The organism is Albidovulum inexpectatum (assembly GCF_002927635.1).
GTDB lineage: Bacteria > Pseudomonadota > Alphaproteobacteria > Rhodobacterales > Rhodobacteraceae > Albidovulum > Albidovulum inexpectatum.
Genome location: NZ_PRDS01000004.1, coordinates 114849 through 170297, shown reverse-complemented (window position 1 = coordinate 170297; position 55449 = coordinate 114849). Strand labels below are relative to the sequence as shown.

Genomic DNA, 55449 nt, shown 5'->3' with positions numbered 1-55449 from the left:
TCGGCGCTGGAGGCGCGCGGGATCGTCAAGGACGGGCGCTGTGGCTATCCGGTTGGGCTGAGCTATCCGCCGGACTGGGGCGAGCGCACGATCTCGCTGCGCCGGACGGACCAGACGGTGCTGCAGCCCGGCATGACCTTCCATTTCATGCCGGGGCTGTGGATGGACGACTGGGGCGTTGCGATCACCGAAACCATCGTGATCCGGCCCGACGGCCCGGCCGAATGCCTGGCCGATCTGCCGCGCGCCATCACCGTGATCGACTGATCACAGAAGCGGCGCGATCCGATGCAGAACATGGGCCAGGGAATTGCGGATCAGGAAACCCAGCCCCTCGATGTCGCCGCGCTCGACCGCCTGCAGCCAGTCCTCGGTCTCGCGGCGGAAGGTCGCGACCTCGCGCGGCCAGTCCAGCCGGGGCAGGAAATGCACCCACATCCGCGCGGTCAGGAAGAACATCCGGTCGTAGGTCCGCAGCAGATGCGGATTGCCGATCAGCCGGCAGACGCATTCGTGCAGGTCGAGATCGATCATGCCGAAGGCGCGCAGGTCCGGGGCAGGCCCCAGCGCGTCGAATCGCGCGGGCAGCGCGCGAAACGCGGCCAGAAGCGATGCGTCGGGCTGGCGCGGCGACAGGGCCCCGATCATCTCGGCCAGGCGCATCCGGAAGGCCATTGCCCCCGGCAGGCCCTCGAGGTCGATCGGGGCAACGCAGGTCGGCACGCCATGGCGCCGGATCACCAGCCCGTCATCGACAAGCCGCTGGATCACCGCGCGCAGGGGCGTTCGGCTGACCGCGAATTCCGCGGCCAGGGCGTCCAGGTCGATCGCCGCGCCGGGCGGAAGATCATGCAGAACGATGCGCCGGCGGATCGTGTGCAGCAGCTCGGCAAAGCGGCGTTCGGCCGGGGTCTGCTCGGCCGATTCCCGGCCGGCGGGGAGCTGATCGATTGGGGCGGTCGGATGCGTCGAGCCTGTCATGCGCGGCAGGATGTGCGGCGGCGGCCCCGGATGCAAGACATCGCGGCAGCGAAACGGAGGCGAAGATGACCCTGCCCGTCGAGGACACGATCGCGATCCTGGCCGACCTGGTGGCCTTTCCCACGTTTCCCGGCCAGCCGAACCTCGATTTCGTCGGCCATGTCTGCGCGCTGCTCGAGCGCGCGGGCGTCACGTACACGCTGGACCATGACGAAAGCGGCCAGCGCGCCAACCTGTTCGCCACGATCGGTCCCGCGGTCGATGGCGGCGTTGCGCTGTCGGGCCATACCGATGTCGTGCCGGTGGAGGGCCAGGCCTGGACCCTGCCGCCCTTTCGGCTGACCCGGCGCCGCGACCGTCTGCACGGGCGCGGCGCGGTGGACATGAAGGGCTTCCTGGCCTGCGTCCTGGCCATGGTGCCGCGCATGGCCGCGCTGCCCCTGCAACGGCCGATCCACCTGGCACTGAGCTACGACGAAGAGCCCGGCTCGCTGGGCGCACCCGGTCTTGCGCGCCATATCCTGGCCACCGGCCCCGTCCCTGCCGCCGTGATCGTCGGAGAACCCACCCGCATGGTGCCGGTGGCCGGGCACAAGGGCGGCATCGAGTTCCAGACCACCTTTCGCGGCGTGGCGGGCCATTCCTCGGACCCCGCGCGCGGGGTCAGCGCGATCCACCATGCCGCGGGTTTCATCACCTTCCTGCAGGAGCTGGCCGCGCGCATGGCGGCGGAAGCGCCCGCCGACAGCCCGTTCCGGCCGCCCTGCAACACGATCAACGTGGGCACGATCCATGGCGGCGCGGGCCGGTCGATCATCGCCGAGGATTGCACGCTGGACTGGGAACTGCGCCTGACGCCGCCCGATGACGGGGCGTGGGCCCTGTCGCGCATCACCGCGTGGCTGGACGCCACCCGGGCCCGGATGCGCGCCCGCGACCCGCGCGCGGGGATCGAAACCCTGACCGTCTCGCACTATCCCGGCCTTGCAGTTGCGCCCGACTCCCCGGCCGCGCGTCTCGTGGCGGAGCTGACGGGCATGACGCCGCGCGCAACCGTGCCCTTCGGGACCGATGCGGGCTGCTTCCAGCGCGCGGGCCTGTCGGCCATCGTGATGGGCCCCGGCGACATCGCCGAGGCCCATCGTCCCGACGAGTTCATAGAGATCGACCAAATCGCGGCCTGCCTGGCCTTTCTCGACCGCCTTTGCGTCTGGGCCTGCACGGGGGCATGACCGCATCGCCGCAAGGTGCCGGCCCGGTCACTTCACCGCGTCCGAGGTGATCATGTCCCAGGGGATCCGGGCCGGAGGGTCATCGTAGTGATCCTTGAACAGGCGCCGCGAGCCCCGGTTGTCCGAGTCCGGTGGCTGATAATGCGGATTGCGCTTGAGAATGCGCATGCCCAGCCTCTGGTTCTCGCGCGTGATGGCGTCGCCACGGGGGGCATAGGACGCGAGGTCATCGATCACCCCGGCCAGCACTTCCTGAGGCAGGTTCGTCAGGTATCCCCCATCGATCAGCCAGTCGATCGTCGCGATGGCCTCGTCCGAGTGATTGATCGCGATGCTTGAAAACGGTGTCCAAGTCTTTTCGCCGGACCGCGTATGCCGGGCAAGGACATCGCCGCCCGCCGCCACCACCAGCCGCACCGCCGCCATGCGCCGGTTGGTTGCCAGCCGCGCCAGCAGCGTCTTGCCCTGCCCCGAACGCCCCAGCGCATTCGGGTTCCCGCCGGTCTCAAGGTAGAGCCGCACCGCCTCGTCCAGCTCCTCGGCCGACAGAAGGCTGCCGCCCGGCATCGCGATCAGGTCGATGTAGTTCCCCGCACCGGGCCTTGTGCGGGCGGGCATGTCGTAATCCGCCCCGGCCGCGATCAGCGGTCCCGTCGCCGCGACATTTGCCGTCAGAAGCGCGAAATACAGCAGCGCTATGTCGTCAGCGTAGCGCGTGTTCACGTGGCCGGTTGCCCGGATTTCCTCGACCGAGGGAACCTCTCCCTTCTCGATCCGCGCCGCGATCGCCCGCACGTCGCGCGGCGCATCGGCAAAGAGTTTGGCCGTGCGTGGCGGAAGTGGTTCGGTCAGCGCCCGCGCGGCGATCACAAGCGCCACGACACCGGCCACCGAAACGGCAATCAGCCGGCGGCGCGTCATCGGCATGGCGCGTCGCCCTGCCGCGCGGCTCCGGTATCGGGATTGCCGCGGTCCCCTGTCACGTCTTCCACGCCCCCGCTGGCGCCTGTCCTGTCGCGGGCTGTCCCCTGGCTCATGAGGACAGCCTAAGCCCGCCTGCACTTCCGGTCCAGCCATGTTGGGTGAAGGCCCAAGAGGGCGCGGACGCCTCAGGTCCCGGCCGGTTCGACTGGGGCCCAGCGGGACCGGGCATCTCCAGCGCCCGCGCTTGGCTTGCCCGCCTGCGTCCGGTCAGCCGGCGCGCCCGGCGGTACTTTCCCTTGCGCGCAGCTCGAAGCCGATGTCGATCGAGGTGCCGCGCGGATGCCCCCCACCCTTCAACCGGTCCAGCACCTGCCGCACGGCAAGCTGCCCCATGCGATAGCGGTCGGTATGGACCGAGGTCAGCGAGGGTGCCGCGGCCTGCATCACCTCGAGATCATTGAAGCCGCAGATGCCCAGCCGGCCCGGCACGTCGATGTTCCGCCGGCGCGCTTCGAACAGCACACCCAGCGCCAGGTCGTCATTGTTGCACAGCACGGCATCGACCGAAGGGTGCCGCGCGATCAGGTCGGCGAACATGCGGCAACCGAGGCTGACCGACGACGGTTCGGGTGTCGTGACCACCGGCGGCGCGTCCCTGCCGGACCCGGCCATCGCGTCGCGGAAGCCGGCCAGGCGGCGCTGGCTGCGCGGGTCCATCTGGGCCCCAAGGAAGGCCGGCACGCGATAGCCGCGGTCCAGAAGATGCCGCGCGGCATCCCGGGCGCCGTCGAAATGCGACAGGCCGATCGCCACGTCCAGCGGCTCGGGGCCGACCTCCATCAGCTGGACGACCGGAAACCCTGCCCCGCGCAACAGCGCCTGGGCTGCGGGAGATTGTTCATGCCCGGTCAGGATCAGCCCGGCCGGCTGCTGGGTCAGGAAGACACGCACCAGCCGCTCTTCCTCCAGCGGCGAATACCCCGTCATCGCCAGCTGCACGCTCAGGCCGCTGCCTTGCAGACCGTCCTGGATGCCACGGATCACATCGGTAAAGACGTTGTTGGACACCGACGGGATGATCACGCCAACGACATCGGTCCGCCCCGAGGCCAGCGCCCGCGCAGCCGGGTTGGGCACATAGCCCAGACGCGCGATGGCCCGGTCGATCCGCGCCCGGGCGTCGGCCGAAACCATCGCGGGATTGCGCAGCGCGCGCGACACCGTGATCGGGCTGACACCGGCAGCCTTGGCAACGTCCGACAGGGTGATCCGGCTCGATTTCTGCATGCCGGGCTTTCTTAGCATCGGGCCGGGCCGGGTGAAAAGGCTCTTGACGTATGACAGCGCTATCATCAAAGTGCGAATTGAACGAAATGGAATTTCGATGAACAGCGGTATCATGGACAATCGGCCAATCCTGGTGATGGGGATCTGCGGCGTGGGCAAGTCGACCATCGCCAAGGCTCTTGCCGACCGGCTGGGCGCCACCTTCATCGAGGCCGATGCCTTTCACGCGCCCGAGGCCATTGCACGCATGGCCGCGGGCCAGCCGCTGAGCGACGACATGCGCTGGGACTGGCTCGACCGGTTGGGCGCCGCGGTCAGATCGTGCGAGGGGCGCGCGGTGCTGGCATGCTCGGCCCTTGCGCGGGTGCATCGCGACCGCCTGCGCCGCCATGCGGGGCCGTTCGATATCGTCTTTCTGCATGGCGACCGCGAGCTGATCGCGGCGCGGATGCGCGCGCGGCGGAACCACTATATGCCGGTCAGCCTGATCGACAGCCAGCTGGCCACGCTGCAACCGCCCGATCCGGAAACCGAAAACGCGCTGTGGATCGACGTCGCCCTGCCTGTCGATGCGATCCTGACCACCGCCCTTTCGGCACTTGAACAACCACACAGCTTGTCAGGAGGAGGAGAGACAAGATGACACGCACCACACATGAATCGCGCATGGCGCTGACCCGCCGGGCCGTGCTGACCCTGGGCGCCGCTCTTGGACTGGGCGCGGCCCTGACCCTCGGCGGCACATCCGCCCATGCGGCCGACTACGCGTTCACCTTCCAGTCGTCCGACCCCGCCGGCAACCCAAACTTCGAATTGCAGCAGACCTGGGCGGCCGATGTGGCCGAACGTTCGGGCGGGCGCATCCAGATCACCCTTCTGCCTGTGGAATCGATCGTGGCCCACAATGAAACCCAGGACGCCATCGCCGCCGGCATCCTGGACGGCCACATCACCGATCTGTCCTACTTTGCCGGCAAGGATCCCGCCTTTGGCCTGCTGGGCAACCCGGTCGGTGCATGGTCCGACCCGCAGCAGATGCTGGATTTCATCGAGAACGGCGGCGGCAAGGAGCTGCTCAACGAGATCGAGAACCCCTATGGCCTGCAATTCATCGGCGCGACGACGCCGGGGCTCGAAGCCTTTGTCTCGGCGGTGCCTCTGGACGGGGTGGACGATCTGCGCGGCCTGAAGCTGCGCGCGCCCGAAGGTCTGGTGCAGGCCGTCTTTGCCGCTGCGGGCGCGGCCCCGGTGAACCTGCCCGGCTCGGAGGTCTTCACCGCGCTCGACAAGAAGGTGATCGAGGCGGCGGATTACTCGGTCTTCTCGACCAACCAGGCCCAGGGCCTGAACGACATCGCGCCGCATCCGGTCTATCCGGGTTTCCACTCGCTGCCGCTGGTCGAGATCTCGATGAACAAGGCCAAATGGGACGCCCTGCCCGACGACCTGAAGCAGGTGATGACCGACTCGGTGCGTGATTTCGCCCAGCGTCAGATCGCGGCGCTGGCCGAGGCCGATGCCAAGGCCGTCGAGGCCGCGCGGGCGGGTGGCAAGATCACCATTCACGACTGGCCGGCCGAAGAGCGCGCGAAGTTCCGCGCCATCGCCCGCGGCGAATGGGAAAAGGTCGCCCAGCGGTCGCCGAATGCGCGCAAGGCCTATGATGTCCTTGTTGCCTACCTGACCGAAAAGGGCCTGATGCAGCAGTGAGGCGACAGCCCGGCGCGCGGCGCCGGGCGCTGACCAGGCATGGGCCGGGCAGAGGGGCCGGGCACACTTGCCCCTGCCCGGCCGCAGTCTTGAAAGGACCTGACCATGACCGAGCCGGACGAAACCCTGCGCGTCGAGCCGCAGGCGATTGCACAGGCAGGCAGGCTGGGGCGCTGGATCGACCGCTTCGCGATCGTGCCCGCGCTGGGACTGATCCTGTCGATGGCCATCCTGATCCAGGAGGTCGTGCTGCGCTATGTCTTTGGCCGACCGACGATCTGGGCGCATGAAACCACGGTGTTCCTGTGCGCCGTCGCCTTTCTCTATGGCGGGTTGCTTTGTGCCGCGCGTGACCGTCACATCCGCGTGGTGCTGGTTTACGACCTGCTGCCGGGCCATGTCCGGCGCATCCTTGATGTCGCGATCTCGGTCGTCTGCGCGTTGTCATCGGCCGCCTTTGCGATGGCGGCCTGGCAGATGGTCCTGCGCGCGGCCTGGCGTCCCGACGGCAGCTTTCACCTCGAACGCTCGGGCAGCGCTTGGGACCCGGTCTATCCGGGCGTGCTGAAGATCCTGCTGATGCTGATCCTGGGGCTGCTTGCGCTGCAGTTCCTGGTGCTGGCGGTGAATTACGCGCGGGGGCGGCGATGATGGACATCTTCGGCGCGCTGCAACCGCTGGGTATCGAGACCGGCACCGCGCTGCTGCTGGGGCTTCTGCTGATCCTGCTGGTCATGGGCATCCCGCTGGCCTTCGTGACGCTGCTGGTCACGCTGATCTTTGCGCTTGGATGGTTCGGGCCGAATGTCGTGCCGCTGATCACCAGCCGGGTCTATTCCTTCGTCACCAGTTTTGTCTTCGTCTCGGTGCCGATGTTCGTGCTGATGGCGGCGATCCTGGACCGTTCGGGGATCGCGCGGGACCTGTTCGCCGCGATGCGCCTGATCGGCGGGCGGTTGCGGGGCGGCGTGGCTGTCCAGACGATCTTCGTGGCCGTCGTCCTGGCCGCGATGTCGGGCATCATCGGCGGCGAGGTCGTTCTGCTGGGCCTGATTGCCCTGCCCCAGATGCTGACCCAGGGCTATGACCGCCGTCTCGCGATCGGCGTGGTCTGCGCCGGCGGCAGCCTGGGCACGATGGTGCCGCCCTCGATCGTGCTTATCATCTATGGGCTGACGGCCAATGTTTCGATCGGCGACCTGTTCACCGCGGCCTTCGTTCCGGGGCTGACGCTTGCGCTGCTTTACGTGCTGTATGTTCTGGCACGGGCTTATCTGACGCCATCGGCGGTACCCGACCCGGTGACCGAACCGGTCGCGACGGCCGAGAAGCTGCGCCTTGCGCGCGGGCTGGTCCTGCCGGTTCTTGTCGTCGTGATGGTGCTGGGCTCGATCTATGGTGGCATCGCCTCGGTGACCGAGGCCAGCGCCGTCGGCGTGGCGGGCGTGATCCTGTCCACGATCCTGCGCGGCGAATTCAGCTGGGCCATGCTGCGCGGCGCGGCGATGCAGACCCTGCAGACCGTGGGCATGATCGTCTGGATCGGTATCGGTGCCTCGGCGCTGGTGGGGGTGTTCAACCTGATGGGCGGCATCCGTTTCGTGTCCGAGCTGATCACCGGCATAAGCGACAATCCCACCGTCATCATCCTGTTCATGATGGCCATCCTGTTCGTTCTGGGCATGTTCCTCGACTGGGTGGGGATCGCGCTGTTGACCATGCCGATCTTCGTGCCGATCGTCACGCAGCTGGGGCTGGACCCGGTCTGGTTCGGCGTGCTGTTCGCGATGAACATGCAGGTCAGCTTCCTGTCGCCGCCCTTCGGTCCCGCGGCCTTCTACCTGAAGTCGGTGACGCCGCCCGAAATCTCGCTGGGAGAGATCTTCCGCAGCCTTCTGCCCTTCATCAGCCTGCAGATTCTGGCGGTGGGACTGCTGATCCTGTTCCCCGGCCTTGCGATGTACTGAGCATGATGACAGGCGGGGCCGGCAATGCCGACCCCGCGATGATCCAGCCGGACGAAAAATGCGATTACAGTCCGGGGATCAGGCTGGTCAGGCTGCGCCGGTCGAAGGTCGCACCCCGCGCCGCGCCGAAAGTCGTCTTGAATCGGATGCCGACAAAGGTTTCGGACCCGATTCCGTTGATCTGCCTCGAGCCGATCTCGGCCGTCACCGAGGCATTGCCCATGGCGTACGCGCCGCGCAGGGCCGTACGATGGGCCGCTTCGCCCGCGATATCCAGTCGATCGTGTGAAAGACCGAAGCTGAAGCTGTCATTGACCGCGTAATCCGCGCCCATGCCGAACAGCGTACTGTCTTCTCCGCTCTCTTCGAACGTGGCCAGATAGGCTTCACCTTTCAGCTGACCGAATTCCTGGCCGATCTCGATCCCGTAATAGGTCGACCCCTCTCCTTCCAGCTCTTCCCGGCCGACAAATGCGCCAAGAGAGGTGGATTCGTTGACATGGTGAATGCCATGAAGCGTAAACCAGCTGGAATCTGCGCCCGAATATCCGAAATTGACCAGCCCCGCATCGCCCTGGACCGCGAACTGGCGCGCGATGCCGACTTCGATTGCCCCCGAAATCGACGTCGCGTCCAGCTGGTCCATCGGGCTGCCGGTAAAGGTCGAATAATTCAACCGGAATTCCCCGCCCGTGACCTCGGCCGACCAGGCCGCGCCTGCGCCAAGCGCCAGTATCGAAACCACACCCGCAAGAACTTTCAGATCCATCAATACTGCCCCTCATGGTTGTGCGGGTCGCCCCCGCGCAGCGCAGGATGCGTATCCGGCCGGGAAAGGAAATGCCTTTCTTGTCAGATACATGAAGTATTTCAGCGTCGCATCATCTGCCGGCACGCCCCATTGCCCTGTCTTGCATCACGCCCGCGTTTCAATTGTTGACACTTTTAGTTGGGTTTTGTAGGCAGGGCGTCAGGTTCCATGCCTTGCCCGTGACGGGCAGAATCCGATCAGGTCCCAGCCACCCCCTCGCGGCAGCCCGGGCCTTCAGCAACAGGAGATGACAATGAGGACACCCGTTCGAGGGGCGCGGCCGGCTTCACCGCCAGCCAGGGAGACGGGATGGTTCCCGGCCACGGCGACTTGTAATTCACCACGGCAAGCGGAGGCGAAGGAATGGGCATGATGTCAGGCCTGCCAAAACCCGTCGCGATCGAACCGTCCGACGGCACGGCGATCTATGACGCCCGCGCGCTGGTAACCAACGGGGTCAAGGCCCTGATCGTGCTGGATGGCCAGATCTATACGCTGCGCATCACCCGCGCCGGCAAGCTGATCCTGACCAAGTAGCGCCACGGCGACCCTGACCGGTCGCCAGAAGATACAGGGAAAACGATATGTCCGCATTGCGCGACACGGCCGGCGCGGGTCTGTGCCTTGTGCTGGCGATCTGCGCCGCCGTTCCGTCCGGTGCCCAGACGGCTCCGGCCGAAGCGGAACCGGAAACCGGAGACCGGCGGATCACGCTGGAACTCAGCGCCATTGACCAGATCGATCAGGCCTGTCAGGTCACCTTCGTGGTTCGCAATGGCCTGCACCCGGATATCGACGACGCGGTGTTTCAGGCCGTCCTCTTCGATACCGACAGGCTGGTCGAGCGGCTGAGCCTGCTTGATTTCGGCAGCCTGCCCGCGGGGCGTCTGCAGGTGCGCCAGTTCGCGCTGCCCGCGCTGGATTGCGCGCGGCTGGGCGCGGTGCTGATCAATGACGCCGACAACTGTGCGGGGACCGGGCTGGACGCGAAGGACTGCATGGCGGCCCTGGATCCGTCCAGCCGCGTCCAGGGCGTGGAGATGCTGAAATGATCGGGACGGTGATCGAAGGGGTGCGGCGCATTGCCGATCTGGGCGGCCCGGTCGTGCTGCTGCTGGTGGCGCTGTCGGTGCTGTCCGCATCGGTGGCGATCTACAAGTTCTGGCAACATGCCGCGGCGGGGGTCGGCCGCCACCGCGAACTGATGCGCGCGGTGGGGGCGTGGGATTCCGGCGACCGGGCGGGCGCGCGCGCGCATCTGGAACGCTCGCGCAGCTATCTTGCGCCGGTGGTCGCGATGGCGATGGATGCGGCCGCACGCGGCAATGCCGATGCCGCGCGGCTCGAGGCCGAGGCCGAAGCGCATTTCGCCCGGCTCGAACGGGGCCTGCGCCTGCTTGATTTCGTCGCGCAGCTCGCCCCGCTGCTGGGCCTGTTCGGCACGGTCCTTGGCATGATCTCGGCCTTTCAGGCGCTTCAGCAATCCGGAACGCAGGTCGATCCATCGGTTCTGGCCGGCGGTATCTGGGTCGCGCTGCTGACCACCGCGGTCGGGCTGGGCGTGGCCATGCCGATCAGCCTGGCGCTGAACTGGTTCGACGCGCGGATGGATGCCGAGCGCGTGACCGCCATGCGCGCGCTGCACACCGTCCTGGCCCCGCTGGGCCGGATCGCTGCGGACGATGCCGCCGAACCATCAGGGGCGGTCTCGAGGCGGGCCCATGCCTAGACGCCGGACAAGGCGGCGCCTGTCGATGACCTCGCTCATCGATGTCGTCTTCCTGCTGCTGATGTTCTTCATGCTGACATCGACCTTCTCGCGCTTTGCCGAGCTCGAGCTGGGCACGGCAGGCGCGGCATCCGCAAACGCATCGCAATCCGCGCGCGCCTTCCTGTCGCTGGGTCCCGATACGCTGCGTCTTGGCCCCGACGAGATCTCGCCTGACGATCTGGCCCCGCGGCTGGTGGCCATGCGACCCGACGAAGGCCGGCTGGACGTGATCGTCGCGCCGGCCGGCGGGGTCACCGCACAGAGGCTGGCCGATCTTCTCGTGCTGCTGCGCAGGGTCGAAGGCATCACCGTCACCGTGCTGGAGGGATCATGAGACGCCAGCCCCGCCGAGCCGAGCGCGAGCCGACCGTCGCGCTCATCAACATCGTCTTCCTGATGCTGGTCTTCTTTCTCGTGGCCGGCCAGATCGCAGCTCCGGTCGAGACCGATCTGCGCCTGGTCCGCGCGGACGATCCCGATACCACGCCGCTTGGCGACGTGCTGGTGGTCCATGCGGACGGCCGGCTCAGCCATCGCGGCCGGGGCGTTGACTCGGCCGCCGCCTATCTGTCCGCCCTGCCCGAGGTCGAGCGCGCGCGCGCACGGCTGATGCCCGACCGGGATCTTCCCGCCGCGCGGCTGGTCGCGATTGCGCGCGAATTGACCCGGGCCGGTGCCGAAAGCGTTGTCATCGCCACCGAAAGGGAGACGCGATGATCCCGTCCTCGCCGCTGGTGCGCGGCCTGTCGCTCGGGGCCGCACTGGCCGTTCACATGCTTGCCCTTGTCACGCTGGCGCCGGGTGCTGCGCCGATGATCGAAGCCGGCGGCGCCGAGGCCGAATTGCGCCTTGGGAACGGCTTCGCGGATCTGGCGGCGGGAACACTCACGCCCCTGCGGGCCGAGACGGTAACGCCGGTCCCCGCGACGACGCCCCCCAGCCGATCCGATGTCCTGCCGCCTGTCAGCGCCGCGCCGGTCGAGCGCGTGACAGCCGCGACGGCTCCGGTCTTGCCCATTCCCGTCGCGCCTCGGGGCGCGGACCGGCCGCCGCTTGCCGGCCGCGCGCCCGCCCAGCGGATCGAGGGACAGCCACCGGCCGAGCCACAGCCGGCCAGCGCGCCCGACAGCTCGCCCCGGCCGCGACAGCGCCCCGCCGAAACGGCCGCGCCCGTCCGGAAAGCACGGCAAGAAACGACGCGCGCAGCGCCGACCCCATCGCCGCAAGAGCTGGCCCGCCCCGCAAGTCGGGGCAATGGCGCGCGGGACATGCGCGCCGGCGCGGCAACCGGACGAAGCGAAACCGGGGAACAGCGTTCGGGCGCGGGGGGTGCGCGGGCCGAGTCCGGCAATGCCGCCGTTTCGAACTATCCCGGCCAGGTGCTCCGCAAGCTCGCCCGGATGGGCAAGCCGCGTGTGCGGGCACAGGGCGCCGCGACCATTGCCTTTTCCATCGGGGTGGACGGGCGGCTGACATCGGTTTCGCTGACGAAAAGTTCGGGTTCGAACGATCTTGATCGTGCCGCCATCCGGCTGGTCCGGGCCGCGGAACCATTCCCCCGCCCCCCTGCGGGCGCGCAGCGCAGCTTCACGATCGAGATCCGCGCGCGCTGAGCCTGACCGGATTGGCCCGAAATGGCCATTGACGAATCGCACCCGACGCGAAAACCTCACCGGTGTGTCAGGGGAGTCCCGCCAAGGGGACTGAGAGGCTGACGGGGTTCCCACGCGGAGCCCGGCGAAGCGACCCTTTGAACCTGACCCAGTTGATACTGGCGTAGGAAGACCGGGAGGATTTCCGCCACACGTGATCACGCGGCGGTCCTTTCGGGCCAGGACGGCCGATTCGTGCAGGCGCACGTCGTTTCGGGCCGTGTCCGGCCCTTTCTGCAAAAGTCGTCTTCTGGGTCTCGTCGCAAGAGGAGACCGAGATGAAGGACATTCCCACCCCCACCGTCACCACCGGCCCGCTGCCGGCCTCGCGCAAGATCCTTGTCGCGGGGCAGATGCACGACATCCGCGTGCCGATGCGCGAGATCGCCGTGACCGGCGAGCCGCCGCTGACCGTCTATGACAGCTCCGGCCCCTATACCGACCCCGAGGCGGCCATCGACATCGCTCGTGGCCTGCCGCGCTGGCGGGGGGCCTGGCTGCGCGCGCGCGGCGAGGTCGAGGAATGCGACCCGCGCCCCGTCACCCCCGCCGATAACGGCTTTGCCACGGGCGCGCGGCTTGCGCCGGAATTCCCCGTGCGCCACCGCCCGCTGCGCGCGAAGGCCGGGTGCGCGGTGACGCAGCTGGCCTATGCCCGCGCCGGCATCATCACGCCCGAGATGGAATATGTCGCCATCCGCGAGAACGAGCGCCGCAGCGCCGCCCATGCGCGCGATGGCGAGCCCTTCGGCGCCGAGATCCCCGATCTCGTGACGCCCGAATTCGTGCGCCGGGAAATTGCCGCCGGCCGCGCGATCATTCCCGCCAACATCAACCACCCCGAGCTGGAGCCGATGATCATCGGCCGAAACTTCAAGGTGAAGGTCAATGCCAATATCGGCAATTCCGCCGTCACCTCGGGCATGGAGGAAGAGGTGGAAAAGATGGTCTGGGCCATCCGCTGGGGCGCGGATACGGTGATGGACCTCTCCACCGGGCGCAACATCCACAACATCCGCGAATGGATCATCCGCAACAGCCCCGTCCCCATCGGTACGGTGCCGATGTACCAGGCATTGGAAAAGGTGGGCGGCGTGGCCGAGGATCTGACCTGGGAGATCTTCCGCGACACGCTGATCGAACAGGCCGAACAGGGTGTGGACTATTTCACCATCCATGCCGGGCTGCGCCTGCACATGATCCCGATGACGGCGAAACGGGTGACCGGCATCGTCAGCCGAGGCGGGTCGATCATCGCCAAGTGGTGCCTGCACCATCACCGCGAATCCTTCCTTTACGAGCATTTCGACGAGATCTGCGACATCGCGCGCGCCTATGACGTCAGCTTCAGCCTTGGCGACGGGCTGCGGCCCGGCTCGATCGCCGATGCCAATGACGAGGCGCAGTTCGCCGAGCTGCGCACGCTGGGCGAGCTGACCAGGATCGCCTGGGAGAAGGATTGCCAGGTGATGATCGAGGGACCCGGCCATGTGCCCATGCACAAGATCCGCGAGAACATGGAGGAGCAGCTGAAACACTGCCACGAGGCGCCCTTCTACACGCTGGGACCGCTGACCACCGACATCGCGCCGGGATACGACCACATCACCAGCGCCATTGGCGCGGCGATGATCGGCTGGTTCGGCACGGCGATGCTGTGCTACGTCACGCCCAAGGAACATCTGGGCCTGCCCGACCGCGATGACGTGAAGACGGGCGTCATCACCTACAAGCTGGCCGCCCATGCCGCGGATCTGGCCAAGGGGCATCCCGGCGCGCGGGCACGCGACGACGCGCTGAGCCGCGCGCGGTTCGAGTTCCGCTGGCAGGACCAGTTCAACCTTGGTCTTGACCCGGACACCGCGCGCGCGATGCATGACGAAACCCTGCCCGCCGAGGCGCACAAGCTGGCACATTTCTGTTCGATGTGCGGCCCGAAATTCTGCTCCATGAAGATCAGCCACGACATCCGCGCCGAGGCCGAGCGCCAGAAGGGAATGCAGGAGATGGCCGGGAAATTCCGCGAGACGGGCGCGCTTTACGTGCCTGCCGGGACGGAGGCGAAGGGATGATCTCGGTCCTTGGGGGCGGCGTCGCGGGCCTCTGCGCCGCCACCGCCCTGGCCGAGCGGGGGCTGACGGTCGAGGTGATCGTGCCCGAAGGCGCGCCCGCGCCCGTTTCTCTTCTCGCCGGCGGGATGCTCGCGCCCTTCTGCGAGGGCGAGGCGGCGCCGGCGGCGGTGGTTAAGATGGGCCTTTCGGCCGCCGACTGGTGGGAAGCGCATGGCGCAAGGGTCGTCCGGCGCGGCACGCTGGTCCTCGCGCCCGCGCGCGACGCGGCCGAGCTGGACCGTTTTGCGCGGCTCACGCAGGGCCATGAATGGGTCGATCCCGGCGCGCTGGAGCCCGACCTTGCGGGCCGCTTCGCGCGTGGCCTCTTTTTCGGAGACGAGGCGCATATGGACCCTTGCGCCGCGCTTGCCACGCTGCGCAGGCGGCTGGAGGCGCGCGGGGTGCGCTTCCATGCCGGTCCGGCGCGCGGGCGGATCGTCGATTGCACCGGTTGGGCGGCGGCTGCGCATCTGCCCGACCTGCGCCCGGTGCGCGGCGAGATGCTGATGCTTCATGCGCCGGGGGTGGCGCTGTCGCGTACCGTGCGGCTGCTGCATCCGCGCTTTGCCTGCTACATCGTCCCGCGCGGGGACGGCCATTACATGATCGGCGCGACCATGGTGGAAAGCGCGCGCCTCGGTCCCGTCACGGCACGGGCGGTGATGGAGCTTCTGTCCGCCGCCTGGACCGTGCATCCCGGCTTTGCCGAAGCCGAAATCACCGCCACCGGCGCGGGCCTGCGTCCCGCCTTTCCCGACAACATCCCCGCGATCCGGCGCACGGGCGGGCGCATCCATGTCAACGGAATGTATCGGCATGGCTTCCTGGCCGCGCCCCATCTGGCGATGCGGCTCGCGGACCAGCTGCAGGAGGAATGCAAACCGTGCGTATCATCCTGAACGGACATCCGACCGAAACCGGCGCGCGCGATCTGGCCGCGCTGCTGGAGGAACGGGGCGACGAATCCGACTGCGTCGCCACCGCGCTGAACGGAGAATTCGTGCCGCGCGCCGCGCGCGCCGGCACGCCGCTGACCCCTGGCGACCGCGTCGAGGTCTTGCGGCCCATGCAGGGAGGCTGAGATGTTCTATGGCGTCGCATTGCAAAGCCGGCTGATGCTGGGCACGGCACAATATCCCTCGCCCGCCGTGCTGCGCGCGGCGATCGCGGCCTCGGGCACGCAGGTCATCACCGTCAGCCTGCGCCGCGAAGGGCCCGAAGGCGCGCGGTTTCGCGAGATCGTCGCCGGGTCCGGCTGCCGCATCCTGCCCAACACCGCCGGCTGCCACAGCGCGCGCGAGGCCGTCACCACCGCGCGGATGGCGCGCGAGCTGTTCGGCACGAACTGGATCAAGCTCGAGGTGATCGGCCACGCCGACACGCTGCAGCCCGATCCCTTCGCGCTGGTCGAGGCCGCGCGCATCCTCTGTGCCGAGGGCTTCGAGGTCTTTCCCTACACGACCGAGGATCTGGTGCTGGGCGAAAGGCTGGTCGAGGCGGGGTGCCGGGTGCTGATGCCCTGGGGCGCGCCGATCGGCTCGGGCCAGGGCCTGCGCAATGTCGAGGGGCTACGCGCGATGCGGGCGCATTTCCCGGATGTTCCGCTGGTGATCGACGCCGGGATCGGCACGCCTTCGGACGCCGCGCGCGCGATGGAGATGGGGTTTGACGCGGTGCTGCTCAACACCGCCGTGGCGCGGGCGGGCAACCCCGTCGCCATGGCCCGCGCCTTTGCCCGCGCGGTCGAAGCCGGGCGGCTGGGCTTCGAGGCCGGCCTGATGCCGCGCCGCGACATGGCGCGGCCCTCGACCCCGGTTTTCGGCATGGCGGAGCTGGGCTGATGCTGGACCGCTTCTATCTCATCTGCGCCGATGCGGCGCTGATCGAACGGCTTGTGCCCTTGGGCGTGCGCACGGTGCAGCTGCGCGCCAAGGGCCTTGCGCCCGCCGCCCTTCGGGCCGAGGCACGGCGCGCGCGCGACATCTGCGGGCGCCATGGCGCGACGCTGATCCTGAACGATCACTGGCGGCTTGCGCTGGATCTCGGCATCGACTGGGTCCATCTGGGGCAGGAGGATCTGGACGGCGCCGACATCCCCGACTTGCGCCGCGCGGGCGTGCGCTTCGGACTGTCCACCCATGATGAGGCCGAACTTGACCGCGCGCTGGCACTTGATCCGGCCTATGTGGCGCTGGGGCCGATCTGGCCCACGCTTCTGAAGCAGATGAAATGGGCGCCGCAGGGCATTGGGCGCGTGGCCGAGTGGAAGCGCCGCATCGGCGCGCTGCCGCTGGTGGCGATCGGCGGGATCACGCCCGAGCGCGCGCCCCTGGTGCTGGAGGCCGGGGCCGACAGCGCCGCGGTCGTCACCGACATCGCCACCGCGCCCGACCCCGAGGCGCGCTGCCGCGAATGGATCCGTGCCACGCGGGGGGCCGGGCTCGCGCCGGATCACGCATGCGGATCGCCATGACGCGCGTCCTGTTCGTCGGCGGAACCGATTCCAGCGGCGGGGCGGGCCTGTCCCGCGACGTCGCCACGGCGGCGCGGCTGGGCGCCGAGGCGGCAATCGCGGTGACCGCCATTACCGCCCAGAACGACCGTTCCGTCGCCGCCGTCTGGCCCCAGCCCGCGGACCGGGTCAAGGCGCAGATTCTTGCCGCAGGTCCCGTCGGCGCGGTCAAGACCGGGATGCTGGCGGATGCTGCCATCGTGACGGCCCTGACCGATGCACTGCCGCCCGCGCCGCTGGTGGTCGATCCCGTGCTTGCCGCCAGTTCGGGTCGTGCCCTGCTGACGTCCGACGGCCTTGCCGCGCTGGTCGCGCATATCCTGCCCCGCGCGACGCTGGTCACGCCGAACCTGCCCGAACTTGCCCTGCTGGCGCGGGCGCTTGGCGTCGGCGACGATGCCGACGACGCCACCCGCGCGCATGCATTGCTGGAACTTGGCTGCGAGGCCGTGCTGGTCAAGGGAGGGCATGCAACCGGGCCCAGATGCACGGACCGGCTGTACCGGACCGGCGCGCATGAGCGTGAATACACTGGACCGCGACTGGCCACCGGGCTGCGCGGCACCGGCTGCCGGCTGGCCAGCGCGATCGCGGTGGGCCTGGCGCGCGGCCAGGATATCGACGGGGCAATCCGCACTGCGCGCCTGCTCCTGGCGGAGGATTTCGCCCGCGCTGCGAAGGAATGCGCCACGCACGGCCCGGCAATTTGCGACGGCTGAGCCAGACGCCACAGGCGGGCGGGATCTTGCCCGCCCGCCCGCTTGCGCGGCCCCGGCTCGTCGCCCCTGTCCCACAGGCATCGCCCGGGGCCGCCCAAAGGCTCAGAACGTCAGCTTCATCCCCAGACCCACCTCACGCGGGGCCAGGACCGTCGCCTCGTAGCCCGCGATGGTGCGCGAATAGCGCATGTAGGTCACGGCGTCCTCGTCCAGGATGTTATTGACATAGGCGAACAGTTCCATCCCTTCGCGCGGGGTCCACGAGACGCGCGCAGCCGCCACCGTATAGGACGGGATAAAGGCCGCGGCCGTGTTCTCGTCATCCGAGTAATACGATCCCGAATGGCGCAACCGCCCGGTAACGCGGATATCCGCGCGCGGCTGCCAGTCCGCCGCCAAGCTGAACGTCCGACCCGGCGCGCGGCCTATCCCGGTTTGCTCAATTGCCCGGCCGCGACCACGGGGCCGGTCGGCTGGCCGGTGGGCGAGCCGCTCGGCGGCTCGGTACTGATCGCCAGTGTGGCCCCGGCGAGGCGCGAAGCCAGTTCCGCCGGCAGACGAGCGCGCGCAGGCGCGCCTGGGGCGATCAGGCCCAGCGAGATCGGCCGATCGGCGCCCTGCGGGATCAGCCACAGCTCGAATGCACGGTCGGGCGGTGGTGCGCCGGCGACGAGGCGCGCGACGATCTCGCCGCCACCCCCGCGCAGATTGGCCTCGGCGGCGACCACCAGCGCGCGGTCCTCGGCCGTGACCTCGGCAACAAGCCGCGTCTCGTCGGGCCCGTTGAAGAGGCCGAGGAAGGCCAGAGCGGCGATACTGGCGGCAAGAGCCAGGACCGCGCCCAGAACGCGGCGGCGGAAGGGTACCACGCGCGGCGCGGCATCGCGCCCGCCGAACAGACGCGCGTCAAGCGCGGCCTTCACGCGGTCGGGCGGTGCGATCGGCTCGACCTCGTCGGCCAGCGCGGCGAAGCGCGCCTGCCATTCCTCGACCAGCGCGGCAAGCTCCGGCTCGCGGGCAAGCCGCGCCTCGAAAGCCGCGCGCTCATTGCCCTCGAGCAGCCCGAGCGCGTATTCGCCGGCCAGCGCGATGTCGTCGCGGTGATGTTCGGCGGCGCTCATCGGTCCATGCACTCCTTCAGCGCTATTAGGCCCCGGCGGAGCCAGCTGCGCATGGTGTTGAGCGGCACGGCGAAGCGCGCAGCCAATTCGGCATAGCTCGCGCCGTCAAGATAGGCCCCGCGGATCGCCTGCGCGCGGTCGGCGGGCAGCTCGCCCAGGCAATCGGCCAACCGTCTGAGTTCATCCCGGCCCTCGGCCACGCGCTCGGGCCCGGGATCGTCGGCCGCAACCGGCATCGCCGTCACGTCGTCAGCGCCCGACGTCGCTGCGCTGCGCTCGGCGCGAAGCCGGTCGATGGCCCCGTTGCGGGTCAGCGTCACCAGCCATGCCATCGGGCTTGCGCCCGTGCGGCGATAGCCCGATGCATTGTTCCAGATCCTGACCCAGGCTTCTTGCAAGGCATCCTCCGCAAGTGATCGGTCACGAAGGACACGGATGCACAACCCGAAAAGTTGCCCCGACACGGCGGAATACAGCGCATCGAATGCCGCGCGGTCCCCCCGCGCGACCCGTTCGATTGCCTGCTCGATCTCTTCACCGGTCATCGGCGGCAATCCTGCCCGCAGGCGGTCTTCCGGGCAAGCGGCAAAAAAAATCGACCTCGCATGCAACTATTCCGTCCGGCGTTCCGTGACGTCTTGCAAGCCTCGGATGCACAGCGCGCCGGGGCCGAACCGGGAAACCAACGAAGGGAGAGACCCCATGCTGAACACGATCACGATCCGCCGGACCGTCCTTGGCGGAATCGCCGCTCTGACACTTGCCGTCACTGCGCCGGTCGCGCAGGCCGATCACATCAAGACTGGTGCCGACCTGCGGGTGGCGGTCAACCTGCTCCTGGCCGAGCACGTCAACCTCGCCGCCGCCGCCACCGGCTGGGCGATGATGGGCCTGAACAAGAATTTCGAGGCCGCCGCCGGGGGGCTGGACGCCAACACCGTGGATCTCGCCAACGCAATCGGGCTTGTCTATGGCGACGGCGCCAAGGAGGCCTTCCTGCCCCTGTGGCGCAAGCATATCGGGTTCTTCGTCGATTACACCATGGCCACGATCAAGCAGGACAAGGCCGGTCGTGAGAAGGCCGTGGCGAACCTGATGGACTATGCGCGCGATTTCGGCGCCTTCCTGAACTCGGCCAACCCCAACCTGCCCGCCGATGCGGTGGAGGCGCTGGTCAAGGAACACGCCGTGACCGTCGCCGCGATGGTCGACGCGCAGGCCAACCAGGACTGGCCCAAGGCCTATGAGCTGCAGCGCAAGGCCGCCGCGCACATGCAGATGATCTCGGATGCGCTGGCTGGGGCGATCGTCGCCCAGTTCCCCGAACGCTTCGGCGGCTGACGCCCAAGGAATGCCGGGCGCCCACGCGGTCGCCCGGCGCCCCCGCCAGCCGTGCGTGACAAGTTCCCCTGTTGGCGAATGACGGGCTGGCGGGGGCATTCCTGCCCGACGGGCGACGCAGGATCCGGGCGGACATGTCCCTGCCCCACGGATCCTGAGCCGCCCATTTTAGGCCAACCCCTTGATGGAGCTTCCCATGACCACGACCAGACGCAGCTTTCTTGCCTTTCTTGCCGCATTGCCGGCCGGCACATTCGCAGGCCGGGCGCGCGCCTGTGCAGGTGTGGTACATGCCAGCGCAAAGGTGCACGAGGTGGACATCAGGACGTTCCAGTTTCAGCCCTCGCCGCTGACCATCGCTCCCGGCGATACGGTGCGCTGGACCAACCGCGACGGGATCGAACATTCCGCGACCGCGGTCGAGACGGGCTCGGGCGGCAAGCCGCAGTTCGACACCGGCCTGTTCGGCAGGGGCGAGAGCCGTGAGGTGACCTTCACCGAATCGGGGCACCACGACTATTTCTGCACCCGCCATCCATCGATGAAGGGAACGGTCGTGGTCGAGGGTTGAACTGTGGATCGATCCACCACACCACCGTCCGGAAGCGCGGATCACGATGATCCCACGCGGAAGCTGGCGTATGCACCGACCCGGACACGGTCACGAGAACGCAAGCCCCCCGCACGACCACCCTTGTCCCAAGCCGGTTCCGCGGCGCGGGGGCCGGGACGCGATGCCAGCCCCCAAAGCCCGTCAGGAAACCCCGTCGACCGCCACGAGCGCACCGCGCTTTCCGATCACCTGCGCGGCGAGCTGGCAAGCGGCGCGCGCGGCTTCGGCCACGGGTTCGCCCCGCATCAGGCCAACCAGGAATCGTCCGTTGAAGCTGTCGCCCGCCGCCGTTGTGTCCTCGACATGCGGTGACTTTACGGTGGGAACGTCCCAATGTGTGCCGCCTGCGTAGATGCGAACGGGCCCGGGGCCATCCTTGACAACGACCATCGCGCCCGGTGCGGAACAGGCCGCAAGGTATCTGCGGGCGGTCGCATGCGGGTCGCGATCGCCGAAATGCGTCGCCTCGTCCTCATGCGACGGCAGCAGGATATCCGCCAGCGACGCGGCGCGCATGATTTCCCGGCGCATCTCGTCAGTGTCCGACCACAGGCGCGGACGCAGATTCGGATCGAAGGCAACCGTGACCCCGTTCCTTCGCGCATTCTCCAGCGCCGCATACAGACGCTTGCGCCCGGCCTGGGGCAGGATCGCCAGGGTGATTCCGGAGATGAATACAAGGTCGCCCTGCCCCTTTACGGGCAGCTCTTCCAGATCGTCGGCAAGACTGCGCGCGGCCGAACTGTCTCTCCAGTACGAGAAGCTGCGTTCGCCATTGTTCAGAGAGATCAGGTAAAGCCCGACCGATCGGCCCTGCCGGACGCGAAGGATCGGCCGAATCCCGGCGTCGCGAATGAAATCCGTCATCCGCATCGAGGGCGTATCGTCGCCGACCGCGCTGAGATAGGCGATATCGATATCATCACCCGGCCGCAGGCTGCGCCGGGCATACCAGGCCGTATTGAACGTATCGCCCGCAAAGCCCATCGTCAGGCAATCCTCGGACCGGGGAGCAAGTTCGATCATGCACTCGCCGATCGACAGCAGCGTACGGGTCATGTGACATCTCCAAAAAGGGTCGGGTATTGTTGATACGCCTCGGCCAGACGCGCGTGAATCGTTCCGATATGGTCACGCAGCACGCCTTCGGCCCGATCGGCATCACCCCCCAGCAGCGCCGAGACGATCGCACCATGTTCGGCAAGGACAGCCGGGCGGCGGTCATCCGACAGGGTCAGGTAACGCACGCGATCCATATGCCCCTTCTGGCCCTGAATCATGGGCCATACATGTGCCTGGCCAGACAGTTTGCAAAGCAATTCGTGGAATGCCTCGTCCAGCGCGTGAAACCGCGCCCGATCGCCGTTGTCATGTGCATCCCGCTGCGCGTCGAGATTCGCGCGCAACGCCGCCCGGCCCCGGTCATCCAGTCGCGCCGCCGCCGCTCGCAGGCATTCGACTTCCAGCGCAGTGCGGGTGAAAACTGCATTTTCGACCGCCTTTCTGGATATGGGGGCCACCAGCGTGGCGCGTTGAGGCCGGACGATCAGAAAGCCAAGACTTGAGAGACGAAAGAATGCGTCGCGCACGGGCTGACGCGACACACCCATCTGACGGGCAATCTCGGCTTCCGAAATGCGCGCGCCTGGTGGCAGCTGCATGGACAGGATGGCCTGCTGCAGCGCGTGGAACACCTGGTCGGTTGCCGTTGGCGCCGTGATCGCCAGCGGTTCCAGCAGGTGTTTCAGGTTGTCCGGTGTTTCCATGCTGTGGCCTGCCGACCGCCATCCCGGCCAATCTGTGAAATGGGTTTTGACTCTACTAGGCGTCTAGCATATTAGTAGCCATGAGCGCAATGGAGTAGCTGATGAGACAGGCCCGTGCCGCCAGACGTCCCAAAGGCGACAATCAGGCCATCCCGTCGTCGGCGAGGCTTGAACATTTGCGCGCAGGGATGCCACGCGCGTACCGACCGACGACCTGACCCAGAAAACGGTCGAAGCTGGCATGACCGACCATGTTCCAACAGGAGAGAGACGATGACACTCAAGACAGAGACTCGTCATGCCATCGATCCCGAGACCGCGCGCGGTCTGGATACCGAGGGCCTGCGCCGGCACTTTCATGTCGGCGGTCTTTTCACGCCCGATGAAATCCGCCTTGTCTATACCCATTACGACCGCCTGATCCTTGGCTCGGCCGTGCCGGTGGCGAGGGATCTTGTCCTCGACCATGTGCGCGAGACGGGGACGCCGGGCTTTCTGGACCGGCGGGAAGCGGCCTTCCTGAACATCGGCGACGCGGCACGGATCACGGTCGGCGGAAAGGCGCACGACATCGGCAGGGGCGAAGTCCTGTATGTCGGCATGGGGGCCGGGCCGATAACCTTCTCGGCGCCCGGCCGTTTCTACATCCTGTCGGCACCTGCGCATCGGTCCTGCCCCACCCGACTGATACGGCGCGAACAGGCGCGCAGGGTCGAAATGGGCGCGGCCGAGACCTGCAATCAGCGCGTCATCCTGCAGTTCTTGCACCCCGATGTCTGCGAAAGCTGCCAGTTGCTGATGGGCTATACGCAATTCTCACCCGGTTCGATCTGGAACACGATGCCACCACATACTCACGACCGGCGGATGGAGGCCTATCTGTATTTCGATCTGGCCGAGGAGCAGCGCGTCTTCCATTTCATGGGTCAGCCACGCCAGACCCGCCATCTGATCATGGCGAATGAAGAAGCCGTGATTTCTCCGCCCTGGTCGATCCATTGTGGCGCCGGCACCGCGGCCTACACGTTCTGCTGGGCAATGGCGGGCGACAACGTCGATTTCACCGACATGGACATGGTCCCGATGGAGGCGCTACGATGACCACCGAATTCTCGCTGCAGGGGCGGCGCGCGCTGATAACCGGAGCGAACAAGGGTATCGGCCAAGCGATCGCCGTGGGCCTGGCCCGCGCCGGCGCCCATGTTGTGGCGGCAGCACGAACCAACTGCGACGAGACGCTGGCGCGGGTGCGTGCCGCGGGCGGTTTGGCGGAATTTCTTCAGATGGACCTGTCAGATCCTGCCCAAGGCGCGGAAATTCTGTCCAGAGCCGGGCCGCTGGACATCCTGGTCAACAATGCCGGAATCATCCGTCGCGCGGATTCGGTGGACTATTCCGAAGCGGACTGGGACGCCGTCATGGATGTCAATCTCAAGGCCGTTTTCATGCTATGCCAGGCCTTTGCGCGACAGATTTTCGCAAGACAGGCGAACAATCCCGACAACGGCACGACCGGGCGCATCGTCAACATAGCGTCGCTGCTGTCCTATCAAGGCGGGATCCGCGTTCCGGCATACACCGCATCCAAGCACGGCGTCGCCGGGCTGACCCGAATTCTGGCCAATGAATGGACCGGTCGCGGCATCAACGTGAACGCCGTGGCGCCAGGCTATATCGCGACCAGTAACACCGAAGCCCTGCGCAGTGACGAGGGCCGCAATGCCGAGATTCTCTCCCGCATCCCTGCGGGACGGTGGGGCGAACCCGAAGACATTGCAGGGGCGGTCACGTTCCTTTGCAGCCCGGCGGCGAATTATGTGTCCGGCGCGATCCTGAATGTCGATGGCGGCTGGCTGGCACGCTAGGCAAGCTGTCCGCGCGCGGCCGTGTCGCAAGACCTGGCTCGGGCGCGGACACGCACGGGGCGCGCGCTCAGTCCTCAAGATTTGCCCGCTTCCAGTCCCCGCACCAAAGCCTGCGGTGGAATGGCAGGAACTTGATGATTTCCTCGAGCAGCTGGATCGACAGGATCCCCGTTGCGGGCAGGTCCAGCCACAGCACGGCCGCTGCCGTTGCCGGAACCCGGAACAGCCACTGGGACCACACGAAGACATGCATCACATAGACGGTATCGCCGCTGGCCCGCAGCGTGTTGCCGCAGATCGCGTTCGAGCCTTTGGGAAACGGCAGGACTACAAGGATTGGCAGGAATCCAAGCAGGATCTGGCGCGTCTGGGCGTCCAGCGCGCGATACAACCAGTCGCTTGACAGGCACACGAATGCATAGAGGACCGACACGACCGCCGCGGTCACGAATGCTGCCCGCCACGCCCTGGACAGGAAGGCGTCCAGCACCTGTTCGGGGCGTTTCTCGCCCAGGAGCTGGGCCACGACGATGCCGGTCGCTTGCGCCCACTGCATGCTCACCGTCCCGGCAACCATGATCCACGGGTTGATCACGGTCAGCGCGGCAAACGAGTTCAGGTCCAGCTGTGCGTAAAAGAGCGCGCAGACCTGAGATGCGAAATTCGCGCTGGCAAAGGTCGCCCCGATCGGCAGCGCAAACCGCAATTGACGCAGGAATGCCGATTTGAAGTTGCCGTCGGTCCATCCCGGAACCGATGCAAGCCATCGATCATGGCGCCACAAATGCGCGCCGACAAAGGCAAACTGCACTGCGGCACCGATCGCCGAACCAATTGCGGCTCCGATCAAGCCAAGTGCCGGCAATCCGGCCAGACCGTGGATCAGGGCCACGCTTGCAGCCACGTTGACCGGCACGGACAGACAAAATCCCATCAACGGCACGGTCGTTCGCCCGCGGCCGTTGAGATAGCCCGCGATGCATTGTGAAAGGGATTCAAACAATATCACGACGGCAAATACGCCAAGATAGCCGAACGCAAGATCGTTGACGGCCCCGCTGGGGCCAAGAATGTCGATCAGGACCCGGCCTGCGAGGGTGACGAACAGGATACCGATGAAGCCTATGGCGAAGTTTATCGCCAGACCCGCGGCAAGGACAGACTTGATGGACCGCGCCACCCCTGCGCCGCTGACTTGTGCGGTGCGGATCTGCATGGCGTTGGAGAACGCAAGTATCGCGCCAAGTGCGAAGCCCGCTATCGCGGCGGCCAGACCCATGGCGGCAAGCGCGGTCTCTCCCAGCGGGGATACAAGATATGTGTCGATGACCGTGGCGCCATGAAGCAGCAGCGCCTTGATCGTCATTGGCCATGCAAGACGGAAGACGCGACCTATGCCCGGCGCGTCCGCACGAGAAAGGGCAGACATGGTTCGTCCTGTTGCGGCCGCGTGGGCCGCCCCGGTGCTGTATGCAGGAAGATTCAGGCCGGCGGAGCCCGTCTATTCCGGCTCGAAGAATTCGGTGTGGTTTGCCGATATGTGCGCGATCGTCTCGTCCAGACGAGATAGATGGATCATTCCATGCTCGACCGCGCGATCAGGATCGTTTGCCTGTATCGCGGCCGCGATCGCCCTGTGATCGGCAACCAGGTCCGGCATGCGATGCTCTTTTGAAAGGCTCAGCACGCACAGCCGATCGACCTTGGATTTCTCGGCGCGGATGACGTCGAAGGCGAAATCGACCCGCCCGATGCGACACAGGGTTTCATGAAACTCGTAATCAAGAATGCCGAAGGCATCCGTATCCCTTGCCTCAAGCGCCCGCTCCTGCCGCTTCAGATGCGCGTCAAGACTCTTGCCATCCTGCGCCGTACACCGCTCGGCCGCCAGGCGCAGGACCTCCTTTTCGATGGCTGCCCGGACAAAGCGTGCCTTGACAATTTCGCGCATCGAGAAACGCTTGACCTCGGTGGCGCGCTGCGGCCTGATCAGCAACAGGTTCAGATTGGCCAGCCGATTGAACGCGTCCCGCACGGGCTGACGCGATATGCCGAACTGGGCGGCTATCTCTGCCTCGGAAATCTTGTCACCGGGCTTCAGCCGCAGGGAAATGATTTCATCATAGAGATAATCGAATACATCGTCGACACTGGTACGACGTGCGTTCAGTTTTGCCAATGGGGTCATGCCTGACGCCCCCGCCTGTATGTTTCTACACCTTGTGGATCACCTGGAGCGTAACGCCCGCTGCATGTCGAACCGTTGCTCAGCCATGCATCAGTGCCCGCCTGTCAAGCTACCGGACCAGGTTGGTCCATTCACGTTCCTTTGTTCTCGACAGAGCCGCCCTTGTCAAGGATGAAAATTATACTAGTCGACCAGTCAATTTGCTAGTATCCCAGTATTCCAGACAGCGAATCATCTATCGCCAGCAGGGGGCGCGGCGACAACGATGATCCCGATGGGAGGATACATGTCAGGCGTGAAACTTGACAGGGTGGTCAAGACTTACGGAGCCGTGCAGGTCGTCCACGGCATCGATCTGCATATCAAGCCGAAGGAATTCGTCGTTCTGGTCGGGCCGTCGGGATGCGGCAAGTCAACGACGCTTCGCATGATAGCCGGTCTCGAGGAAATATCTGGCGGGACCATCGCCATCGATGGGCGGGTGGTGAACAGGGTCGCGCCAAAGGACCGCGACGTCGCGATGGTGTTTCAGAACTACGCGCTTTACCCGCATCTGAGCGTGGCCGAAAACATCGCATTCGGTCTGCGCATTCGTCGCACCCCGCGTGAAGAGATCCGCAGATCGGTCGCCGAAGTCGCCGAGATCCTGGGCCTGACCCAGTATCTTGAGCGCCGCCCGGCCGATCTGTCCGGGGGCCAGCGCCAGCGCGTTGCCATGGGACGGGCCATCGTTCGCCACCCCAAGGTCTTTCTGTTCGACGAGCCCCTGTCCAACCTTGATGCCAAGCTGCGCACGCAGATGCGTGCCGAGATCAGGCGCCTGCACAACCGGCTGGGCGTGACATCGATCTACGTCACCCATGACCAGGTCGAAGCGATGACGCTGGCCGATCGGATCGTCGTGATGAACGGGGGCCGTATCGAGCAGATCGGGACGCCCATGGAACTTTTCACCAACCCTGCCAATCTGTTCGTCGCCGGGTTCATCGGCTCTCCGCCGATGAACCAGTTGCGCGGGCGGGTGGTGCGCGATGCAGATGGCCCTGCGGTGATGATCCGGGACATACGGGTCCGGCTGCCGCGCGATGTTTCGGTCGAGGACAGCCAGGAGGTACTGTTGGGCGTGCGCCCCGAACACGTCCTGCTGGCCGCGCGCTCGAATGCAACGCCGGTGCCGATTTCGCTCGACCTTGTCGAACCCCTCGGGTCCGAAGCGCTGCTTCATGCCGAGATTCACGGACAGCCTTTCGTGATCAAGGCGCCCACGCAAGGCGATGTTGGCCGCTTCTCGGGTCTGGACATGATCCATCTGCCTGCCGAGGAGCTGAAAGTGTTCGACGCCGAAACGGGCAGGTCGCTGATCACGCATCAGGTCAGCGGGGGGTAACGGTCATATGCGCGAAACACAGGAAAGCACTTCCCTGACGACCGAAGAGCTGGTCATCGAAGCCCGGGAGTCGCTGCGCGACAGGATCCGACGGCGCGCGGTCTGGGCGGGGGACCATTTCCGGCGCGAATGGCAGCTTTATGTGATGCTGGCGCCGGCGATCATCTGGTTCGTGGTGTTTCTCTACAAGCCCATGTATGGGCTGCAGATCGCCTTCAAGGACTATTCGATCTTTCGCGGCATTTCCGGCAGTCCATGGGTCGGGCTGGAACATTTCCAGCAGCTTTTCACGAACGACCAGTTCCTGCGCGCGATCAAGAACACGCTGGCGATCAGCGCATTGAACCTGCTGTTCGGCTTTCCCGCGCCGATCATCCTGGCGCTGTTGTTCAATGAAATCCTCAACCGGACCTACAAACGGACCTGTCAGACGATCGTCTACCTGCCGCATTTCATTTCCTCGGTCATCATTGCCGGCATCGTCATCACAGCCTTTTCCCCATCCGCGGGGATCGTGAACACCGCCCTGCGCTGGCTGGGGATGGAGCCGATCTATTTTCTGACGCGGCCGGAATGGTTCAGACCGATCTTCGTCGGCACCGGCATCTGGCAGGAGGCCGGGTTCGGGTCGATCGTCTTCCTGGCCGCGATCGCGGGGATCAACCCGGCGCTATATGAAAGTGCCGTCGTCGATGGCGCCAGCCGGTGGCAGATGATGTGGAAGATCACCCTGCCATCCATCCTGCCGACGATCCTGATCATGCTGATCATTCGTATCGGCAACATCATGGAGGTGTCATTCGAACTGATCATCCTGCTGTATCGCCCGGCGACCTACGAGACGGCCGATGTGGTGAACACCTTTGTCTATCGCCAAGGCCTTCAAAGCGGCCAATACGACCTTGCTGCCGCGGCGGGCCTGTTCAATGCCGTCGTCGCATTCGTCCTGGTAATGCTGGCAAACACGCTGTCTCGGCGCCTGTCGAAGACGTCATTGTGGTGAGGGGGCAGGAATGACTCAGTGGAACATGTATTCGCGCGGCGACAAGATCTTTGCGATGACCTGCGCGATTCTTGTGGGAATGTTTACCGCGGCGACGCTCTATCCCTTCATCTATATCGCGGCGGTCTCCTTCAGCTCTGGTTTCGCCGCCACCGCCGGCAAGGTCGTGCTGACACCGATCGACTTCACCGTCGAGGCCTATCGGTTCATCCTTGGCGATCCGCGCTTCTGGAACAGCTACAAGAACACCTTCATCTATACGATCGGTGGCACGGCGATGAGCCTGGTCCTGATCATTCCGGCCGCCTATGCGCTTTCGCGCCCTCAACTGGTCGGCCGGCGCTTCTGGAACCTCTTCATCGCCTTCACCATGTGGTTCAACGCCGGGATGATCCCGTTCTTCCTGAACATGCGCGACCTGGGATTGCTGGACAGCATGTTCGGCATCATCATCGGCTTTGCCGTAAACGCGTTCAACATCATCCTGCTGCGCAATTTCTTTGAATCCATTCCGCGCAGTTTCGAAGAGGCCGCCCGAATGGACGGGGCGAATGAATTCCAGGTACTCTGGAAGGTCTTCGTCCCCCTGGCAAAACCCGCCATCGCAACGATCACGCTGTTCTGCATCGTGTCGCGCTGGAACGGATTTTTCTGGGCGATGGTCCTGCTGCAAAGCGAGGAAAAGATCCCGCTGCAGGTCTTTCTTCGGCACACGATCGCAAATCTCAGCGACACCGAAGAATTCGCAATGACCGCACTGGATGCAAGTTACAGCGCGGAAACGATCACGGCCGCGATCATCGTCTGTTCAATCCTGCCCGTGCTGATCGTTTACCCCTTTATCCAGCGATACTTTGAAAAGGGGATCCTGCTGGGCGGGGTGAAAGAGTGAACCGCAACACTCGATACTTGAAAGGGAGGAACTGCAAGTATGCGTAGATCAACAATGAGCATGCTCCTGCTTGCGGCGGCTTTGCCCGCCAATGCGAACGAGCATCTGAGGATCGTCGACGAACCACTGGAGCTGACGATCCAGATGAACCACGAACGATATCCCTTCTATGACGAAACCTGGCCCGTCGAGCAGCAAGCGCGGGAATGGACCGGCATTCATCTCAAGGATGCCACGGTCGGCGCGAACATGCGCTCCAGCTCGTCCTCGGGACAGAACGAGGTGCTCAACCTGATGCTGGCCTCGGGCAACATCCCCGACATCGTGGGCGCCTCGAACATCAAGGATTTCGTCAACCGCTATGGCCCCGAAGGCGCGTTTCTGCCACTCGACGATCTGATCGACGAACACGCTCCGCACATCAAGGCATTCCTGGACGAACGGCCCGAATTGCGCAGCGCGATCACGGCCTCGGACGGGCACATCTACTATGTGCCGTATTTCCCCGATGGCAAATATGCCCGCGCCTATCACATCCGCTATGACTGGCTTGAAAAGCTGGGGCTCGAAGTGCCGCAAACGGTCGAGGAATTCGAGGAGGTCCTTCGCGCCTTCAAGACACAGGATCCGAACGGGAATGGCCTGCAGGATGAAATCCCCTATTTCGCCCGCGAATGGCCCGAGCTGATCCGGCTGGTAACGCTGTGGGACGGGCGCTCGTCGGGATCCGATATCCGGCACGACTTCTATGTCGAGGACGGAAAGATCAAGCATCCCTATGCGGGCGAAGGATACCGTGAAGGGATCAAGAACCTTGCCCGTTGGTACCGCGAAGGCCTGATCGACCCGGAAGTCTTTACCCGCGGTTCCTCGGCGCGCGATTACCTGCTTTCCGAAAACCTGGGTGGTGCGACGCACGACTGGTTTGCATCGACCGCCGATTACAACAAGCTGTCGGCCGAAATTCCGGGCTTCGAGTTCAAGGCAATGCCACCGCCTGCCTCCGTCTCGGGCCGCCGGATCGAGGAAAACCGCCGCATTCCTGTGAAACCCGACGGTTGGGCGATCGGTTACACCAACAAGCACCCTGTCGAAACGATCAAGTATTTCGATTTCTGGTTCACCGAGGAAGGCCGGCGCCTGGCCAATTTCGGAATCGAAGGTCAGCAATATGACATGATCGACGGCAAGCCGGTCTTCAAGCCCGAATTCCTGGCCCAGGGACCGGTCAACCGCTCTCTTTACCAGATCGGCGCACAGCTTCAGGCACGTGGCTACTGGCAGGACTACGAATATGAACGCCAGTGGACCAATGAAATCGCCCTGTGGGGAATCGATCTGTACGAGCAGGGCGACTACCTGATCGACCAGTTCCTTGGCGTGTCATTCACGCCCGAGGAACAGGAAGTCTATGATCGTTACTGGGGCTCGGTGCTGGACTACATGCTGGAGCGCCAGCAGAGCTGGATCCTTGGCAACGGCGATGTCGAGGCCGAGTGGGACGACTATCTCGCTCAGCTCGACAAGCTGGGTCTTAGCAATGTGCTCGAGGTCATGCAGTCCGCATACGACCGCCAGTACGGTAACAAGTAACGACTTCCTGCAATCCGCGGAGCGCCCGGCAGCGGCGCTCCGCTTCTCTGCCTCCCCGCAATTCACTCAGCAAATGGAGCGCACGGTGAACGAGAACCGTCTTCCCGAACTTGACGAACCGCCAGCGGGCCGACTGACCATCCGGTATACCCCGGACAGCGACACCGAAATCGTCGAAAATCCCCCGCGCTTTACCTGGCTGCCGGTGATCGAGGACGAGGCGCATTACGTTCTTCGGATTTCCCGTTCTGCCGATTTTCCCAAGAATGACACAACGACCTATGGGCCGCTGCCCCTGAACTTCCATACACCGGACGCGCCGCTGGAGACGGGAACGTGGTACTGGAGCTATGCCGTCGCCGACCCGCGGTCCGGCAAACCGGTCTCGCGGTGGAGCAAGGTCAGAAGCTTTGTCGTCACCCCGGATCTGCCGCAAACACCCCTGCCCTCGCGCAAGGACCGGTTTGCAAAGGCCACGCTGGCCCGCCCGCGCCTGTGGATGACGCCCGAGCGCCTTGAGGGTTTCCGCAAGGAAATCCGGGAAGACCCTGACCGATATACCTGGTCCACCTTCTATGAAAAATCGGTCCGCCCCTGGATGGATCGCGAGATCATGGCCGAGCCGGCGGGATATCCCGGCCACAAGCGCATCGCCTCGATATGGCGGAAGACCTATATCGAATGCCAGGAATTGCTTTACGCGATCCGCCACCTTGCCATCGGCGGCACCGTCACGGAAGACGAAGCCATGCTGGAGCGGGCGCGGGAATGGCTTCTGGCCGCGGCCAGTTGGGACCCGAACGGCACGACCTCGCGCGCCTATACCGATGAATGGGCATTCCGGGTGAACCTCGCCCTGGCCTGGGGCTATGACTGGCTGCATGACCGTCTGACCGAGGACGAGCGCAAGCATGTGCGGGATGCCCTGCTGGCGCGAACGCGCCAGACTGCGGACCACGTCATGCGCAATGCCAGCATCCACATCTTCCCCTATGACAGTCACGCGGTGCGCGCGGTATCGGCCGTCATCATCCCGGCATCGATCGCATTGCTGGGCGATGCGCCCGAGGCCGAAGAATGGCTGCACTATGCCGTCGAGTTCCTGTTTACCGTCTATTCGCCTTGGGGGGACAATGACGGCGGCTGGGCCGAGGGTCCGCATTACTGGATGACCGGCATGGCCTATCTGATCGATGCGGCAAACCTTCTGCGCAGTTATGCCAGGATCGACATCTACCGCAGGCCCTTCTTCCAGAAGACCGGCGATTTTCCCCTGTACACCAAGGCCCCCGACACCCGACGTGCCACCTTCGGCGACGATTCCACGATGGGCGATCTTCCTGCCATCAAGATCGGCTACAACCTGCGGCAGTTCGCGGGCGTGACCGGCAAGGGCGCCTATCAATGGTACTATGACGAAATCCGTCGCACCAATCCCGGAACCGAAATGGAATTCTACAACTGGGGCTGGTGGGACTTCAATTTCGACGAGCTTACCTATCGCACCGACTATCCCGTCATCCAGGCAACCGAGCCGGAAGACGGGATGCGATGGTTCCGCGGCATCGGCTGGGTCGCGATCCAGAAGGCCATGGCCGACCCCGACAGGCACATACAATTCGTGTTCAAGTCATCGCCATACGGGTCGATCAGCCATAGCCACGGTGACCAGAATGCCTTCTGTCTTGCAGCCTTCGGCGAAGATTTGGCGATCCAGTCGGGCCATTACGTGGCCTTCAACTCGACCATGCATCAGAACTGGCGCCGCCAGACACGTTCGAAGAACGCAATCCTGATCGATGGCAAGGGGCAATATGCCGGCAAGGACAAGGCCCTTGCGATGCAGGCGACGGGTCGGATCGTGACCGCCGAAGATCGTGGCGATCACATCTTCATCCGTGGCGATGCCACGCAGGCCTACAGGACCCTGACGCCCGAGGTGACGCGGGTCGAAAGGGACATCTATTTCGTCCATGGCGAATATTTCGTGATCGTCGATTCCGTCGATGCCGAACGCCCCGTCGCGATCGACTGGCTGTTGCATGCGAACGCGCCGTTTCAGCTTGGCGAAAGCACGTTCCGCTATTCGGGAACGCGCGCGGGTTTTTACGGCAAGGTATTGTGGTCCGAAGCCGGCCCGCCCGAGCTGTCGCAGTTCACCGGATTCCCGGACGTGGACCCTTCGGAAATCGAAGGCCTGCCCGAAAGCACCTGTCTGACAGCGCGCTTTCCCAAGGCCATACACCACAGGATTGCAACCCTGATCGTCCCGTACCGACTGTCCGCGCCGCGCCGGGTTTTCTGTTTCCTCGACGACCAGGGTTACGACTGCGACCTCTACTTCACCGATGCAGAGGAACGCAGCTTCAAGGTTGTCGTGCCCAAGACCTTCGACCCGGGCACGGCTGAAAGATCGGAACGCAAGGAAGGACAAAAGAAATGACACTCGAGGGCAAGACGGCAATCGTGACGGGTGGTGGGCGCGACATCGGCAAAGCATGCGCGCTCCGGTTGGCCCAGGAAGGCGCCAATGTCGTCATCAGCTACCATGCATCGGCAAAGGGCGCCGACGAGACCGTCTCGCAGATCCGCAGCGCGGGCGGCAAGGCCTTGGCGGTACAGGCCGATCTTGGCAGCCAGGAAGCCGTGGACGCACTTGTCTCGAAAACCGTCGAGGAGTTCGGCCGGATCGACATCCTGGTCAACAATGCCGGCGGCCTGATCGCCCGAAAGACGATTGCGGAGATGTCGGAAGACCACTGGCATGCCGTGATGGATCTGAACCTGACAACCGTTTTCCGCATGGTAAAGGCGTGTCTGCCACACATGATGAAGGGCGCGATCGTCAACCTGGCCAGCCAGGCCGGACGTGACGGCGGCGGCCCCGGCGCGGCGGCCTATGCCGCGGCCAAGGGCGCGGTGATGACCTTGACGCGCGGCCTGGCCAAGGAGCTGGGCCCGGATATTCGCGTGAACGCGGTGTGCCCCGGCATGATCGACACCGATTTCCACAACACCTTTACCAAGACCGAAGCGCGGCGCCATGTGGCCAGCATCACGCCGCTGAAGCGCGAAGGCCGGCCCGAGGAAGTGGCCGAACTGGTGTGCTTCCTTGCGTCGGATCGTTCGTCCTTCATGACCGGGACGAATGTCGACATCAATGGCGGGCTGCTCTTCTCCTGAGCGGCCTGCGCCTGTTCAATGACCAAGCAAGAACCAAGGGAGGAATGCAATGCTTGACAAACTGGGACGCGTCGTTGCCGGCGCCGCCATCGCGGCTGCCATGTCCATGGGAATGGCAGCCGCCGAGGAATGGAAAGGCTGGAACATCCATGTCGAAGGCTATCCGAACACGGTGGCCATGGATCGTTTTGCCGAACTGGTCGCCGACAAGACCGGCGGCGAAATAACGGTCCAGATGTTCCATGGCGGCGTCCTCGGCAGCCAGTCGGACGCAATCGAGCAATTGCGGCTTGGCGCGATACAGGTGGCCAATTTCAACCTTGGGCCGATCGGGCCGATCGTGCCCGAGGCAAACGTCGTCTCGCTGCCCTTCATATTCAAGGATGTGGACCACATGTTCCGTGTCCTGGACGGTGAAGGCGGCAAGATGATTGCCGATGGCATGGCGCGCAGAGGGATCCTGCCCTTGGCCTGGTTCGATGCCGGCGCACGGTCCTTCTACAATACGGTCAAGCCTATCAATACGCCAGAAGACGTCGCAGGCATGAAGGTTCGGGTGATGAACAACGACCTGTATTCGGGCATGATCGAACAATTGGGCGGCAATCCCTCGCCCATGGCCTTTGGCGAGGTGTACCAGGCGCTGAAGACCCGGGTCGTGGATGGCGCGGAAAACAACTGGCCGTCCTACGAATCGACCGGTCATTACGAGGTCGCCGGCTATTATTCGCTCAGCGAACATCTCATCATTCCCGAATGCCTGTGCGTGAACACCGACACGTTCAATGCGCTGGACGAGACGCAGCAGGCCGCCGTCCGTGAGGCCGCGTTGGAGGCCGCGGCGCTGCAGCGCGAATTGTGGGCCAAGCGCGAAGAGGAAAGCCGCGCCAAGGTCGAAGCTGCCGGCGTCAAGGTGAACGAGATCGCCGACAAGACGCCGTTCCAGCAGGCGATGGCCCCGGTCTATGAAAAGTTCCTTCAGGCCAATCCCGATCTGCGGCAACTGGTCGAGACGATCCAGAACACGGAATGATCACCGATCATGTGATCGGGCCTGTGACCTTCGGGTCCGGGCCCGATCCCTGTGAAGGGAACAAGGCCATGCATTGCGTGACATCAAGCGGGCGCCCCGTGCCCGTAGCGCTGAGAGTACTTGAACGGTTCCTTGATATCCTGGCCCGGACTTGCCGGGTGATCACCGGATTCTCGCTGGTCTTTCTGACCGCAATCTTCGGCTGGCTGGTCTTTGGCCGCTACGTTCTGAACGCGACACCGACTTGGGTCGAACAGGCTGCCCTGATCCTGGTGATGACCATCGCCTTTCTCGGCGCCGCCGTGGGGGTTCATGAAAACGGCCATCTGTCCGTGATGATGCTGCGCGACGCCTTGCCGCGCCGATGGAACGCAGCTCTTGCCTTGGCCAGCGACATCATTCTTGGAGCCTTTGGCGTCTTGATGGCGGTTTTCGGCGCCCGCCTGACGCTGTTCAAATGGGATACGATGATCCCGCTGCTGAACCTTCCCGAAGGACTCCGATCGCTTCCGCTGACAATATCCGGGGGCCTGATCTTCCTGTTCTGCCTTGGCCATGTCGTGCGGCGCCTGGCATGCCCCGGCCGCACCGATCCCCTCCATAACCAGCAAGGTATCTGATGGGACTCTTCCTTCTTCTGGGCAGCTTTGCCCTGTGCGTCGCGATCGGTGTCCCGGTGGCCTTTGCACTGGGCATTTCGGCAATACTGGGCTTCTGGTGGGAAGGCCTGCCGCTTGTTGTCGGCTTTCAACGGATCATATCCGGCATCAATGTCTTTTCGCTGATGGCAATTCCGTTCTTCATCTTCGCCGGAGAGCTGATGTTCCATGGCGGCATTGCCCAGCGACTGGTCCGTTTTGCCTCGGCCGCGGTCGGCGCCGTGCGGGGCGGGCTTGGCATCGTCAATGTCTTTTCATCGATGCTGTTTGGCGGAATATCCGGTTCGGCGGTGGCCGACATCTCGGCGCTGGGATCGATCCTTATCCCGGTGATGAAGGAAAAGAAGTATGACGCCGACTATGCGGTTAACGTCACCGTTACTTCGTCGATTGCCGGTATCGTCATCCCGCCGAGCCACAACATGATCATATACGCCATCGCCGCGGGAGGCGGGCTTTCGATCTCGAAACTGTTCCTTGCGGGCGTGCTGCCGGGCATCCTGATGTGCCTGTGTCTGGCCGTTGCGGCCTATGTCATCGCGGTACGCCGAGGCTATGCAGCCGAGCCCTTCCCAGGCTGGAAAGCCCTGGGCTACAGCTTTGTCAGCGCCATACCCGGCCTGTTTACCGCAGTCATCATCGTCGGCGGTGTATTGTCCGGAATTTTCACCGTCACGGAATCGGGTGCGTTTGGCGCCATCTATGCCTTCCTGGTCACCCTGCTGGTCTATCGCTGCCTGACATGGAGGAATTTCGTGACCGCGGTCCGAAATTCCGTACGCACGACGTCGATGGTCATGGTACTGATCGCCTGCGCGGGCGCATTTGCCTACATGCTGACATTCTACCGTGTGCCCAACCACATGGTCGAGCTGATGACGGGCCTGACGGACAACCCGATACTGATCCTGTTGATGGTCAATGTCATCCTGCTTGTCCTGGGCATGATCATGGACATGGCGGCGCTTATCCTGATCTGTACGCCGATCTTCCTGCCGGTCATGAACTCGATCGGCGTGGACCCGATCCAGTTCGGGATGATCCTGATGGTCAATCTAGGCCTTGGGTTGTGCACCCCGCCCGTCGGGTCCTGCCTGTTCGTGGGCTGCGCGGTCGGTCAGCTGCCGATGGAGAAGGCAGTGCGCACGATCTGGCCGTTCTATCTGGCCATTCTGGTGGCACTGGCTTTGATCACCTTTGTTCCGGCGATCTCGCTTGCCCTGCCCGAATGGCTTGGATGATCCGAACTTGCAAGCCGGACCCTGCGCCCCGGGGCGCGCGTCCGACACATGAATTCCAACCGCCAAGGAGGTTCAGATGTCCAACTATCCCATCGTCGAAACCGGCGCGGGCGTCACGCGCCAGGTTCTGGCCGACCATCCCGAACTGATGGTCGTGGCCTTTCGATTCGACCGTTCGGGGGCCGAGGGCGCATTGCACGCGCATCCGCATGTCCAGTCGACCTATGTCGAAAGCGGTCGCTTCCGGTTTCGGGTCGGTGAACGCGAATTCGAGGTTTCCACCGGCGACAGTTTCGTGATCCCGTCGGGCGTCGAACACGGCTGCATCTGCCTCGAGCCTGGAAAGCTGATCGACTGTTTTACACCGCGCCGGGACGATTTCCTGTAGATCGCTTGGTCACGGCAACGGGCAACACGGTCGCGCGAAATGTCTTCGCGCGACCGTTCTTGTTCAGTTATGCTCTACTTCGAGCTCGTAGAATGTGACCTGATCGAAGTCCCGTTCCGGCCAGGGCGACGAATTGTTCTGCGAATATGCGCCGGCCTTGAAGTACATGAAGTCGTTCATGGTCGAATAACCACTGTCCACCATGTCGTATTTGGCGGTGACTTCACTGCCGTCCTCGCGCGTGATGGTGACCTGCAGGATCGGGTGCGCAGTACCATCGACCTGTTCCGAAAAGGTTCGGATCTCGTATTCGAAGATTTCGTCCAGCGCGATTCCATCGGCGGGATTTTCCGCGTGATCGGACCGGGACCCGATCATTTCGACCCAGACATCGTCCTTGCCGACGGGCTCATGCGCGAAATAGATCGATCCGCGACTGTTCTGTGGCAGCTTGCGGTAATACAGCCGAACCGGTTCGTCGTCCTTGGCGTGGATCTGGCCGATGATGACCCGCCCGACTTTCGAGGAATCGCCAAGGCGCGTGACCTGATTGACCGCCAGACGCGCACGCATCACGCCGTCTACGCCACCGGCCAGCTGCTTGGCTTCTTCGGGCGCGGTTGACAGAACCCAGTTGTTCTTGTTCGGGGTTCCGTCGTCGTTGCGCGTTGCGATCGTTTCATCCCCGCCGCGCAGCATCTCGCGCAGCTCGGTGCGGAAATAGCTGGAATTCGGCGTGGTCTTGCCATTCGCGGTGGAGACGCGGAACACCATTCCGCCTGTTGCCGGATCCGTATAGAAGAACTCGGTATCCGAAAAGTCCTGCAGTTCGTTCTCCTCGATCTCGTCGACCTTGCCATTACCGTCGCGATCGACCGGCAGGGTCAGCTTCCAATGGGTCAGATCGAAGTTTTTCGCCGGCGGCACGTCGGTGCGCAACCCGAATGGGCTGACATTCTTCGTGATCGCCTGTTGTGACCCGTCATCGATCGAGGCCAGCTCGCCGCTGCCGCAGCCATAGGCGTGCACCTCAAGGATGCTGTTCCATTCGCTGCTCTCGTTTCCAAGGCCGACGACGCGGATGAAGCGCGCGTTCGTGTCGGCAACGTCAAAGCGTTCAATCGCGGTGCTGTTGCCGCTCGAGATCGCCTCCTCCAGGATCGGCGCGTAGGTCGTACCATCGACAGAGGCTTCGACCCGGAACCGGCTGCGGCGCTCATTGCCCTTGTAGAAGGCCAAACCGATCTCCTTGACCAGCTGCGGCTCTCCAAGGTCAAGCTCGAGCACCTTCTCGCCTTTCGAGGACCAGCGCGAGTCGTTGTCAAACGACCCGTCGATCGCCCTCGCCGGACCGTACTCCTTGTCAAAGCTGCCGTCGTCGGTCGCCGCGACAATCTTCAGCGGGCTGACATTGCTGCATTCCTGCGCCGCCGCTTGGCCCGCCGTCAACCCGACTGCGATTGCGCATGACGTCACAAGATACGGGACGGCCCGTGGTGAAGTGATGAACATTCGTGTCTCCTCCCTACACATGACACGCAACAGGTGATACTAGTATCCCACTAATCACGCAAGTAGCGATCGTGCAATCGCTGGCGACACCGCCCCTGGCGATTTCCCTGCCCCGATCCAGGCTGCAGAGCAAGGATATCAGTGGGCCCCGGAATGCGGCCAGTCCCCGACTTGGCAGCAGACGCGGCCAGACAGCACGCATGGGGCGCCTCGGCCCATGCCCGGCTGAGCAGGTTCTTTCGCCCTGACCGTCGCGATCCTGCCCGCTTTGGGCGCAAATTGCCGTGTCCCTGCCTGTTCGATGGGCAAGTTTCCTCAAGCCGGCCAGCACCACGCGCCGCGTCTTGACGCAATTGCACATGGGCAATCAGCCTGACCCTGAAGCGCCAACCGCGGAGCAAGGACGGGCAATTCCGACGGATCTGTGGCCCAGGGGTCCGGCCATGCCCACGGTCAGTGCGGGAACGCAAAGGATACGTGCCGTCAGGTCCGACACGAAGGCGCCGGCGCCACATGGCACCGGACAGGGTCAATCTGCGCACGAACGGTAACCGCAATGCAAACAGGGGCATGGAACATGAAACGGAGACAATTTCTGAAGGGCAGCGTCGCGGCCTCGGCATTTCTGGCGGCGCCCGCGCTGGTGCGCGCGCAGACTGCCCCCATCAAGGTCGGGATCCTGCATTCGCTGTCAGGCACGATGGCAATTTCCGAAACCACGCTCAAGGACGTGATGCTGATGCTGATCGAGCAACAGAACCGGGCGGGCGGCCTGCTTGGCCGCCCCTTGGAAGCCGTGGTCGTCGACCCCGCCTCGGATTGGCCGTTGTTCGCCGAAAAGGCGCGCGAGCTGATCGAGAAGGACCAGGTCGCCGCGGTCTTCGGCTGCTGGACCTCCGTCAGCCGCAAGTCCGTGCTGCCGGTGTTCAAGGAGTTGAACAACCTGTTGTTCTACCCCGTGCAATATGAAGGCGAGGAAAGCGAACGCAACGTTTTCTACACCGGCGCCGCGCCCAACCAGCAGGCCATTCCGGCGGTCGATTATCTGATGAGCGAGGATGGCGGCGGCGTCGAGCGCTGGGTACTGGCCGGCACCGATTACGTCTATCCGCGCACCACGAACAAGATCCTCGAAGCCTATCTGAAGTCGAGGGGCGTGGCGCCCGAGGACATCATGATCAACTACACCCCGTTCGGCCATTCCGACTGGCAGACGATCGTCTCGGACATCAAGGCCTTCGGCTCGGCGGGCAAGAAGACGGCCGTGGTCTCGACCATCAACGGCGATGCCAACGTGCCCTTCTACAAGGAGCTGGCCAATCAGGGCATCTCGGCCGAGGACATTCCCGTGGTCGCCTTCTCGGTCGGCGAGGAGGAACTTGCCGGGCTCGACACCGCCCCGCTTGTCGGCCATCTCGCGGCCTGGAACTATTTCATGTCGGTGGACACGCCCGAGAACGCCGACTTCATCGCCAAATGGCATGCCTTCATCGGCGACGAAAGCCGTGTGACCAACGACCCGATGGAAGCCCATTACATCGGCTTCAACATGTGGGTGAAGGCGGTCGAGAAGGCCGGCACGACCGACCCGGACGCGGTGATCGACGCCATCGTCGGCGTATCGGTGCCGAACCTGACCGGCGGGTTTTCAACCATGATGCCCAACCGCCACATCACCAAGCCCGTGCTGGTGGGCGAAATTCAGGAAAACGGGCAGTTCTCGGTAGTGTGGGAAACGCCCGGCCTTGTGGTCGGCGACGCATGGTCGGACTACCTGCCCGACAGCGCGAAATTGATCTCCGACTGGCGCGCGCCGATGTCCTGCGGAAACTTCAATGTCGAGCTGGGCCGCTGCGGCGGCGCCTGACGCGCGCGGCCAAGGGGCCGGACCGGCGACGGGCCATATGGCGGCGGGGCCAGGACCCCGCCCCCATTCCCGCCGCCCCCTGAAACCAAGGTGACCTCTCAACGGGAAAGATGAAGATCGTGCTCTGCCTGCCCTTTCGCCCGTATCTCGCGGCCCTGCTGATGGCCCTTTTGGTGGTGCTGCCTGCCGCAGGCCGCACCGCCGGTTTTGAAGAGCTCGTGGAGCGCCTGCCCCACGGCAGCTACGCGGACCGCGCAAAGGTGATTGACGCAATCTCACGTACCGGCGACCCGCGCGCCGCCGAGGTGCTGAACGCGCTGCTCGAGGGGCGGCTGCATGCGCGCAAGGATGACGGGCGGATCGTCATCCTTGTGGACAGCGCTGGCGGCGCGACGGCCATCGATGCGCTCAGCGGCGAAAACCTTGGCGGGGTGCTGGCCGGCAGCACCGAGAAGATCAAGACCAACAATCGTCTGCGCGGGATGCTGCGCACGGCGATCGGGGCGCTGTCGCTGATGAGCCCGGATCGCGAAACGCGCTTGATGGCGGCGCAGTCGGTGTTCGCGAGCGGCGATCCGGCTAACATCGAAGCCCTGGATGCCGCGCTGGCGGCCGAGTCTGACAGACAGGTCGCCACCGCGCTGGCCGAGGCCCGCGCAGTGGCGATCTTGGACACCGACGCCCCGGTGGAGGAAAAGCGCGCCGCCGTCGCGATCCTGCGCGCGCGCGGCGATGCCGCGGCACAGGCGGCGCTTGCGCCCCACGCCTCCGACCCCGCGATCGGCAACGAGGTCAGGGAGGCGCTGTCCCGGATCGAACAGGCTCAGCGGGTGTGGGCCATTGCCCAGAATGTCTGGTACGGGCTGTCGCTGGGATCGGTGCTGATGCTCGCCGCGATCGGGCTTGCCATCACCTTCGGGGTGATGGGCGTGATCAACATGGCCCATGGCGAGCTGGTCATGCTGGGCGCCTACACGACCTTCGCCGTGCAGGAGGCGATCCGGGGTGCCGCTCCCTGGCTGTTCGACTGGTCGCTTCTGATCGCCGCGCCGCTGGCGGTGCTGGTCGCCGGCAGCGTGGGCATCGCCATCGAGCGCGGGATCGTGCGCCATCTCTATGGCCGCCCGCTCGAGACGCTGCTGGCCACATGGGGCGTAAGCCTGATCCTGCAACAGGCGGTGCGGACGATCTTCGGACCGAACAACCGCGAGGTCGGCAACCCGTCCTGGATGTCCGGCGCATTCGAGATCGGGCAGATGACGGTGACCTGGAGCCGGCTGTGGATCCTGATCTTCGCGCTCGCCGTCTTCTTCGCCCTGCTGCTTGTGCTGCGGCGCAGCTTCTTCGGACTGCAGATGCGCGCGGTGACGCAGAACCGTCCCATGGCCGCCGAAATGGGCATCGATACCGGCCGCATCGACGCCCTTACCTTCGGGTTGGGCGCCGGCATCGCCGGGCTTGCGGGCGTGGCGCTGAGCCAGATCGACAATGTCAGTCCCAATCTTGGACAAAGCTACATCGTCGACAGCTTCATGGTCGTCGTCTTCGGTGGCGCGGGGAACCTGTGGGGCGCCTTTGCCGGGGCCTTTGGCCTTGGCATCACGAACAAGCTTCTCGAGCCCTGGACCGGCGCGGTGCTGGGCAAAATCCTGATGCTCGTCTTCATCATCCTCTTCATCCAGAAACGGCCGCGCGGGCTGTTCGCCCTACGCGGGCGCGCGGCGGAGGCTTGAACATGGCCCGTTTGATCGACCGCCGCATGGGCGTTTTCCTCGCCGGGCTGTTCATCCTGACCGTGGCGCTGCCCATGGCCAGCTCGGCCGCCGCAGGTCAACTGGTGCCGGCCTATCTTGTCAGCCTGGTCGGCAAGTATCTGTGTTACGCGCTGCTTGCCGTCGCGCTTGATCTGGTTTGGGGCTTTTGCGGCATCCTCAGCCTTGGCCACGGCGCCTTCTTCGCGCTCGGGGGCTATGCGATGGGGATGTATCTGATGCGCCAGATCGGCCCGCGCGGCGTCTATGGCGACCCGGTTCTGCCCGATTTCATGGTGTTCCTGAACTGGCAGGAGCTGCCCTGGTTCTGGCTTGGCTTCGACCGGTTCTGGTTCGCCGCGCTTATGGTGATGGCGGCGCCGGGGCTTCTGGCCTTCGTGTTCGGCTGGTTCGCCTTCCGCAGCCGCGTGAGTGGTGTTTACCTGTCGATCATCACCCAGGCGATGACCTATGCCCTGATGCTTGCCTTCTTTCGCAACGAGATGGGCTTTGGCGGCAACAACGGGCTGACCGACTTCAAGGACATCCTTGGCCTTGACCTGACCGCCGCCTCGACGCGGACGGGGTTGTTCGTGGCCTCGGCGGTGGCCTTGGCGGGGGGCCTTATGATCGCGCGATGGATCACCGCATCACGGCTTGGCCGGGTGCTCGTTGCGATCCGTGACGCCGAGGAGCGCACGCGCTTTCTCGGCTACCGGGTCGAGCACTACAAACTTTTCGTCTTCACCGTCTCGGCAGCGATGGCGGGCGTGGCCGGTGCGCTTTACGTGCCGCAGGTCGGAATCATCAATCCCGGCGAATTCTCGCCCGCCAATTCCATCGAGATCGTCATCTGGGTCGCGCTTGGCGGGCGGGGAACGCTGATCGGCGCCGCGCTCGGCGCATTTCTCGTGACGCTGGCGAAAACCGTCCTGACGGGCTGGTTGCCCGAGTTGTGGCTGTTCGCACTGGGCGGGCTGTTCATCATGGTCACCCTTTGGCTGCCGGGTGGCGTGTTGGGCGCGATCGAAACCGGTCTGACCCGGCTGCGCGCATTCGCTTCGATGCGGACAAAGGAGATCGAAACATGAGCGGATCGCTCCTTTATCTGTCGGGCGTCACCAAGAGCTTTGATGGATTTGCGGCGATAAACGGCCTGTCCCTGGTAATCATGCCAGGCGAGTTGCGCGCCGTCATCGGCCCCAACGGGGCCGGCAAGACGACGATGATGGACATCATCACGGGCAAGACCCATCCCGATCGCGGCCAGGTCTTCTGGAAGGAAAAGGTGGATCTGAGCCGCATTGACGAAGTCGCCGCAGCGCGTCTGGGAATTGGTCGGAAATTCCAGAAACCGACCGTTATCGACAGTCTGACCGTGGCCGAAAACCTCGAACTGGCGCTGAAGGGTCAGCGGGGCCTGACAGCACGCCTGTTCGGCCGTTCCAGCCGGACCATGCATGCCGATATCATGCAGATCGCCGATCGGATCGGGCTGGCCGCGTCACGCAACGACCTTGCCGGCACTTTGTCGCATGGGCAAAAGCAATGGCTGGAGATCGGGATGTTGCTGGCGCAGGATCCCGACCTGATGCTGGTCGATGAACCCGCGGCGGGCATGACCGACGAAGAAACCATGCGCACCGCCGAGCTTCTGCGCAGCATCGCCGGCCACCGGGCGGTCATCGTCGTCGAACATGACATGGACTTCGTGCGCGCGCTTGGGTGCAAGGTCACGGTCTTGCACCAGGGGCGCGTGCTGGCCGAAGGCCCGCTCGATTTCGTTTCCGCCAATCCCGAAGTGATCGAAGTCTATCTGGGGCGCTAGGAATGCTGGATGTCAGGAATGTCGATCTGTTCTACGGCGCCAGCCAGGTGCTGAGATCCGTCTCGCTGAAGGCACAGCCCGGCAAGGTGACAGCCGTCATGGGCCGCAACGGCGTGGGCAAGACCTCGCTGATCCGCGCGATCTGCGGCCGACTGCCGGTCGCGAGCGGTCAGATCCTGTGGAACGGGACCGATGTCGCGCGTTGGCCCGCATACAGGCGCGCAAGGAACGGTTTTGCCACCGTTCCCCAGGGGCGCGAGATCTTCCCGCAACTTACGGTGCGCGAGAACCTGCAAACCGGCCTTGCATGCCTGCCACGAAGCGAAAGGCGCATACCTGAATCGGTTCTGGACCTGTTCCCTGTCCTGCGGGAAATGATGGACCGACGTGGTGGCGATCTGTCCGGGGGCCAGCAGCAACAGCTTGCCATCGCGCGTGCATTGGTGACGCGCCCTCGCCTTTTGGTGCTGGACGAACCGACCGAGGGCATCCAGCCGTCGATCATCAAGGACATTGGCAGCGCGATCGCATGGCTGCGCGATCGCGGGGACATGGCCATCATACTGGTCGAGCAGTATTTCGACTTCGCGCGCGATCTGGCCGACAGTTTCGTCGTGATGGACCGCGGCGAAGTCATCCAGGCGGGCCTGCGCGAAGAAATGGTCGAGAGCGATGTTCGTGAATTGCTTGCCGTCTGAGGGCGCGGTGCGCTTGCAGCGCGCGCGCGGCGCGGTGGCAATCAGCCGGGTCGGAACCCGGCTGGGGCGGTTGAAACAATCGGGCTGTGGCCGTCTGCTATTGCCCAGAACCCATGATGGGCAAAGTCTTGGGGTCATCCTGAACACGGCTGGCGGCCTGACCGGAGGCGATCGCTTCCTGATTGCGGCCGAAACCTCGGACGGCGCGGCCCAGGTGCTAACGACACAGGCCGCCGAAAGGATCTACCGCAGCATCGGCGGCACGGCCGCGATCGCGACGCGCCTGAAAATTGGGCATGGCTGCTCGATCTCGTGGCTTCCACAGGAAACGATCCTGTTTCAGGGCGCGGCACTGGATCGGACGATTGACGTCGAGATGGCCGAGGATGCTCGATTTCTGGGTGTCGAAACCGTGGTGTTGGGGCGCAAGGCGATGGGCGAACAGGTCACAAGATCATGGCTGAGGGATCGCTGGCGAATCCGGCGCGGCGGGCGGCTGTGTCACGCCGAGGCGCTGCGAATGGGGGGCGAGCTGGGCGAGACGACGCATGACCCCGCCTTGCTGGCCGGCGCTCAGGCGTTCGCGCTGATCGTGCTGGTGGACCGCAACGCCGAAGCGATGGTGTCACGGGTGCGCTCTGCCCTGCGCGAGGCCACGCCGCGCGCGGCGGCGTCGGCCTGGGACGGCCGGCTGGTGGTGCGCGTGTTGGGCGACGATCTTGCGCCGGTCAAGCGGTTGCTGGCGCACATCTTGCCGGTGCTGGGCGCCACCGTACCGGCGGTATGGCAATATTGAGGAAGACGGATGCGACTGACACCGCGTGAAAGGGACAAGCTTCTGGTCAGCGTCGCCGCGATGGTTGCGCGCGCGCGCAAGGCACGGGGCGTGAAACTGAACCACCCCGAGACCATCGCCCTGATTACCGATTTCGTCGTCGAGGGCGCCCGTGACGGGCGCAGCGTGGCTGACCTGATGGAAGCCGCCGCGAATGTGGTCACGCGCGAGGATTGCATGGAAGGGGTGCCGGACATGATCCACGAGGTGCAGGTCGAGGCAACATTTCCCGACGGCACCAAACTGGTGACCGTACATCACCCGGTCCGGTGAACGATGCAGAGACGATCGACAAAGGAGAATTCACCATGAATTTGCGCGCTGTTGGTTCCGTGATCCCGCTCGCGCTGGCGGGTCCGGCCTGGGCCCATGCAGGGCTACATCATGATCAATCCTCGCTGGTCGCGGGGCTTCTCCACCCTATTGGCGGCACCGATCACCTGTTGGCGATGATCGCGATCGGCCTTTGGGCGGCGATTTCGGGGGGGCGTACAATGCTTGCCCTGCCGGCAAGCTTTCTGGCGTCAATGACGGCGGGCTTCGGCCTGGCCCTGGCAGGCGTGGCCCCGCCCATGGTCGAGCCCGCAATCCTGGGCTCGCTGATGGTTCTGGGTACGCTTGTGGCCCTGTCGGTGCGGCTGCCCGACGCATATGCCTGCGCGCTGGTCGCCCCGATGGGCCTTGCGCACGGGATCGCGCATGCGAACGAACTGGGCGGAAGTTCCGCGCCCGTCTTTCTTGTCGGTTTCATTGTCACGACGGCGCTGCTGCATCTTGTCGGGCTGATTGCGGGGGCCGTTCTTGCCCGCCCGGGTGCGACCTTGGCCACGCGCGCAACAGGCGGCATCGTCTGCATTCTGGGTGGCAGCCTGATCATTGCCGGTTGAAGGAGAGTTCGATGATACCCGGTGAAGTCCTGCCCGCCGATGGCGAAATCGTCCTGAACGATGGCCGGGAAGCCATCACCCTCGAGGTCGTCAATACCGGCGACCGGCCAATCCAGGTGGGGTCGCATTATCATTTCTTTGAAGCGAACCCGGCATTGTCTTTCGACCGCGTGCAAGCCCGGGGCAGACGGCTGGACATTCCTGCCGGCACTGCCGTCCGCTTCGAACCCGGCCAACGGCGCCAGGTGCGCCTGATCCCCTATGCCGGGATGCGCCGGATGTTCGGTTTCAACGCATCTGTCATGGGGGCACTGCAATGACCACGCGTATCAGCCGCGCGGCCTATGCCGACATGTACGGTCCGACCGTCGGCGACCGCGTGCGCCTGGCCGATACCGACCTGATCATCGAGGTCGAGCGCGATCTGACCATTCATGGCGAAGAGGTCAAGTTCGGAGGCGGCAAGGTGATCCGCGACGGCATGGGACAATCTCAGGTCAGCCGCGCGGCGGGCGCAATGGACACGGTGATCACCAATGCCCTGGTGATCGACTGGACGGGGATCTTCAAGGCCGATATCGGATTGCGCGACGGGCGCATCGCCTGGATCGGCAAGGCGGGCAATCCCGACACCCAACCGGGCGTGGACATCGTCATCGGACCGGGCACCGAGATCATCGCCGCCGAAGGCCGGATCGTCACCGCGGGCGGATTCGACAGCCATGTCCACTTCATCTGTCCGCAGCAGGTCGAGGATGCGCTGCATTCGGGATTGACGACCATGTTCGGCGGCGGCACGGGTCCGGCGCATGGCACGCTGGCCACCACCTGCACGCCGGGACCGTGGCATATCGGGCGGATGCTGCAGGCGGTCGATGGTCTGCCGATGAACTTCGGCTTTGCGGGCAAGGGGAACGCCTCGCTTCCCGCCGCGCTTGTCGAGCAGGTCGAAGCGGGGGCCTGTTGCCTCAAGCTGCACGAGGATTGGGGCACGACTCCTGCGGCGATCGACTGTTGCCTTTCGGTCGCGGACGATCACGACGTCCAGGTGATGATCCATACCGACACGCTGAACGAATCGGGCTTCGTCGAAACCACCATCGCTGCGCTGAAGGGCCGCACGATCCATGCCTTTCACACCGAGGGCGCGGGCGGCGGCCATGCCCCCGACATCATCCGGCTGGCCGGCGAAGCCAATGTGCTGCCCGCCTCGACCAACCCGACCCGGCCCTACACGGTGAACACGCTCGAAGAGCATCTCGACATGCTGATGGTCTGTCACCATCTCGACAAGAGCATCCCCGAGGACGTGGCCTTTGCCGAAAGCCGGATCCGGCGCGAGACCATCGCCGCCGAGGACATCCTGCACGACATGGGCGCATTTTCCATCATCGCGTCCGACAGCCAGGCCATGGGCCGCGTGGGCGAGGTCATCATCCGCACGTGGCAGACCGCCGACAAGATGAAGAAACAGCGCGGCCGACTGCCCCAGGAGACGGGCGAGAACGACAATTTCCGCGTCCGCCGCTATATCGCGAAATACACCATCAACCCCGCCATCGCGCACGGGATCGGACACGAGATCGGCTCGGTCGAAACAGGCAAGCGCGCCGACCTGGTCCTGTGGGACCCGGCCTTCTTCGGCGTCAAGCCCGACATGGTGCTGATCGGTGGCGCCATCGCCATGAGCCAGATGGGCGATCCCAACGCCTCGATCCCGACGCCGCAGCCCGTGTATTCGCGCCCCATGTTCGGCGCGCTGGGGCGTTCGGTGACCGAAAGTTGCGTCACCTTTGTCAGCGCGGCCGCGCAGGCAAAGGATATCGGCACAAGGCTTGGGCTTGCCCGCAGCACCGCGGCAATAAGCGGCACCCGCGACATAGGCAAGTCCGCGATGCGCCTGAACGATGCGCTGCCCGTGATCGAAGTCGACCCCGAAACCTACGAAGTTCGCGCCGATGGCGACTTGCTGACCTGTGAACCGGCCAGCGAGCTGCCGATGGCGCAACGCTATTTTCTGTTTTGAACCCATGCACGTATGTCACACCATCCTTCGCGCCAAGGTCGGCATCCGCGCCGAAAGCCGCATCACCCTGACCCATGAAGAACGTTTCCTGCGCCGCAAGGTCCTGACGACCGAAGCAGGGGAACAGGTGCTTGTCGACCTGCCCAAGGCGGTGTCCCTGCGGGACGGAGACGCGCTTCAACTGGACGACGGACGCGTGGTTGCCATCCATGCCGCCAGCGAACCATTGCTGGAGCTGCGTGGGGATCTGGCCCGGCTTGCATGGCATATCGGCAACCGGCACACGCCATGCCAGATCGAAGCCGGGCGGCTGCTGATCGCGCGGGACCATGTTTTGCGCGACATGCTTGCACATCTTGGCGCAACGATCCGCGAAGTCACTGAACCCTTCGAGCCCGAGTCAGGCGCCTATGGCCACGGTCGCACCCACGGTCATGCCCACTGAAGCGGCGATACTCCTGCGTCTCGCGCGGTGGCTTGGGCCTGGATTTCCCACCGGGGCGTTTGCGTGGTCGCACGGGCTGGAAACGGACATCGCCGCGGGGCGCGTTTCCGACGGGCCCGGTTTCGCGCGCTGGCTGCGCGCAATCATCACCAAGGGCGCAGGTCGCAACGACGCCATATTGCTGGCCTGCGCGTGGCGCGCGCAAGACGCGGCAACATTGGATGAACTGGCCGATCTTGCCACGGCCCTGGCCCCCGGAAGCGAACGCCACGCCGAAACCCGTGCGCAAGGCGCCGCATTTGCGGCCACGTTGGTAAACGCCGGCGAGCTCGATCTGCCTGCCCTGCCCCTGCCCATTGCAGTGGGTTCGGCGGCCCGCGCGGCCGGCCTGCCTCTGCACGAAACCCTGCTACTGCACCTTCAGAACTTCGCGATGAACCTTGTCACCATCGCGGTTCGTCATATCCCTCTGGGCCAAAGCGAAGGACAGGCCATTCTCGCAGATCTCGCGCCGCTCATCATCGAAATTGCCGACGAAGCCGCCCGGTCCGGCCTGGACGACTTGGGCGGCTGCACACTTGGCGCCGATCTTGCAAGCCTCGAACACGAAAACCTTCCAACAAGGATATTCCGGTCATGATCTCTCCCAACGGCCCGCTGCGCGTGGGTATTGGCGGCCCCGTCGGCGCGGGCAAAACGACCCTTACCGAAATGCTGTGCCGGGCATTGGCCCCCAGACTGTCCATGGCGGTAATCACAAACGACATCTACACACGCGAGGACGGCGAATATCTCATGCGCGTGCAGGCCTTGCCGATGGATCGCATCCGGCCGATCGAGACCGGCGGATGCCCCCATACGGCAATTCGCGAGGACGCTTCGATCAATCTTGCCGCAGTGGCCGAACTGCAGGCCCGTTTCCAGGATCTGGCGCTGATCCTGATCGAATCCGGAGGCGACAATCTGGCGGCCACGTTCAGTCCCGAACTGGTCGATGCAACGATCTACGTCATCGACGTTGCGGCGGGCGGCGACATTCCGCGCAAGGGCGGCGCGGCATTGACGCGCTCGGACCTGCTCGTGATCAACAAGACAGACCTGGCCCCGCATGTCGGAGTTTCGATGGACCGGTATCGCGACGATGTCGAGGCGATGCGCGGCGGGCGACCCTATGTCCTTGCCGCCTTGCGCCATGGCCAGGGGGTCGATCACGTGACGCGGTTTCTCGAACGTGCCTGCGGACTGACGATTCCCGAAACCGGCGCCGCCTGAAAGGCGGCCATTGCAAGCCCCGGGGGCCAACCCCCTGACCGCCCGCCAACGACTACCGGCGCGCGGCGCCCTGGCCTGACTGGACGCACCACCCGGTGCAACCCCCGCATCGCGCCGCCCGTCGCGGTCCGCGATCACAAGACGACAACATGGTTGTCCCAGGCACAATCCTGCCGCGCCAGCGGTTCGCTCCTGCCCTGTACGATGGCGATCAATCCGCCCAGGCCGTCGCTGGCCAGGAACCCGTCTTCGCGCGGGGCCAGCCCACAGACATCCATCCGCCGGACCGCCCCCTGGAAGTCCCCTTCCTCTGCGAAGCGATGGACACGCCCGCCCTTTGGCGATGAGATCGCGATCTCGCGCCCATCGCCCGAAAAGGCGACGCTGCCGGCATAGCCCTGCATGGCCAGCGCCTCGGCCAACGGGGCCTCGAGCAGCCTTGGGGCCGATCCGCGCCGATACAGCCCCAGCAGCGGCGGCACCTCGGCCGGGTCGCCTTCCCATTGCATGGCAAAGCCGACCAGCCCGTCCGGCCTGACCGCCAGGTGGCGGATCGAATTCTTCCACAGTTCGGCAGGCAGCTCGACCTGGTCAAGCAGCTCTCCGGTAAGGTTCAGGCAGGTCAGGTTCGGGCGCATGGTCGCGATGTTCAGCTTGCGCCGGTCCTGCGGGTCGGTCGCGATCCCGCCATTGGCCACGATCAGCGCACCGCCATCCGGCATCAGACGGATTTCATGCGGCCCGATCCCGCCCGAGCGCAGCTCGCCCACGCGGCGATAGCCCGCGCGGACATCCCAGATGCCGATGCGGCCCTCGCTGGTATCGGCCAGCTGCTCGCTGGTGAAAAGCAGATCGCCACTGCCCGCAAAGCAGCCGTGACCGTTGAAATGGTTGCCATCAGGCGGCGACAGCCGGTGCAGCACAGCGCCTGTCCGGCAATCCAGCACCAGCGCGAACAGGCCGGGCCTGCGGGCAAAGACCACGGCTTCGGCCCGGGCGGGATGCGCGGCCCCGGCATGAGCGCGCGCCGGCAGGCCGACGCGAAAGGTCGTTTCGCCGGCCGGATCGATCCCGTAAAGCGCGAATGTGCCGTCCGGGTCCCGGGCCGCGGCAAGATAGGCGGGGTTTCCGACGGCCGCCCATCCCATGCGGGGCGCCATGGCCGCCGCGGCAAGGGCCGCGATGAAGCCGCGTCTTGTGGTCATGGTCAGTCTCCGTCCTGTGAATTGAATCCGGCCGAAAGGCCAAGGCGCGATCCGATCCCGGCCTCGATCGCGGCCCGAAGATCGCGCACGCGCTGTTGAAGGATTTCCAGCCGCAGCCATGCCTGCGGGTCGGTGATGTCCTGAAAGGCGGGATCCACGATCCGCGATGCAGCTTCCTCCACACGCGCCAGGGCCGCGTAGGAGTCAGGCAGCGGACCATCGGCCAGGGCGGTTGCAAGCGCATGCGCCCCCCGTGTCGCGATCAGCACGTTGCGCAGCGACCGGCCGGAACGCCACGCCTCGGCGCGCCCGGACCTTGGCCGGTCTAAACTGCCCAGCGGGCGCCCGATCCTTTGATCGGCGGTGAATTCCAGGCTGGACAGGATCTGGGTATAGATCGCGCGCAGCGCTTCGGCTTCGTCCAGATAGACCGGATTGTCCGGCGCGCCGGCATTGCGCAGAAGCGGCGCGAACTCGACGCGCCATGCGGTCTCCAGGCCGGCGGCCTGAGCGCGCAGGTCGCCCGCGACCGCCCGGACCAGCGCACAGGCAAAGTCGTCGGCGCCATGATCCGACAGGGCCGGATCGAACAGAAGCAGCTCGAGCGCGAAAAGCCCCCGCCCGGCGATCGACACCGTCGCGTAGGCGGTCGGATCATGAACGACGGGATCCTGCCCTGCGATCATGCGGTCCAGGACGCGCCGGCCATGACCCTTCGGATCCGGCCAGAAGGCGATCGACAATGCCGCCTGTTCCGAAGGACCAAGGCGGATGTCCCCCACCGGCAGCCAGGCATCGAACGCGGCATGGAACGGTTCGCGCAATGCGGCCGCACGGCAATCCGCGCGCGCCGCCGCATCCAGCCGTTCGGCCGCCTGGGCAAATCGGGACAGACCCGGCAGGATGTGCCGCTCCAGCACGTCATCCACGCCCGCCCGGGCAGGCAGCGCGCACAGGATCGTCACGGCAAGAATGATCAGGTGTTTCACAGGCTCTCCAGGAACTTGACAAGGGCGGCCCGGTCCTCGGGCGGCATGGCGACGACGGCATCGCGCGCGGCGCGGGCTTCTCCGCCATGCCACAGGATGGCTTCCAGCAGCGACCGGGCGCGGCCGTCATGCAGGAAATAGGTATGGCCGGAAACGGTCCGGGTCATGCCGATGCCCCAAAGCGGCGGCGTGCGCCATTCGCGCCCATCGGCACGCCCCTCGGGGCGATGATCGGCAAGGCCCTCGCCCATGTCGTGCAACAGAAGATCCGTATAGGGCCAGATCAGCTGGAAACTTGCCGGATCGTCACCCTTCAGGCGGTGGGTGACGTAACTTGGCCGGTGACACGAGGCGCAGCCGGTATCGTAGAAGACCCTGCGGCCGCGCAGAACCTGCGGGTCGTCCACGTCGCGCCGCGCCGGAACGCCCAGCGTCCTGCTGTAGAAGGCCACGAGTTCCATCGCCTCGGCGTCGATCTCGAACCCGCCCTGTTCGGCATCGCCGCCATGGATCGCGTCGCGACAGGCGGTCTGGGCCTCGGTGCAGTCGCCCCAGGGTTCGGGATAGACCGGGTTCGAGATTCCGATATCGCCCGCAAAGGCGGATGCCGTCTGATCCAGGATCGTCGCCTGGCCGGCCTTCCAGCCGAACCGGCCCAGCATCGGGCGATCAAGGGCGCGCGACCAGACGATCTGGGGATTGCCAGAGATTCCGTCGCCATCGGCATCGTCCGGGTCTGCCCAGGCCAGGATGTCTTCGGCCGGAATCGCCTCCAGCAGACCCATACCGATCATCTGCGGCGCCACGCGCGGCGACAGCATGGCGTCGGGATGCAGCGGCCCATAGCCCAGATCCGCCGCGCGATAGGTCGGTCGGCGCAGGGTTGCGACCTCTCCGCCCGACAGGGGAACCTCGATTTCTTCGTATTCCACGCTCAGCCGGTATTCCGCCGGGATCCCGGGCAGGCTGAAATCCTGCAGCTGTCCGCCATAGACCGGGTCCGGCGCGGTCGGATGGGTCCCGGCGATATAATTCTCGATCTCGGCCTTGGCGGTCTCCAGATCCACGGGGATCGACACGCGCAGGAACATCGAGACGGCATTGTCGCCGGGCCCCTCGGGCGGATGTCCGCGGCCATCCTTCAGGTGGCATCTCTGGCAGGACCGGGCGTTGAACAACGGGCCCAGCCCGTCAGAGGCGATGGTCGAGGACGGCGCGGACACCCACACGCGGCGGAACAGGCCGTTGCCGACCTTGAAATCCAGCTCTTGCTGAAAGGTCAGATTGGCGGCGGGCTGGGAAAACGCATCGGCATTCGCGCGTGGCCGCACCGTCTGCGCCCCGGCCTGATTGGCCTCGAACGGCCAGGGGCCGGAAAAGTCCCCGGGCCAAGCCGTCACGCGCGCAATGCGCGCGCGCTCGTCGTCGGTCCGGGAAATGAAGTCCAGATGCGCGTCCTCGAGCCCGGCCCAGGGCGGCGTGCCGCCGCGGACCGCGACCGGCCCGTGCCCGAGGCCGTCCCCGGGGCCATCCCCGGCGCCGACGGGCAGGACCGGAAAGGCCAGAACGGCGACAAGCGCCGTTCCGGCAGCCAGGCTACTCGGCCTGATCCATGGGCGAGGCGTTGAGCTGCGCGTAACGCTCGGGCCCCAGCCGGTCATGCAGCGCGATCTGGGTCTCCAGAAAGTCGATATGGCCTTCTTCATCGGCAAGCAATTCCTCGAAAAGCTGCTTGGTGACCCAGTCGCCGACCGAGGCGCAATATTCGCGCGCCTCCTTGTACAGCGCCCGGGCCTCCTGTTCGGCCGCCAGATCGCATTCCAGCGATTCGCGCGGCGTCTGGCCCGTGCGGATCGGGTCAAGCTTCTGCAGGTTCGGGTGACCCTCGAGAAAGATGATGCGTTCCATGATCTTGTCCGCGTGATGCATCTCCTCGATCGATTCCTCGCGGCTCTTCTTGGCCATCCGCCCCAGACCCCAGTCCTGCTGCAGCTTGTAGTGCAGCCAGTACTGGCTGATCGCGGTCAGCTCACTGCGCAGCGCGCGATTGAGATAGTCGATGACCTTCGGGTCGCCTTTCATCGGGTTTCTCCTGTGTTGCCTTGCGGGACAGCCCGCGCAGTTGCATGGGAACTTCGACGTTAGGGGATTTCCGCATCGTGTCGACGAAAAGCGACATGCAGC

General features: G+C 65.0%; 62 protein-coding genes and 1 riboswitch (2 of these 63 running past the window's edge). Of the genes, 45 read left to right on the top strand and 17 right to left on the bottom strand.

What is annotated here, in order from left to right; all coding sequences use genetic code 11:
• A protein-coding gene (locus tag LV82_RS07895; protein WP_104070578.1) for a M24 family metallopeptidase crosses the window boundary here: on the top strand, window positions 1–267 show its end. 945 nt of this gene lie to the left of the window's left edge; only the last 267 of its 1212 coding nucleotides appear in the window; the start codon falls outside the window, past its left edge; it ends in the stop codon at window positions 265–267.
• Here the strand turns inward: LV82_RS07895 and LV82_RS07890 are convergent, their stop codons facing one another.
• Complete coding sequence (locus LV82_RS07890) at window positions 268–981, bottom strand: GntR family transcriptional regulator (protein ID WP_104070576.1); 714 nt, start codon at window positions 979–981, stop codon at window positions 268–270.
• Window positions 982–1046: 65 nt separating this feature from the next.
• Here LV82_RS07890 and argE point away from each other — a divergent pair, with 65 nt between their 5' ends.
• Entirely contained in the window at window positions 1047–2213 is a 1167-nt protein-coding gene (gene argE / locus LV82_RS07885; RefSeq protein WP_104070574.1) for an acetylornithine deacetylase, read from the top strand.
• A 27-nt stretch (window positions 2214–2240) separates the two neighbouring features.
• On the opposite strand, the gene LV82_RS07880 is transcribed toward argE, so the two are convergent.
• Both LV82_RS07880 and gntR read right to left on the bottom strand, forming a co-directional pair.
• Window positions 2241–3140, bottom strand: a complete 900-nt coding sequence (locus tag LV82_RS07880) for an ankyrin repeat domain-containing protein (protein WP_104070572.1) — start codon at window positions 3138–3140, stop codon at window positions 2241–2243.
• Between the two features lie 264 nt (window positions 3141–3404).
• Entirely contained in the window at window positions 3405–4424 is a 1020-nt protein-coding gene (gene gntR, locus LV82_RS07875; RefSeq protein ID WP_211289180.1) for an HTH-type transcriptional regulator GntR, read from the bottom strand.
• Window positions 4425–4521: 97 nt separating this feature from the next.
• Between gntR and LV82_RS07870 the strand changes: the two genes are divergently transcribed.
• From LV82_RS07870 to LV82_RS07855, 4 genes are all read left to right on the top strand, one after another.
• Entirely contained in the window at window positions 4522–5067 is a 546-nt protein-coding gene (locus LV82_RS07870) for a gluconokinase (protein WP_245873115.1), read from the top strand.
• Between the two features lie 23 nt (window positions 5068–5090).
• Window positions 5091–6134, top strand: coding sequence for a TRAP transporter substrate-binding protein (locus LV82_RS07865; protein ID WP_104070819.1), 1044 nt, complete (start codon window positions 5091–5093; stop codon window positions 6132–6134).
• Window positions 6135–6239: 105 nt separating this feature from the next.
• Window positions 6240–6785: a TRAP transporter small permease subunit gene (locus LV82_RS07860; protein WP_104070570.1), complete on the top strand. Its 546-nt coding sequence runs from the start codon at window positions 6240–6242 to the stop codon at window positions 6783–6785.
• Window positions 6785–8101 (top strand): TRAP transporter large permease, encoded by a 1317-nt coding sequence (locus LV82_RS07855; protein ID WP_104070568.1) that lies wholly within the window; start codon window positions 6785–6787, stop codon window positions 8099–8101. The genes LV82_RS07860 and LV82_RS07855 overlap by 1 nt, the downstream gene beginning before the upstream one ends.
• Window positions 8102–8165: 64 nt before the next feature.
• On the opposite strand, the gene LV82_RS07850 is transcribed toward LV82_RS07855, so the two are convergent.
• Window positions 8166–8870 (bottom strand): hypothetical protein, encoded by a 705-nt coding sequence (locus tag LV82_RS07850; protein ID WP_104070566.1) that lies wholly within the window; start codon window positions 8868–8870, stop codon window positions 8166–8168.
• Window positions 8871–9284: 414 nt separating this feature from the next.
• Here LV82_RS07850 and LV82_RS07845 point away from each other — a divergent pair, with 414 nt between their 5' ends.
• The 12 genes from LV82_RS07845 (at window position 9285) to thiD (ending at window position 17677) form a co-directional block, all read left to right on the top strand.
• Window positions 9285–9449 (top strand): hemin uptake protein HemP, encoded by a 165-nt coding sequence (locus tag LV82_RS07845; protein ID WP_211289189.1) that lies wholly within the window; start codon window positions 9285–9287, stop codon window positions 9447–9449.
• A 47-nt stretch (window positions 9450–9496) separates the two neighbouring features.
• Entirely contained in the window at window positions 9497–9964 is a 468-nt protein-coding gene (locus tag LV82_RS07840; RefSeq protein WP_211289179.1) for a hypothetical protein, read from the top strand.
• Window positions 9961–10641 carry a MotA/TolQ/ExbB proton channel family protein gene (locus tag LV82_RS07835; protein WP_104070562.1) on the top strand — a complete coding sequence of 227 codons (681 nt, stop codon included), beginning with the start codon at window positions 9961–9963 and terminating at the stop codon, window positions 10639–10641. Before LV82_RS07840 ends, LV82_RS07835 begins: the two co-directional genes overlap by 4 nt.
• Window positions 10595–11017 (top strand): ExbD/TolR family protein, encoded by a 423-nt coding sequence (locus LV82_RS07830; RefSeq protein ID WP_342750178.1) that lies wholly within the window; start codon window positions 10595–10597, stop codon window positions 11015–11017. Before LV82_RS07835 ends, LV82_RS07830 begins: the two co-directional genes overlap by 47 nt.
• On the top strand, window positions 11014–11400 hold the full coding sequence (locus tag LV82_RS07825; RefSeq protein ID WP_104070558.1) for an ExbD/TolR family protein: 387 nt from the start codon (window positions 11014–11016) through the stop codon (window positions 11398–11400). The genes LV82_RS07830 and LV82_RS07825 overlap by 4 nt, the downstream gene beginning before the upstream one ends.
• Entirely contained in the window at window positions 11397–12296 is a 900-nt protein-coding gene (locus LV82_RS07820) for a TonB family protein (RefSeq protein WP_104070556.1), read from the top strand. The genes LV82_RS07825 and LV82_RS07820 overlap by 4 nt, the downstream gene beginning before the upstream one ends.
• Window positions 12297–12355: 59 nt before the next feature.
• A riboswitch (TPP riboswitch) is annotated at window positions 12356–12483 on the top strand.
• A 130-nt stretch (window positions 12484–12613) separates the two neighbouring features.
• Entirely contained in the window at window positions 12614–14407 is a 1794-nt protein-coding gene (thiC, locus tag LV82_RS07815) for a phosphomethylpyrimidine synthase ThiC (protein WP_104070554.1), read from the top strand.
• Window positions 14404–15345, top strand: coding sequence for an FAD-dependent oxidoreductase (locus tag LV82_RS07810; protein WP_104070552.1), 942 nt, complete (start codon window positions 14404–14406; stop codon window positions 15343–15345). The genes thiC and LV82_RS07810 overlap by 4 nt, the downstream gene beginning before the upstream one ends.
• Window positions 15330–15527, top strand: coding sequence for a sulfur carrier protein ThiS (thiS, locus tag LV82_RS07805; protein ID WP_104070817.1), 198 nt, complete (start codon window positions 15330–15332; stop codon window positions 15525–15527). The genes LV82_RS07810 and thiS overlap by 16 nt, the downstream gene beginning before the upstream one ends.
• Window position 15528: 1 nt before the next feature.
• Window positions 15529–16287: a thiazole synthase gene (locus LV82_RS07800; RefSeq protein WP_104070550.1), complete on the top strand. Its 759-nt coding sequence runs from the start codon at window positions 15529–15531 to the stop codon at window positions 16285–16287.
• 2 nt (window positions 16288–16289) lie between these two features.
• Window positions 16290–16919 carry a thiamine phosphate synthase gene (locus LV82_RS07795; RefSeq protein WP_211289188.1) on the top strand — a complete coding sequence of 210 codons (630 nt, stop codon included), beginning with the start codon at window positions 16290–16292 and terminating at the stop codon, window positions 16917–16919.
• Complete coding sequence (gene thiD, locus LV82_RS07790; RefSeq protein ID WP_245873113.1) at window positions 16904–17677, top strand: bifunctional hydroxymethylpyrimidine kinase/phosphomethylpyrimidine kinase; 774 nt, start codon at window positions 16904–16906, stop codon at window positions 17675–17677. The genes LV82_RS07795 and thiD overlap by 16 nt, the downstream gene beginning before the upstream one ends.
• A gap of 102 nt (window positions 17678–17779) precedes the next feature.
• Here thiD and LV82_RS14895 read toward each other — a convergent pair whose 3' ends face one another.
• From LV82_RS14895 to LV82_RS07775, 3 genes are read right to left on the bottom strand one after another with little or no spacing between them, the layout of a single operon-like run.
• Window positions 17780–18076, bottom strand: coding sequence for a TonB-dependent receptor (locus LV82_RS14895; RefSeq protein WP_170063371.1), 297 nt, complete (start codon window positions 18074–18076; stop codon window positions 17780–17782).
• Window positions 18077–18102: 26 nt separating this feature from the next.
• Window positions 18103–18810, bottom strand: coding sequence for an anti-sigma factor (locus LV82_RS07780; RefSeq protein WP_146065145.1), 708 nt, complete (start codon window positions 18808–18810; stop codon window positions 18103–18105).
• On the bottom strand, window positions 18795–19343 hold the full coding sequence (locus LV82_RS07775; protein ID WP_104070545.1) for a sigma-70 family RNA polymerase sigma factor: 549 nt from the start codon (window positions 19341–19343) through the stop codon (window positions 18795–18797). Before LV82_RS07775 ends, LV82_RS07780 begins: the two co-directional genes overlap by 16 nt.
• A 157-nt stretch (window positions 19344–19500) precedes the next feature.
• Between LV82_RS07775 and LV82_RS07770 the strand changes: the two genes are divergently transcribed.
• Window positions 19501–20139, top strand: coding sequence for a hypothetical protein (locus LV82_RS07770; protein ID WP_146065144.1), 639 nt, complete (start codon window positions 19501–19503; stop codon window positions 20137–20139).
• Window positions 20140–20335: 196 nt separating this feature from the next.
• On the top strand, window positions 20336–20710 hold the full coding sequence (locus tag LV82_RS07765; RefSeq protein ID WP_104070812.1) for a cupredoxin domain-containing protein: 375 nt from the start codon (window positions 20336–20338) through the stop codon (window positions 20708–20710).
• 183 nt (window positions 20711–20893) lie between these two features.
• Here LV82_RS07765 and LV82_RS07760 read toward each other — a convergent pair whose 3' ends face one another.
• Both LV82_RS07760 and LV82_RS07755 read right to left on the bottom strand, forming a co-directional pair.
• A complete protein-coding gene (locus tag LV82_RS07760) occupies window positions 20894–21811 on the bottom strand; it encodes a sugar kinase (protein ID WP_104070541.1) in 918 nt (305 codons plus the stop codon).
• A complete protein-coding gene (locus LV82_RS07755) occupies window positions 21808–22518 on the bottom strand; it encodes a GntR family transcriptional regulator (RefSeq protein WP_104070539.1) in 711 nt (236 codons plus the stop codon). The genes LV82_RS07760 and LV82_RS07755 overlap by 4 nt, the downstream gene beginning before the upstream one ends.
• A gap of 273 nt (window positions 22519–22791) precedes the next feature.
• Here LV82_RS07755 and kduI point away from each other — a divergent pair, with 273 nt between their 5' ends.
• Window positions 22792–23619, top strand: a complete 828-nt coding sequence (kduI, locus tag LV82_RS07750; protein WP_104070538.1) for a 5-dehydro-4-deoxy-D-glucuronate isomerase — start codon at window positions 22792–22794, stop codon at window positions 23617–23619.
• On the top strand, window positions 23616–24383 hold the full coding sequence (kduD, locus tag LV82_RS07745) for a 2-dehydro-3-deoxy-D-gluconate 5-dehydrogenase KduD (RefSeq protein ID WP_104070536.1): 768 nt from the start codon (window positions 23616–23618) through the stop codon (window positions 24381–24383). The genes kduI and kduD overlap by 4 nt, the downstream gene beginning before the upstream one ends.
• 67 nt (window positions 24384–24450) lie before the next feature.
• On the opposite strand, the gene LV82_RS07740 is transcribed toward kduD, so the two are convergent.
• Both LV82_RS07740 and LV82_RS07735 read right to left on the bottom strand, forming a co-directional pair.
• Window positions 24451–25812, bottom strand: a complete 1362-nt coding sequence (locus tag LV82_RS07740) for an MATE family efflux transporter (protein ID WP_104070534.1) — start codon at window positions 25810–25812, stop codon at window positions 24451–24453.
• Window positions 25813–25884: 72 nt separating this feature from the next.
• A complete protein-coding gene (locus tag LV82_RS07735) occupies window positions 25885–26571 on the bottom strand; it encodes a GntR family transcriptional regulator (RefSeq protein WP_104070532.1) in 687 nt (228 codons plus the stop codon).
• A gap of 286 nt (window positions 26572–26857) precedes the next feature.
• Between LV82_RS07735 and LV82_RS07730 the strand changes: the two genes are divergently transcribed.
• The 10 genes from LV82_RS07730 (at window position 26858) to LV82_RS07685 (ending at window position 37950) form a co-directional block, all read left to right on the top strand.
• Window positions 26858–27958 (top strand): ABC transporter ATP-binding protein, encoded by a 1101-nt coding sequence (locus tag LV82_RS07730; RefSeq protein WP_104070810.1) that lies wholly within the window; start codon window positions 26858–26860, stop codon window positions 27956–27958.
• Window positions 27959–27965: 7 nt separating this feature from the next.
• A complete protein-coding gene (locus LV82_RS07725; RefSeq protein ID WP_104070530.1) occupies window positions 27966–28961 on the top strand; it encodes an ABC transporter permease in 996 nt (331 codons plus the stop codon).
• A gap of 10 nt (window positions 28962–28971) precedes the next feature.
• Window positions 28972–29853: a carbohydrate ABC transporter permease gene (locus LV82_RS07720; RefSeq protein WP_104070528.1), complete on the top strand. Its 882-nt coding sequence runs from the start codon at window positions 28972–28974 to the stop codon at window positions 29851–29853.
• Between the two features lie 54 nt (window positions 29854–29907).
• Entirely contained in the window at window positions 29908–31446 is a 1539-nt protein-coding gene (locus tag LV82_RS07715; protein WP_211289178.1) for an extracellular solute-binding protein, read from the top strand.
• An 85-nt stretch (window positions 31447–31531) separates the two neighbouring features.
• Window positions 31532–33889, top strand: coding sequence for a DUF4962 domain-containing protein (locus tag LV82_RS07710; RefSeq protein WP_245873112.1), 2358 nt, complete (start codon window positions 31532–31534; stop codon window positions 33887–33889).
• Entirely contained in the window at window positions 33886–34629 is a 744-nt protein-coding gene (locus LV82_RS07705; protein WP_104070522.1) for an SDR family NAD(P)-dependent oxidoreductase, read from the top strand. The genes LV82_RS07710 and LV82_RS07705 overlap by 4 nt, the downstream gene beginning before the upstream one ends.
• Before the next feature lie 49 nt (window positions 34630–34678).
• Complete coding sequence (locus LV82_RS07700; RefSeq protein WP_104070519.1) at window positions 34679–35662, top strand: TRAP transporter substrate-binding protein; 984 nt, start codon at window positions 34679–34681, stop codon at window positions 35660–35662.
• Window positions 35659–36282, top strand: a complete 624-nt coding sequence (locus tag LV82_RS07695; RefSeq protein ID WP_245873111.1) for a TRAP transporter small permease — start codon at window positions 35659–35661, stop codon at window positions 36280–36282. Before LV82_RS07700 ends, LV82_RS07695 begins: the two co-directional genes overlap by 4 nt.
• Entirely contained in the window at window positions 36282–37562 is a 1281-nt protein-coding gene (locus LV82_RS07690) for a TRAP transporter large permease (protein ID WP_104070518.1), read from the top strand. The genes LV82_RS07695 and LV82_RS07690 overlap by 1 nt, the downstream gene beginning before the upstream one ends.
• Window positions 37563–37638: 76 nt before the next feature.
• The gene (locus LV82_RS07685) at window positions 37639–37950 is read left to right on the top strand and encodes a cupin domain-containing protein (protein ID WP_104070516.1); all 312 of its coding nucleotides are present in this window, start codon (window positions 37639–37641) and stop codon (window positions 37948–37950) included.
• A gap of 63 nt (window positions 37951–38013) precedes the next feature.
• Here LV82_RS07685 and LV82_RS07680 read toward each other — a convergent pair whose 3' ends face one another.
• On the bottom strand, window positions 38014–39462 hold the full coding sequence (locus tag LV82_RS07680) for a polysaccharide lyase family 7 protein (RefSeq protein WP_170063382.1): 1449 nt from the start codon (window positions 39460–39462) through the stop codon (window positions 38014–38016).
• A gap of 577 nt (window positions 39463–40039) precedes the next feature.
• Between LV82_RS07680 and urtA the strand changes: the two genes are divergently transcribed.
• The 13 genes from urtA (at window position 40040) to ureG (ending at window position 51071) form a co-directional block, all read left to right on the top strand.
• Window positions 40040–41329, top strand: coding sequence for an urea ABC transporter substrate-binding protein (urtA, locus tag LV82_RS07675; RefSeq protein ID WP_104070512.1), 1290 nt, complete (start codon window positions 40040–40042; stop codon window positions 41327–41329).
• Window positions 41330–41439: 110 nt separating this feature from the next.
• Window positions 41440–43062, top strand: a complete 1623-nt coding sequence (urtB, locus tag LV82_RS07670) for an urea ABC transporter permease subunit UrtB (RefSeq protein WP_245873110.1) — start codon at window positions 41440–41442, stop codon at window positions 43060–43062.
• Window positions 43063–43064: 2 nt separating this feature from the next.
• Entirely contained in the window at window positions 43065–44171 is a 1107-nt protein-coding gene (gene urtC / locus LV82_RS07665) for an urea ABC transporter permease subunit UrtC (RefSeq protein WP_104070510.1), read from the top strand.
• Window positions 44168–44908 (top strand): urea ABC transporter ATP-binding protein UrtD, encoded by a 741-nt coding sequence (gene urtD / locus LV82_RS07660; protein ID WP_104070508.1) that lies wholly within the window; start codon window positions 44168–44170, stop codon window positions 44906–44908. The genes urtC and urtD overlap by 4 nt, the downstream gene beginning before the upstream one ends.
• A 2-nt stretch (window positions 44909–44910) precedes the next feature.
• Window positions 44911–45606 (top strand): urea ABC transporter ATP-binding subunit UrtE, encoded by a 696-nt coding sequence (gene urtE, locus LV82_RS07655; RefSeq protein ID WP_104070506.1) that lies wholly within the window; start codon window positions 44911–44913, stop codon window positions 45604–45606.
• A 7-nt stretch (window positions 45607–45613) separates the two neighbouring features.
• Window positions 45614–46402: an urease accessory protein UreD gene (locus LV82_RS07650; protein WP_170063381.1), complete on the top strand. Its 789-nt coding sequence runs from the start codon at window positions 45614–45616 to the stop codon at window positions 46400–46402.
• A 9-nt stretch (window positions 46403–46411) separates the two neighbouring features.
• Window positions 46412–46714 (top strand): urease subunit gamma, encoded by a 303-nt coding sequence (locus tag LV82_RS07645; protein WP_104070502.1) that lies wholly within the window; start codon window positions 46412–46414, stop codon window positions 46712–46714.
• A gap of 35 nt (window positions 46715–46749) precedes the next feature.
• Complete coding sequence (locus LV82_RS07640; RefSeq protein WP_146065143.1) at window positions 46750–47328, top strand: HupE/UreJ family protein; 579 nt, start codon at window positions 46750–46752, stop codon at window positions 47326–47328.
• A gap of 11 nt (window positions 47329–47339) precedes the next feature.
• On the top strand, window positions 47340–47648 hold the full coding sequence (locus LV82_RS07635) for an urease subunit beta (RefSeq protein WP_104070498.1): 309 nt from the start codon (window positions 47340–47342) through the stop codon (window positions 47646–47648).
• Window positions 47645–49354, top strand: a complete 1710-nt coding sequence (gene ureC, locus LV82_RS07630; RefSeq protein ID WP_104070496.1) for an urease subunit alpha — start codon at window positions 47645–47647, stop codon at window positions 49352–49354. Before LV82_RS07635 ends, ureC begins: the two co-directional genes overlap by 4 nt.
• 4 nt (window positions 49355–49358) lie before the next feature.
• On the top strand, window positions 49359–49799 hold the full coding sequence (locus LV82_RS07625) for an urease accessory protein UreE (RefSeq protein ID WP_104070494.1): 441 nt from the start codon (window positions 49359–49361) through the stop codon (window positions 49797–49799).
• Entirely contained in the window at window positions 49789–50439 is a 651-nt protein-coding gene (locus LV82_RS07620) for an urease accessory protein UreF (protein ID WP_104070493.1), read from the top strand. Before LV82_RS07625 ends, LV82_RS07620 begins: the two co-directional genes overlap by 11 nt.
• Window positions 50436–51071 (top strand): urease accessory protein UreG, encoded by a 636-nt coding sequence (gene ureG / locus LV82_RS07615; protein WP_104070491.1) that lies wholly within the window; start codon window positions 50436–50438, stop codon window positions 51069–51071. Before LV82_RS07620 ends, ureG begins: the two co-directional genes overlap by 4 nt.
• A 134-nt stretch (window positions 51072–51205) precedes the next feature.
• On the opposite strand, the gene LV82_RS07610 is transcribed toward ureG, so the two are convergent.
• The 5 genes in view from LV82_RS07610 to LV82_RS07590 are tightly spaced (at most 2 nt apart) and all read right to left on the bottom strand, a layout consistent with a single transcriptional unit that may run on beyond the window.
• Window positions 51206–52276, bottom strand: coding sequence for a DUF1513 domain-containing protein (locus LV82_RS07610; protein ID WP_104070489.1), 1071 nt, complete (start codon window positions 52274–52276; stop codon window positions 51206–51208).
• Between the two features lie 2 nt (window positions 52277–52278).
• Window positions 52279–53265 (bottom strand): imelysin family protein, encoded by a 987-nt coding sequence (locus LV82_RS07605; protein WP_104070488.1) that lies wholly within the window; start codon window positions 53263–53265, stop codon window positions 52279–52281.
• A complete protein-coding gene (locus LV82_RS07600) occupies window positions 53262–54926 on the bottom strand; it encodes a di-heme oxidoreductase family protein (protein ID WP_104070486.1) in 1665 nt (554 codons plus the stop codon). The genes LV82_RS07605 and LV82_RS07600 overlap by 4 nt, the downstream gene beginning before the upstream one ends.
• Window positions 54862–55347, bottom strand: a complete 486-nt coding sequence (bfr, locus tag LV82_RS07595) for a bacterioferritin (RefSeq protein WP_104070484.1) — start codon at window positions 55345–55347, stop codon at window positions 54862–54864. Before bfr ends, LV82_RS07600 begins: the two co-directional genes overlap by 65 nt.
• Window positions 55295–55449, bottom strand: the 3' portion of a protein-coding gene (locus LV82_RS07590; protein WP_104070483.1) for a (2Fe-2S)-binding protein. The gene runs 139 nt beyond the window's last position; only the last 155 of its 294 coding nucleotides appear in the window; its start codon lies beyond the right edge, outside the window; its stop codon occupies window positions 55295–55297. Before LV82_RS07590 ends, bfr begins: the two co-directional genes overlap by 53 nt.

Coding starts and splice junctions, on each gene's coding strand:
- LV82_RS07890 (WP_104070576.1), bottom strand. CDS start 981: ATGACAGGCTCGACGCATCCGACCGCCCCAATCGATCAGCTCCCCGCC.
- argE (WP_104070574.1), top strand. CDS start 1,047: ATGACCCTGCCCGTCGAGGACACGATCGCGATCCTGGCCGACCTGGTG.
- LV82_RS07880 (WP_104070572.1), bottom strand. CDS start 3,140: ATGCCGATGACGCGCCGCCGGCTGATTGCCGTTTCGGTGGCCGGTGTC.
- gntR (WP_211289180.1), bottom strand. CDS start 4,424: ATGCAGAAATCGAGCCGGATCACCCTGTCGGACGTTGCCAAGGCTGCC.
- LV82_RS07870 (WP_245873115.1), top strand. CDS start 4,522: ATGAACAGCGGTATCATGGACAATCGGCCAATCCTGGTGATGGGGATC.
- LV82_RS07865 (WP_104070819.1), top strand. CDS start 5,091: ATGGCGCTGACCCGCCGGGCCGTGCTGACCCTGGGCGCCGCTCTTGGA.
- LV82_RS07860 (WP_104070570.1), top strand. CDS start 6,240: ATGACCGAGCCGGACGAAACCCTGCGCGTCGAGCCGCAGGCGATTGCA.
- LV82_RS07855 (WP_104070568.1), top strand. CDS start 6,785: ATGGACATCTTCGGCGCGCTGCAACCGCTGGGTATCGAGACCGGCACC.
- LV82_RS07850 (WP_104070566.1), bottom strand. CDS start 8,870: ATGGATCTGAAAGTTCTTGCGGGTGTGGTTTCGATACTGGCGCTTGGC.
- LV82_RS07845 (WP_211289189.1), top strand. CDS start 9,285: ATGTCAGGCCTGCCAAAACCCGTCGCGATCGAACCGTCCGACGGCACG.
- LV82_RS07840 (WP_211289179.1), top strand. CDS start 9,497: ATGTCCGCATTGCGCGACACGGCCGGCGCGGGTCTGTGCCTTGTGCTG.
- LV82_RS07835 (WP_104070562.1), top strand. CDS start 9,961: ATGATCGGGACGGTGATCGAAGGGGTGCGGCGCATTGCCGATCTGGGC.
- LV82_RS07830 (WP_342750178.1), top strand. CDS start 10,595: ATGCCGCCGAACCATCAGGGGCGGTCTCGAGGCGGGCCCATGCCTAGA.
- LV82_RS07825 (WP_104070558.1), top strand. CDS start 11,014: ATGAGACGCCAGCCCCGCCGAGCCGAGCGCGAGCCGACCGTCGCGCTC.
- LV82_RS07820 (WP_104070556.1), top strand. CDS start 11,397: ATGATCCCGTCCTCGCCGCTGGTGCGCGGCCTGTCGCTCGGGGCCGCA.
- thiC (WP_104070554.1), top strand. CDS start 12,614: ATGAAGGACATTCCCACCCCCACCGTCACCACCGGCCCGCTGCCGGCC.
- LV82_RS07810 (WP_104070552.1), top strand. CDS start 14,404: ATGATCTCGGTCCTTGGGGGCGGCGTCGCGGGCCTCTGCGCCGCCACC.
- LV82_RS07800 (WP_104070550.1), top strand. CDS start 15,529: ATGTTCTATGGCGTCGCATTGCAAAGCCGGCTGATGCTGGGCACGGCA.
- thiD (WP_245873113.1), top strand. CDS start 16,904: ATGCGGATCGCCATGACGCGCGTCCTGTTCGTCGGCGGAACCGATTCC.
- LV82_RS07775 (WP_104070545.1), bottom strand. CDS start 19,343: ATGACCGGTGAAGAGATCGAGCAGGCAATCGAACGGGTCGCGCGGGGG.
- LV82_RS07770 (WP_146065144.1), top strand. CDS start 19,501: ATGCTGAACACGATCACGATCCGCCGGACCGTCCTTGGCGGAATCGCC.
- LV82_RS07765 (WP_104070812.1), top strand. CDS start 20,336: ATGACCACGACCAGACGCAGCTTTCTTGCCTTTCTTGCCGCATTGCCG.
- LV82_RS07760 (WP_104070541.1), bottom strand. CDS start 21,811: ATGACCCGTACGCTGCTGTCGATCGGCGAGTGCATGATCGAACTTGCT.
- LV82_RS07755 (WP_104070539.1), bottom strand. CDS start 22,518: ATGGAAACACCGGACAACCTGAAACACCTGCTGGAACCGCTGGCGATC.
- kduI (WP_104070538.1), top strand. CDS start 22,792: ATGACACTCAAGACAGAGACTCGTCATGCCATCGATCCCGAGACCGCG.
- kduD (WP_104070536.1), top strand. CDS start 23,616: ATGACCACCGAATTCTCGCTGCAGGGGCGGCGCGCGCTGATAACCGGA.
- LV82_RS07740 (WP_104070534.1), bottom strand. CDS start 25,812: ATGTCTGCCCTTTCTCGTGCGGACGCGCCGGGCATAGGTCGCGTCTTC.
- LV82_RS07735 (WP_104070532.1), bottom strand. CDS start 26,571: ATGACCCCATTGGCAAAACTGAACGCACGTCGTACCAGTGTCGACGAT.
- LV82_RS07730 (WP_104070810.1), top strand. CDS start 26,858: ATGTCAGGCGTGAAACTTGACAGGGTGGTCAAGACTTACGGAGCCGTG.
- LV82_RS07725 (WP_104070530.1), top strand. CDS start 27,966: ATGCGCGAAACACAGGAAAGCACTTCCCTGACGACCGAAGAGCTGGTC.
- LV82_RS07720 (WP_104070528.1), top strand. CDS start 28,972: ATGACTCAGTGGAACATGTATTCGCGCGGCGACAAGATCTTTGCGATG.
- LV82_RS07715 (WP_211289178.1), top strand. CDS start 29,908: ATGAGCATGCTCCTGCTTGCGGCGGCTTTGCCCGCCAATGCGAACGAG.
- LV82_RS07705 (WP_104070522.1), top strand. CDS start 33,886: ATGACACTCGAGGGCAAGACGGCAATCGTGACGGGTGGTGGGCGCGAC.
- LV82_RS07700 (WP_104070519.1), top strand. CDS start 34,679: ATGCTTGACAAACTGGGACGCGTCGTTGCCGGCGCCGCCATCGCGGCT.
- LV82_RS07695 (WP_245873111.1), top strand. CDS start 35,659: ATGATCACCGATCATGTGATCGGGCCTGTGACCTTCGGGTCCGGGCCC.
- LV82_RS07690 (WP_104070518.1), top strand. CDS start 36,282: ATGGGACTCTTCCTTCTTCTGGGCAGCTTTGCCCTGTGCGTCGCGATC.
- LV82_RS07685 (WP_104070516.1), top strand. CDS start 37,639: ATGTCCAACTATCCCATCGTCGAAACCGGCGCGGGCGTCACGCGCCAG.
- LV82_RS07680 (WP_170063382.1), bottom strand. CDS start 39,462: ATGTTCATCACTTCACCACGGGCCGTCCCGTATCTTGTGACGTCATGC.
- urtA (WP_104070512.1), top strand. CDS start 40,040: ATGAAACGGAGACAATTTCTGAAGGGCAGCGTCGCGGCCTCGGCATTT.
- urtB (WP_245873110.1), top strand. CDS start 41,440: ATGAAGATCGTGCTCTGCCTGCCCTTTCGCCCGTATCTCGCGGCCCTG.
- urtC (WP_104070510.1), top strand. CDS start 43,065: ATGGCCCGTTTGATCGACCGCCGCATGGGCGTTTTCCTCGCCGGGCTG.
- urtD (WP_104070508.1), top strand. CDS start 44,168: ATGAGCGGATCGCTCCTTTATCTGTCGGGCGTCACCAAGAGCTTTGAT.
- urtE (WP_104070506.1), top strand. CDS start 44,911: ATGCTGGATGTCAGGAATGTCGATCTGTTCTACGGCGCCAGCCAGGTG.
- LV82_RS07645 (WP_104070502.1), top strand. CDS start 46,412: ATGCGACTGACACCGCGTGAAAGGGACAAGCTTCTGGTCAGCGTCGCC.
- LV82_RS07640 (WP_146065143.1), top strand. CDS start 46,750: ATGAATTTGCGCGCTGTTGGTTCCGTGATCCCGCTCGCGCTGGCGGGT.
- LV82_RS07635 (WP_104070498.1), top strand. CDS start 47,340: ATGATACCCGGTGAAGTCCTGCCCGCCGATGGCGAAATCGTCCTGAAC.
- ureC (WP_104070496.1), top strand. CDS start 47,645: ATGACCACGCGTATCAGCCGCGCGGCCTATGCCGACATGTACGGTCCG.
- LV82_RS07625 (WP_104070494.1), top strand. CDS start 49,359: ATGCACGTATGTCACACCATCCTTCGCGCCAAGGTCGGCATCCGCGCC.
- LV82_RS07620 (WP_104070493.1), top strand. CDS start 49,789: ATGCCCACTGAAGCGGCGATACTCCTGCGTCTCGCGCGGTGGCTTGGG.
- ureG (WP_104070491.1), top strand. CDS start 50,436: ATGATCTCTCCCAACGGCCCGCTGCGCGTGGGTATTGGCGGCCCCGTC.
- LV82_RS07610 (WP_104070489.1), bottom strand. CDS start 52,276: ATGACCACAAGACGCGGCTTCATCGCGGCCCTTGCCGCGGCGGCCATG.
- LV82_RS07600 (WP_104070486.1), bottom strand. CDS start 54,926: ATGACCGGCTGGGGCCCGAGCGTTACGCGCAGCTCAACGCCTCGCCCA.
- bfr (WP_104070484.1), bottom strand. CDS start 55,347: ATGAAAGGCGACCCGAAGGTCATCGACTATCTCAATCGCGCGCTGCGC.